The sequence below is a fragment of the Pseudoalteromonas caenipelagi genome (assembly GCF_013140855.1).
Classification (GTDB): domain Bacteria; phylum Pseudomonadota; class Gammaproteobacteria; order Enterobacterales; family Alteromonadaceae; genus Pseudoalteromonas; species Pseudoalteromonas caenipelagi.
The window spans coordinates 519045-576176 of sequence record NZ_JABBPG010000003.1; the positions used below are offsets into that span (position 1 = coordinate 519045).

The window sequence follows — 57132 nt, forward strand, 5'->3', positions numbered from 1 at the left end:
GAGACTACGTATCACGACGTTTTGCGCAACAGCAATCCTTGCATGTGCGTATTTCAGAGGCGGCAGATCCATTACATTTTGGCACCTTTTACGGGATTTCGAGTAAAGTTGTTTACTTTATTTTCGGCTGCGTTTTAAGTGCGTTGGCTGTTACCGGTACTTACATGTATGGTTTAAAGCTTGTTAGGCAGCACCGAGACGTTCCCGTACAGAGCAAGCAAGTTTGGCGCTTATCTTGGCAAGGTATGCATTATGGGCGATGGTTGAGTATCTTATTAATAGTCATTTGCCTTATATTGACCGTGATTATTTTTACCAATACGGTGATACTTTAGATACTGATTAAGCCTACTCGTTGTTTCTAACTAATAGGCTTTTCAAAGCTTCATTTATATTGTTATACCGAAAATGGTAACCTGCACGTTGCAAGCGCTTTGGCAAAACAGCTTGGCCATAAATAAGTAAATCAGCCATTTCTCCAAATAACATTTTTAAAATATTTTCAGGCATTGGAAACAACATTGGTCTGTTAAGCGCACGGCATAATGCTTTGGTAAAATCATAATTACTCACTGGATTCGGCGCGGTCGCATTGAATACTCCACTCAACTCATGGTGTTTGAGTAAATACAAAATGATATGAGTCATGTCATCGATATGTATCCAAGACATCATTTGTTGACCACTTGCAAGCTTACCGCCTAAACCGAGCTTAAAAGGTAGCAACATTTTACCCAGTGCGCCGCCGTGTTGACTTAGCACAATACCTGTTCGCAAAATACACACCCGAGTGTTAGAGCTTTGTGCACTCATAGCAAGCTCTTCCCACTGTTTGCATAAAGTGTGACTAAACTCTTGATATGGGTGTTGGCAGCTTTCATCAATGAGTGTGTCATTATCTTGTCGACCATAATAGCCTACGGCACTGCCCGAGATGAAAGTGTGCGGTGGATTTTTCGCCTGAGCTATTTTTTCTACAATTTTTGCGGTGATATCAAGACGGCTATCGCGTATTTGCATTTTTTGCTTTTCGGTCCAGCGGCTGTCCGCAATGGGCTCCCCAGCTAAATTGATAACAGCGTCAAGATCATTGAAGTCAACATCCTCTAGGGTATCTACACAGGTTACCCGGTTTTTAAATTGTCCCTGCGCTTTAGGTACGTTGCGAGTTAATACATATACTTGGTGCTTGTTGTATAGAAATCGACATAGCTTATCGCCAATTAGCCCCGTTGCACCAGTCACCAAAATATTCATACCAACATACTCAGCCAATTAAAGTTTATCTGTTAAGTGTAGGTAATATACGGAAAATACTGAATAAAGATCATAGCGTTTTATTTTCCATGGTATTGCTTTAAACTCAGTAAAAAAATCATAAGGGAAATAATGTGTCGTCATTATCAGGACTAAATAAGAGCCTTGTTGTGTTAGCTTCATTGGTTATTGTTTTAGCTGGAGTGAAACTTGCCAGTGATATAATTGTGCCTTTCATTCTGGCTGCATTTATAGCGATAATTTGTAATCCGTTATTGAAGTTCTTTGCCCGTTTTCATATTCCTAAAGGAATTGCCATTATTATCGTGATTTTTCTCGTGCTAGGAGTGGGTACGAGTATTGCTGGGCTAGTGGGACAATCCGTTAATGACTTTTCACAGCAACTGCCCAGCTATAGAGAACAGTTGCAAAGTAAGTTTTTGTGGCTTGTTGATACTGCTGCACAGCACAATATTTTAATTGATAAACAGCAAATTATTTCGCTGTTTGACCCTGGAAAAATGATTGATATGGCATCTTCCATGCTCACCGGGTTTGGCGGTGTTATGGCCAACGTATTTTTAATTATTCTTACAGTGGTGTTTATGTTGTTTGAAGCACCCACTATTACGAATAAAGTACATCTTGCGCTTGATGACCCTGAAATGAAGATTAAACAAATTGACAGATTTTTAGAGTCCATCAACTCTTATTTAGCGATTAAAACTATGGTCTCACTTGGTACAGGTTTGTGTGCTTCGCTACTCTTGTGGTTGTTGGACATTGACTATTTTATCTTATGGGGCGTTGTCGCTTTTTTACTTAACTATATTCCTAATATCGGTTCGATTATAGCGGCCATTCCTGCAGTACTATTAGCGCTTCTCACGCAAGGTCCATTGATAGCGGGGATTGTTGCCATAGGATACGTCACTATCAATACCGTAATGGGCAATATTGTTGAACCCAAGTACATGGGCAGAGGATTGGGGTTATCAGCGTTGGTGGTGTTTCTGTCTTTGATATTTTGGGGATGGCTACTGGGCACGGTTGGTATGTTGTTGTCTGTTCCTCTGACAATGGTGGTAAAGATAGCGTTAGAAAACAGTGAAGATGGTCGCTGGTTAGCGACCATGCTAGGCAGTTGTGACGAATAATCAGACTTAGTAAGGGTGCTGCAAGTCTTCAATGTGCTTGCGAAGTAACCTCATAGTACATTTTTTGTGAGCTACTGACGCTTTGATAGAGTTAGGTAATGTGTACAAGTATCGCCATTTGCAGGTATCTTCAGCGTACTGCTCATGATAAACGATGCTTCTTTTAATTATAGGCATTAATTGTGTATTGCCCGTTTGCTCTTGTACCAGCCCGATATCGTGTAAAAGTTTGTTGATCCAGCTTTGTTGATGCCTGCGTAGCATATCGATGTTGCTATCCAAACACTTTATATACACTTTTGACTCGACAGGATGATAACTCTCAACAGATGAGCAGTCAGAAAGGGTGATCTCTGATGAGTTTGCAATGGCGGCTAACGGCACTAAGCAAACAAACGAAACACTAATTTTTGTCATAATTGAATTCAATTAAAAACCTGGCACCTGCAAATTTAGAGCTTCCTATCTCTATATTACCGTGGTAAGAGTTAACTAAGTCTGACACAATCGCCATCCCGACGCCGTGACCTGCTTCGTACGTATCCAAACGGCTGCCTCTTTTAAGCAATTCCGAACGTTGATGCTCAGGTACCCCAGGACCATCGTCTTCTATCTCAAGCTGGAGCGTTTTATTTTTATCAAAATGCACATTAATGTCTACGCGCGTATCACACGCTTTACATGCGTTGTCGATAATATTGCCTAAAATTTCCATCAAGTCGGTTTTGTCGCCTAAAAAAGCAACCTTGTCATCGCACAGCGAAGTAAAAACTACCTCCTTTTCATGATAGACCTTTTTCATGGCATTTAAAATCGAGTCGAGTATTGGTTTTACTCTTGTTTGCTTTTTCCAAGTATCAGAAGCCCCTGTGGCTGCTCTTTTTAATTGGTGCTCGATCATGGCATTAATTCTATCTAGCTGCTCTTGCGCATCGAGATCTTTGGCCAATTCGCTAGATTTTAATACCGCAAGAGGCGTTTTAAGGGCATGTGCTAAGTCACTTAAAGAGGCGCGGTAGCGCTCCTTTTGACGTCGCTGTGAATCGAGTAGTAAGTTTAGGTCAGACTTTATCGTAAGTAACTCTTTTGGGTAGTCACCTGTGATTTTATCGACTTTGCCAGCTTCAACAGCTTTTATTTCTTTATCCAGCCTTTGCAGTGGACGTGCACTCCAAATAAAGCCAATGGCCATTAATACAGCAATAATAATGCCCATAACCAAAGCCCAGCTGATGAGTGTTTTCCTAAAACCGGACATCAATTTTACCAGCGCTTTGTTGTCTTTTAGTAATATAAAGCGTGCCTGCTGAGAGTAGTCGGCATTGCCCAAAATAACAGTTAAACTTAATTGCCAGAATTGTCCTGCGCCATAATCTACTAATTTAAATTCAGCTGCTCCAGCTTGACTGTCGTCAAATATTGGCGAAATAGATAGATTCACTGCCGATTCTGAGTACCAGACTAAATCTTGGCCTTGATAAATAAGTGCAAAAGTATCTGAGTTAATACGATTTAGTTCAGGCGCGAGAATTGTGCGGGGCATGTCTAAACCATCTTCTACAAACTCAACTTCAGAGATCAGAGAATATAGGTGTGCCTCTAGTGTTTTTTCGGTCGCCTCCACCAAGGAAGCATTATAAGCACGGCCAATAGCGAAGAATAAAGCGGGAAGTGCGACGATAAGCACAAAGACAAGGATAAATCCTTGTCTTATTTTTAGGGAAATTTCGGCTGCTTTTACCACTGGGTTTTAAACCTGTATCCTCTACCACGTAACGTTTCAACAGGGTTTAAACTACCATCTGGGTCAAGCTTTTTGCGCAGCCTTAAGACAAATACTTCAATAACATTTGAGTCTAAATCAAAATCTTGGTCGTAGATATGCTCAGTGAGCTCCGATTTAGAAATCACTTTTTGGGGATTAACCATCATATATTCAAGGACTTTATATTCGTACGCAGTCAATGATAATTCTTGCTCGTTTACCCAAACCTGTTGCGAGCGGGTATGAATCTTAATTGGCCCAATGCTAATTTCTGGATTGGCTTGGCCAGCACTTCGGCGAATAAGTGCGTTACAGCGCGCGATCAGCTCTTCTACATGAAATGGCTTAGTTAGGTAATCGTCGGCACCCGCATCTAAACCTTCAACTTTGTCTTGCCAGCGGTCGCGGGCAGTTAAGATTAAGATTGGGATCTTAACGCCAGCGGCACGTGCTCGGCGAATTAGCTCTATACCGTCTAACTTTGGTAGACCTAAATCGATCACTGCCATATCTAAAGGGTATTCAGTTATATGAAATAATCCGGACTCACCATCGTGGCATAGATCAATGCTGTATCTTTCTTTTTCTAATGCACTGCGTAGGTTTTCGGCAAGTTGAATATCGTCTTCGATTACTAAAATTCGCATTTTTAATCCTTTGTAACAGCTCCGGTTTTTTTATCGACATGAATGTCAATAACGCGGCCGTCGGTTTGTAAAATTCTGACTACGAAACTGTCACTTTGTTCAGTGATCTTAAGTGTTCGCCCTTGATACTGAGCTAACGCTAGTTCAATGGCTTGTTTTTTATCTATATTCTTATTTGCTTCGGTTGCATTCACGGTTTGGGTACAGCTCAGGCAGACAAAAATTAGAAAACAAACTGACAATCGCATTTTACTAAGCTCCACGGTTGGATTGCTTAACATCTTGTGCAAATCCTACGACAGGGGTAATTAACCAAAACTGAATTTAAGGGAGTACCTTTTTATAGGGCTTAACAATGCTGCTAGCATATACACCCGCTTCGATATAGGGATCAGCATCAGCCCATGCTTGAGCTTGTTCAACAGATGCAAATTCAGCAATAACGAGAGAGCCTGTAAATCCTGCTTGGCCTGGCTCTTCGCTATCAATGGCTGGCAATGGACCTGCTGCAAACAAACGATTTTGTTCTTTTAATTCGGTTAAGCGTGCAAGGTGTGCAGGGCGTGTTGCTAGGCGTTTTTCCAAAGAGTTTTCTACATCTGTAGAATAAATCATGTAAAGCATAAAAGAGTTCAAATTTTAATACAAAATAATTGCCTATATTAGTCTGCTTTGCTCTGTATTGTAAATCCTCACGGTGATTTGTTGTCTGCTTTGTCCTTAAAGACTTGAAAAGCTCACGGCAAGGCTGGTAGAGTCGCTCGGATATTTATAAAAAATAATAATAAGGTTTTCCACATGAGTGCAAATCGTGAGCATTTTAGCTCTCGACTGGGTTTTATACTTGCCGCTGCTGGTTCAGCGGTTGGTATAGGTAACTTGGTCGGTTTTCCTGTATCAGCTACAAAAAATGGTGGTGGTGCTTTTTTAATAGTGTATGCCTTATTCGTTGCATTTATTTGTTTACCAGTAATGATGGCAGAAATGGCAATGGGCAGAAAGGCACAAAAAGATCCTTATGGAGCATACAAGGCGCTTTCTGGTGGTGATAAGCGTTGGTCTATTGCTGGTGCTTTATCCGTTCTGACGCCATTTATGATAGCTGTATTCTATATGGTTATTACCGTCTGGATCTTTGGTTATCTGGCACAAACTGCAATGGGTAACCTAGATGCTTTAGCAAACCCGAATCACTTTGGACAATTTATAAATCAAAGTAGTGTGTTTTGGTACATGTTGCTGGTTGGCGTGATTGTTAACTTGATTTTAGTTGGCGGCGTAAAAGAGGGTATTGAAAAAGCAGCTAAGTTTTTAATGCCTTCATTATTCGTACTACTGATTGGCTTGGTTGTGTATGTGCTGACGTTGGATAACGCTATGGCTGGGGTGCGTTATTATATTGTGCCTGACTTTTCTAAAATGGATGCAAGTGTACTCAATGGCGCGTTATCACAGGCGTTCTTTTCACTGTCACTGGGGATGGGTATTTTAATGACCTATGCCTCTTATATATCAAAAAATGATGATATCGTAGGTGGCGCAAAGATGGTGGCGCTCACTGACTCTTTGGTAGCTTTTATCGCAGGTCTTATGGTGCTACCAGCGATATTTAGTTTTAACCCTGCAACCAATACTGATGAGTTATCTGAGTCATCAGTGTCGATGATTTTTGAGTTTTTACCCAAGATATTATTGGCGCTACAAACTGATATTGGTTATTTAGGCGCATCTATCGTCGCGTTTATTTTCTTCTTATTAGTGTTTTTTGCAGCAATCACCTCTTTGGTTTCAATTGTGGAAGTTCCAACAGCTGCATTGATGGAAGAAAAGTGTATTAGCCGTAAAAAAGCGCTGCTGATCTTAGCTGCGACAACGGGCTTGTTGACTGTACTATGTACTATGTCGTTTGGTATGGTTGATTGGCTCACTAAGTTTGTGAGCTATGGTGGTGCAGACAAGAGTCTGTTTGATTTAGTTTATGACGTGTTTTATGACACTATTTTGCCATTGAACGGTTTAATGGTGTGTCTATTCGTTATTTATCGCTGGAAAAAATCCAACTTAAATGCGGAGCTTGAACAAGGTTGCGACAAGTATAAAGGCAGCTTTGGTGAGAAGTACGTGAACTTTTCGCTATCTACTTTTATTCCAGTGGTGTTGTTGGTTATCTTTATCAATACTGTTGCGACGAAGTTCTTTGCGTTTAGTATATTCGGCTTCTAAGCAAAACTTAGTCAAATAACAGCAACGCCGAGCTTAGCCTCGGCGTTTTGCTAAAAAGTCATCCCAGAATCTAGATATTGACCCATACCTAAGGTAAATATCCATAACCCCCACAAGCTGTGCTCGAGCACACACACCATTAATGAACGGCTATGCGCATAGGTATAAGAAAACAGTAGGCCGCCAGCAAAAGACAAAGCGATTGCCACCCAGTTATCGTAAACGCAATGTGCTAATGCGAACACTGCTGCACTGAGAACGATCCGAGTGTTTTTTTTCGGCAGTATACGTTTGTATCTGTGAAAAAAATAACTCCTAAAAATAAGCTCTTGAGGCAATACAGAGAGGACTGGGTAAGCAATGAGTAAATACAGCCATTGTGTGGTGGACTTCAGGGGCAGTGCAAACCAATTTTCCTGATTAAACAAACCGTAAAGCATCGCAGAGAACAAAGCACCGATAAAGAATGTGGTAAATAGTCGGCGTTTAATTGTTGAAAACTCGCCCAAACTGGTGAGTCGAAAGCGTTTAAAATGAGGGTCGCTAAGCAGTAGGAAACTGCATATGATCATCAACGTAATTAATGCAGGAAAAAGCCAGTTAGCGAGATGATCACGAAAAATGTAAGCCAAGGTTGGCAAACAAAAAAAGATTAAAAGTAGTTCACACCAGCGGTATTGACTTGCGTTCAAGGGCATGCCTTTTTTACTTAGTTTACAAAAACTATAGCAGTAAAAATGCCCTTGAAAGTGACATTATTTAGACATTGTGGCCCTAACTCATTACGCTCTTTATCGGGCGCAATTTAGTTGTCATCGGGAAGGTACTTATAAATCCTAGCCATGGTGACTAAAATTGCCCCAAAGGTTATCCCCATTAATCCAAACACTTTAAAGTTGACCCAAGTATCCAGCGAAAAGTTATAAGCAACATACAAGTTAAGTACAGAGATAAAAGCCAATAACAGCATCCACATAATATTGAGCTGCTCGCATACAGACTTAGGTAACGAAATGTCGAGTTCTGCGTTTTTACCTTGCTCTTTTTCGTTGACTGATTTGAGCAGGCCTAACAAGGCAGTCTCTACTAGGTTCTTGTTAAAAAAGTAGCGTGAAACCAATAGAGACAGTGATAATAGGGCATATATCACAGTGGCTTTCCACATAATAAAGTGCTCATCTTGGAATAAAATGGTCATTCCACCCAAAACAAGGGCGATGGCAAAAAATACCCAGTGCCTTGTGGCGATTTTACCGCTGTGAAAATAATGGTACGCGAGCTGGATAATTGAAGAGGCGATTAAAACACCGGTAGCCCAGTAGATATCTACCAATTTGTAGACGGCGAAAAATAAGATCAGAGGAAGGTATTCAAGCAATGTGGCCATTAAGCTCACCTTTTTAATTATAATGGCTCGTTTTACCAAGTTCCTTGGCGAAGTTCAAGATTGACTTTGTGCGTCTTAGCCCTTAGCCTCAGCGGCTTTTATATTTGTGCAGCTATGCTTGCTGCACTATTAAGCAATCCAGAATGAGAGTGGTATGAACAAATCTGAATTGATAACGGCGATGTCAACACACAGCGCATTAACGAAAAAAGACACAAAAGCTGCATTAGATGCATTGTTAGCCGTTATAAAAAAGCGTTTAGCCGAAGGGGACCAGATGCCGATAGCTGGCTTAGGTACCTTTGCGTTGAGTTATCATCCAGCAAAAGCTGGGCGCAATCCGAAAACTGGCGAAACTATCTTAATTGAAGGGGCGAATAAGGTGCAGTTTAAAGCCGCTAAGGCGCTCAAAGACGCCCTAGCGTAAGAAAGTGATTAACTTCGTGTCGCTGCTTTCATTGTGCTAACAAACTGTTGGAGCTCGCTGAGCATAGCGCTAGGATTATCCAAGTGCTGCTCAATGATTTTAACGACGGCAGAGCCACTGATAGCACCTGCAGCTCCTGAGTTTAGTGCCGCTTTAACGTGCTCAGCGGTGGATATACCAAATCCAAGCAGAGCGGGTGCAGCATGATACTCTTTAAGTTTGGTGATCATCGAGTCAGCAGGCATCTGAGCAGTTGTTTCGGTGCCTGTTACACCGGCTCTAGAGAGTAAATAAGTATAGCCTCGGCCATAGCTTGCACATTCTCTTAGGGTGTCATCACCAGCATTAGGAGTTGCAATAAAAATAGGCTCAATTCCTGCATTTTGCGCAGCACGGCGAAACAGTTTTGATTCGTGCAGCGGTACATCGGCAACCAAAATAGAGTCTACACCTGCTTCTTTAGCTTGCTGATAAAACGTATCAATGCCTTTGGCAAAAATTAGGTTAGAGTACAATAATAGGCCGATTGGAATGTCATTGTTGTACTGGCGTACTTGTTTAATAATATCAAAACAGTCCTGCGTATTAATATGTTGCTCAAGAGCACGGATATTGGCTGCTTGGATAACAGGACCATCTGCAATGGGGTCTGAAAAAGGAATACCCAGCTCCAACGCATCGGCACCACCGTCAATCAAGCTTTTAATAATGTCTAAGCTCAGCGCTTTATTTGGATCGCCAATAGTAACAAATGGCACAAACGCCCCTTGGTCCTGCTCGGCCAAGGCGTTAAATGTTTGGGCATAGCGGCTCATTAAAGTTCTCCTCGCTCATTTAAAACTTGATGTACATGGGTTAGGTCTTTGTCGCCACGACCACTTAGGTTAACCACAATAATGGTCTCATTACTTTGTTGTTCTGCATACTTGAGCGCATACGCAAGGGCATGGCTCGACTCAAGTGCTGGAATAATACCTTCATGCTTGGCTAAAGATTGAAACGCATTAAGCGCTTCAGTGTCGGTAATGGCAACATATTGTGCGCGACCACTTTCGTGTAAAAAAGCGTGTTGTGGCCCAACAGCAGGGTAATCCAGACCTGCTGACACCGAGTAAGACTCTTCAATTTGTCCATCGCTATTTTGCATTATGTAGGTATAAGCGCCGTGCAATATGCCTTTGCTTCCCTTACATAATGCTGCACCATGCTCTTCGGTGTCCAAGCCTTTACCAGCGGGCTCAATACCAACGAGCTTAACACTTGGCTCATCTATAAAATCACTAAACATACCAATGGCATTTGAACCACCACCAACACATGCCATAACGACATCAGGAAGGCGTCCCTCGGCTTCTAATACTTGTTGTTTAGCTTCTTCGCCAATCATTTTTTGGAACTCACGCACAACCGTTGGGAATGGATGAGGACCTGCAGCGGTGCCCAGTAGATAGTGCGCCGTTTTGTAGTTCGCTGACCAATCGCGCATGGCCTCGTTAACCGCATCTTTTAGCGTGCCAGAACCCGCTGTGACAGGAATAACTTCCGCCCCCATCAAACGCATTCTAAATACATTGGGTTGTTGGCGTTCAACATCTTTTGCACCCATATAAACGCGGCACTTCAAGCCCAATAACGCACACGCCAACGCGGTAGCAACACCATGCTGACCGGCACCGGTTTCTGCAATTACTTCGCTTTTGCCCATACGTTTAGTTAGCAACGCTTGACCTAATACTTGGTTGGTTTTGTGTGCACCGCCGTGCAATAAGTCTTCGCGCTTTAGGTATAGCTTTACCTTAGGGTTTTTTACTAAGTTACGCGTTAAAGTTAAAGGCGTAGGTCGGCCAGCGTACTCGTTTAATAGCTTTTGGAACTCTTGTAAAAACTCAGGGTCTTTTTGCGCTTTGTTAAACTCTTGCTCAAGTTGTTTGAGCGCAGGGACTAGTAACTCGGGGACAAACATGCCCCCAAAGTCACCAAAATATGCTGCATTGTTCATTTCCACCTCAATAATTTCTAATGTTTGCAAAAGCGTGCTGAATTTTTTCATAACACTTTTTACCGGGGCTAAGTTCAACCCCTGAATTTAAATCTAATCCTTGCGCACCCAGTCTTGCCGCGGCTGCTACGTTATCGGGGTTAAGCCCGCCTGCAAGAATAAAGTTATTGGCAACTTGCTCAGACAATAATTGCCAGTTAAATGACTGACCAGTGCCACCAAAGCCAGCATCGGTTTTGGTGTCGTATAGGTGTTTATCAACTCCTTTGACTGGAAGTGGGAGGGTATCGTTGACGCCCTGAGCTTTCCAGATCTGGCAGTTAACTGGCAGTCGATTTCTCAAACTCGCAATGTAAGCTTCATTTTCTTGGCCGTGTAATTGTACGGCGCTTAGTTTCAGCGTTTGCGCATACTCTGCCACTTGCTCTTCATCAGCGTTAACGAATACGCCAACATAGCTAAGTGGTGCGCTATCTACTATGGCTTTAGCGCAGTCTAAGTCTACATAGCGCAGTGATTTGGGATAAAAAATCAACCCGCCATAAAGGGCACCGGCTTGGTAAGCCGCTTGTGCATCTTGGCAGCGGGTAAGTCCGCAGACTTTGTTTTCGCCAAGAATTAGCTTGCGACAAGCAGTGTCTAAGTTATGCTCAGCCATGAGCGAACTACCCACTAAAAAGCCACTACATAAAGGTGCAAGTCGCTTCACATCTTGATGGGTATAAATGCCTGATTCGGAGATAACTACTTTATCATCAGGAATTAACTTGCGAAGTCGCTCGGTTGTGGCTAAATCAGTGCTTAAGTCTCTTAGGTTACGATTGTTAATACCAATAATTTGCGCATCCAGTTGCAGTGCTCGCTCAACTTCAGATTCATTGCTCACTTCAGTGAGAACAGCCATGTTTAGCGACTTCGCGATATCAGCTAAAACAGTGTATTGCTGATCATCAAGGACAGATAGCATCAGTAAAATAGCATCACCGCCGTTAAGGCGCGCTAAGTAAACTTGGTATTCGTCGATAAAAAAGTCTTTACAGATCAGTGGCTGTTCGACTTTCTGTCGCACATAACTTAAATACTCAAAGCTGCCTTGAAAGTATTTTTCATCAGTCAGTACGCTGATACAGCTGGCATAGTGCTTGTAAACGCTGGTGATTTCATCTAAGTCAAAATGTGCTCGGATCAACCCTTTTGACGGTGAGGCCTTTTTACACTCTAAAATAAATTGTGTGCCTGTTTTTGCCAGCGCCCTATAAAAGTCACGGGTTGTAGGTTGTACTTTATCTTTGAACGACACCAGCGGAAAACTTGCTTTGCGTTTTTGTAGTTCTATTTGCTTATCGGCGACAATTTTGTCGAGCACATTAGCCATGATTACTTACCTCTACGATCTGTGCTAGTTTTTCATAGGCAATGCCTGCACTTAGCATTTCAAGTACGAGCTGCGTGGCAGCTTTAAAGCTGTCTGCCTTTTGTTCCATCACTAGTAATGCTGCAACATTGGCTGCTATTGCTGCGTTATGAGCGGAATTACCTTGGCCTTTTAAAATATTAATACTGGCTTGGGCATTATACTCTGGCGTATCTCCTGCTATGTCGGCAAGCGAATAGTTTTCAAGACCAAAGTCTTGCGCGCTGAGCGTGTAATGTGTCAGCTCGCCGTGATTAAGCTCAGTTACTAAGGTTTCACCATGTAAGGCAATTTCATCGGTTCCAGCACCATGAACCACCATGGCACGTTCAGTACCTAGTGCTTTTAATGTTTCAGCCATTGGTGTGCATAGCTGTGGGTCATATACGCCTAACAGTTGTGTCTGAGGTGCTGCTGGGTTTGCAAGTGGACCAAGAATATTAAAGATTGTGCGTGTTTTTAAAGTGGTGCGCACAGGCATTGCATGCTTTGTACCTTGATGATAATTAGGTGCAAACAAAAATGTAAAGCCAGTTTGAGCCAAGCACTGGCTGGCAGTGTCGCTACTCATATTTAGGTTAATGCCAAGGGCTGCGAGTAAATCGGCAGACCCCGATTTACTCGATACGCTACGGTTGCCGTGTTTGACCACATTTAGACCGCATGCTGCAGCCACAATGGCAGCAGTGGTGCTGACGTTAATTGTGTTGGCGCCATCACCACCCGTGCCACAGCTATCTACGCAACGTAGGCCTTGAGTGTTAAAAGGCAGCGCATTGTTGCGCATTGCATTGGCTGCACCGGCAATCTCTTGTGCTGTTTCACCTTTGATTTTCAAAGCAACGAGCACGGCGGTTAATTCAATGTCGTTCAGCTGCCCAAGCATAATGTCGTTAAATAGGGCGCTGCTTTGTGCAAAATCAAGAGACTGCTGTGCGAGTAAAGAATTGATACTGTCCATGGTAACTCCTAACGCGTTAAGTAGTTGATGCTTTGCTGCAATAGGCGAGCACCATCTGGGGTTAAAATTGATTCGGGGTGAAACTGATAGCCCAATACTCGGTCTTCGTTATGATAAATTGCCATTGGTATATCTTGATATCGAGCGATGACATCGAGACATTCAGGAACCTCAGTAGCCATTAATGAGTGGTAACGTGCAACGGGTATGTGTTTGCCAAGTCCAGCAAATACTGGATGTTCGTCAACCTCAATGATAGATGCTTTACCGTGGACGGTTTCTCCTGCGTGGCCAATGGTACCGCCGTAGCTTTGGGTGAGTGCTTGTTGGCCCAAGCAGATACCTAGCATTGGAAACTGACCTTTGCAAAGCGCAATAAGTTCTAATAGGCAGCCCGCTTGAGCTGGGTTTCCAGGGCCAGGAGAGAGCACCAAAATAACGGGCTGTTGCTCTTGTATCATTTTTTCAAAAATGCGCTGTGCACTAAGGTGGTTACGATATACCACCATATCCAGACCCAGTAGTGTTAACTCGTCGACCAAGTTGTAGCTAAATGAATCAAAATTATCTAAAAAGTAGACTTTTGCTTGTGCTGTCATCACTTGGCTCCTTGATAAGTCGATTGCACTGCTTTAATTACTGCTTGTGCTTTTGCTCGAGTTTCATCTGCTTCAGCCTGTGGTACTGAGTCGTACACGACACCTGCCCCAGCTTGCACATAAGCTGTACCATCCTTAACAAAGGCAGAGCGAATAACGATACAAGAGTCCATCGCACCATCACCGGTCAGGTAGCCAACTGCGCCACCATAGCTGCCACGTCGCTTCTTTTCTACTTGGCGAACAAGCTGCGCAGCTTTCACTTTGGGAGCGCCGACTAAAGTGCCCATATTCATACAAGCTTGATACGCATGCAGGGCGTCTAAATCAGGTTTTAGTTGACCCACAACGCGTGAAACTAAGTGCATCACTTGCGAATAACGATCCACTTTTAGCAGTTCTTTTGCATGGCGAGTGCCTGCAACACTGATACGTGCAATGTCATTTCGTGCCAAATCTACCAGCATAAGGTGTTCAGCACGCTCTTTTTGGTCGTTTCTAAGCTCTAATTCAATGCGACAGTCTAAGTCGGGGTTGATTCTACCATCTGCGAACTTGCCTCGTGGACGGGTGCCTGCTATGGGGTATATCTCTACCTGATTACTATGCGTGCAGTACTTGAGCGCCGATTCTGGAGATGCGCCAAACAGCACAAAATCTTGATCCTGCATGTAAAACATGTATGGACTTGGGTTTTGTTGTTTAAGTTGCTGATAAGCCGCCAGCGGCTGCGCGCAAGGCAATGAGAAAGTGCGCGACGGCACAACTTGGAAAATATCACCATCAATAATATTTTGCTTAAGCGCCGAAACTTGCTCACAAAAAGTGGCATCATCGATATTTACTTGCACTTCAGCATTGCCTTGATTGGGGGCAGCTAAAAAAGGTGCTAGTTCATCGCAGCGCGCATTGAGTTGTTCTAATTGCTTACCTACCTCAAAGCAGTTTGCGTGTACGTCAGGGCCGTTGAATACGTTACCAATTAGTTCTGTAGTTTGCGTTTGGTGATCAATCAGCACTAAAGTTTCAGCGAGATAAAATACGTAGTCAGGGCAACTGTTGTCGCCATTAGGCACCTCATCTAAGCGTTCAAAGTTGGCCACCATATCATAGGCAAATACGCCACCAAGAAAAACGGAAAAGGGCGTATCTGAGTTACGCTTAATACTGTTAATACAAGTACGTAGCGCGCTAAACGCATTATCTGCTTTGAGTTTACTAAATTCATCAAGATCTTCCTCAACGCCTTGATAAGTCGCCGTTAAAGTATCATCTTCAAGTTTAGTATGACAATTTTGTACCTGTGATTGTAAAAAGCTAAGCAGTTGCTGGCCGTTGTTAGATAAAGCTTTAACGGTAACTTCTTTACCAACACATTCTATACGCAGTGCCGCATCAGCTAAAATAATGCTTTTTACATTATCTTTTGAGTCTATTTCAGCAGACTCAAGCAATAGCGAGTTGTTTTTTTCTAGTGCCGCATACAATGACAAGGGACTACTGATGTAATCTCGTCGTTGCCGTATGCTGGTCACTTCACCTGGTGTGGTTGTTATGTGACTAAAAATCAAACCTCATTCCCCTATAAAATAAAAAAACCCCGCAAGCTGTTTAGGCTTAGCGGGGTTGTTAGATAGTTACAACAATGCCGTCCCGCTAAGCCAGGCACCACCACCAAGAAGAAATTGTAGATACATTGTTGAACATTATTTTTTCCTAAAATTTAGATATAAAAAAACCCGCTTGTTTAAGCGGGTTTGAAATTTCGTTAAGACACAACGAATCACCCGCAATTACGAGTGCCACCACCAAATGTTGTTTTTATTCATTGTTGTTTTCATGGTTTTATACGTTTAGATGTCTTTAGTGGGTACAGTAAACCCTACAGTTTCATGTTCTGTCAACCCTTTTGCTAATAAAACTTGTACAAAAAGCAAAAAATAGTCAAAGGTCGTAGCATGATCCGATGATATACTTGTTAGCCTAATACAAAGCAATGATGTAACAAAGGGCAAATTTGATAAAATACGACTTACACAGTCATACCACTTTTTCTGATGGTCGTTTAAGCGTGGCAGAGCTTTTAGAGCGCGCAACAGAAAAAGGCGTTGATGTACTGGCGATTACTGATCATGACACCACCGCTGCTATTACACCTGCAAGGCACTACATCAAAGAGCATGCGCTGAACTTAGAGCTGATCTCTGGTGTAGAGATCTCAACTAAATGGCAGAGCTTTGAAATCCATATTGTTGGACTGTCAGTAGACATTGCAAATCCAAAGCTTACCGCACTGTTGCAGACACAGCAGGCTAAGCGTGAGGCGCGTGCGAAAGAAATTGGTCAGCGTTTAGCCAAAAGAGGCTATGAGGGCATTTATGACCGTGCCAAAGAGCTAGCTGCTAGCGCAGAAATCACTCGTGCACATTTTGCTGCTGCCTTAGTTGAGCGGGGAGTTGCAAAAGATATACAAGGGGTATTTAAAAAGTTTTTAGCGCGAAATAAAACCGGTTATGTTCCTAGTCAGTGGTGCGATATGGCAACGGCAATTGATGCAATCAAGACCGCTGGAGGCGTGAGCGTGTTAGCGCATCCCGCTCGCTATCAAATGTCGAGCAAGTGGTTACGTAAGTTACTCAACGAGTTTAAGAGTGTTGGTGGTCAGGCAATGGAAGTTGCGCAGCCTCAACAGGCGCCTTGCGAACGCCAATTTTTGGGGCAATTAAGTCAAGAATATGGCCTATTAGCTAGCCAAGGTTCAGACTTTCATTACCCAATGCCTTGGTTAGAACTCGGAAAAAACCTATACTTACCAAAAGATTGTCAAGGTGTTTGGCAGTTTTGGCAAACGGACGAGGAGCGTTTACAGTGAGCCAATTTTTTCATATTCACCCAGAAAACCCACAAGCTAGGCTCATCAAGCAGGCAGTTGAAATTATTCAGCAAGGTGGCGTTGTGGTTTATCCAACTGACTCTGGTTATGCCATAGGCTGTGCCATCGGTAATAAACAAGCAAAAGAACGTATAGAGCGTATTCGTGGTATTGAAAAACATCATAACTTTACTTTGATGTGTCGTGATTTGTCTGAGCTTGCGACCTATGCACGAGTTGATAACCAAATGTTTCGCTTGATAAAAAATAATACCCCAGGGCCTTACACCTTTATTTTCAAAGGCACAAAAGAGGTTCCGAAACGATTACTCAATGATAAGAAAAAAACCATCGGTATGCGGGTTACTGACCACCCAATCGCATCGGCAATACTTGCAGAGTTGGGCGAGCCTATGATGTCTTGTTCACTGATTTTACCGGGTGAGCAATTTACAGAATCAGATCCCGATGAAATTCGCATGAGAATTGAAAAGCAAGTGGATTTAATCATTCACGGTGGCTATTTAATCGAACAAGCGACAACGGTAGTTGATTTATCAGAAGACGACATTGAAATTTTGCGCGTTGGTTGCGGTGATACCTCCGTATTTGAGTAAGACATAGTGAATGACGTACCTGTGCAACAAAAACTACCGCTGGCGTTTTTAAATGGCGAAGCGATGGTTGAAAAGCCTGAAGATCTCTATATTCCGCCCGATGCGCTGGAAGTGATACTAGAGACCTTTGAAGGTCCGTTAGATTTGCTTTTATATCTGATTAAGCGCCACAAACTCGATATTTTACAGCTGCCGATTTTGAGTATTACCGAGCAATATGTTGCTTACGTAGAGCTGATGAAAGACCTACAACTGGAGCTGGCAGGAGAATACTTGGTCATGGCAGCTCTGCTGGCGCAAATAAAATCACGCATGCTGTTGCCAGTGCATGAAGAGCTTGAAGAAGAAGAAGACCCAAGAGCTGAGCTGGTTAGGCGCTTGCAAGAGTACGAGCAGTTTAAATTAGCTGCAGAAAACTTAGATGTGATCCCTCGTGTTGGTCGTGATATTTTCACCGCACATGCCTTATTAGATGAATCAGCAGAACCTGATGTGCTATTTCCAGATATCGATCTTAAAGAGCTGATACTGGCACTGGGTGATGTGATGGCCAGAGCGAAAACCTTCGAGCATCATCATATCAGTGCAGAGACGCTATCTACTCGAGAGCGAATGAGCCAAATACTTCAGTACTTATCTGAGCATGCAGGCCCGTGCGCATTCAATAAGCTATTTAAAGTTGACGAAGGGCGAAGTGGTGTAGTTGTTACCTTTATTGCAATGCTGGAGCTGATTAAAGAGCAATTGATAACCTGCTTGCAAGTAGCACCCGATAGTGAAATTTATTTGAGTTTGCAGCTACAACAGTAGCGCAACCTCTGTCATAATAGTCGTTTGTGTGTTGATGAGGCAGCAAGAGTATGGCAACACGTCGAATTAGCGATGAACAACTTGTTGAGCTAATAGAAGCAGCAATATTTGTTGCCGACAAACCGTTGTCAAAAAAGCGTTTGAAAGAAACGGTTTTGCAAGATATTGCCGTATCTAATGTACGTATAGACCAAGCCCTCAATAGTATTTTTGAACATTATCAAACACGTGGCATTCGACTGGTGGAAGTTGCTACGGGTTTTAGATTCCAAGCCTGTGCGAGTTTAAGTCCTTGGCTTAGTAACCTATTTCAAGAAAAAGCACCCAAATATTCGCGAGCCACGTTAGAGACGCTCGCATTAATAGCCTATCGTCAGCCAATCACCCGAGGGGAGATTGAGCAAGTACGTGGTGTGACGGTGAGCTCTAATATTATGAAGAGCTTACAAGAACGTGAATGGATAAAAGTCGTGGGTTACAAAGAGGTACCAGGAAAGCCTGCATTGTACGCAACCACAAAACAATTTTTAGATTATTTTTCTTTGTCTGGTTTAAACATGTTGCCTAAATTACCAGAGCAACACAATGTAAAAATAGACCAGATGTTGAACGATCCTTCTGTGAGAGAACCATCTTAATGAGTGAAAAGTTACAAAAAGTATTAGCCAGAGCCGGTGTGGGGTCACGCCGTGAAATGGAAAAATACATTGACGCAAACCGTGTGAGTGTTGATGGTAAAGTGGCAAGGTTAGGTGATAGGGTTGAAGAGAATGCGGTAATCCGTGTTGATGGCCATATCGTTAAAATTGAGCAACAAGAAGACAGAATTTGCCGTGTGATCATGTATCACAAGCCAGAAGGTGAATTGTGTACACGTAAAGACCCAGAAGGGCGTCGTACCGTATTCGATAGACTGCCGCGCTTAGATGGTGACCGCTGGATAGCCATAGGTCGTCTTGATATTAATACCTCAGGATTATTGTTATTTACCAACGACGGTGAATTAGCTAACCGTTTAATGCACCCTAAATATGAAGTAGAGCGTGAGTATTCCGCACGCGTATTTGGCGAGGTAACAAACGAAACCCTGAAAAACCTAACCAAAGGCGTAGAGTTAGATGACGGCCCTGCGAAGTTTTTAAAAATTAAACCGATGGGCGGCGAGGGCATTAACAAGTGGTTTAATGTTACGCTGACGGAAGGTCGTAACCGTGAAGTGCGTCGCTTGTGGCAATCACAAGAAGTTGAAGTATCACGCCTAATTCGTATTCGCTATGGTAAATTAGAGCTTAATAAGCGGCTGCCGCAAGGTGGCTGGGAAGAGCTGACACTCGAAGATGTGAACTACCTGCGCAAATCGGTAAAATTGCGTAATGAGACACAAACTAAGCTGTCGGTTATGCCTGAAAAACGCAAAGATAAGCGCGCTAAAATTAACCAAATTCGCAAAGCGGTTAAAAAGCACAATCAGCGTGTGCAAAAACCGAAAAAACGTACATAGCCAAACTGACTAATTATAGAAAACCCGCTTAATGCGGGTTTTTTGGCTATATAGTGGCTAGTCTGCCAGCTTGTTCATTGAGTATTATAGTTTGCTCAGGCTCAGATCATTTTGCACTACTATGTTGCCATTTTTTACTACCAGCGCTATCTGTTGAGTATTTAAAATGTCTTCAACAGGGGATGCATTTAAGATAACAAAATTAGCATGATCCCCTTCATGAAAGCCACTTTTGATACCTAAAAAGTTTGCCGAATGTGTGGTTGCTGATGCAATCGCTTGCAGCGGCGATATACCCGCATCGGTCAATAGTTTCATTTCTCTGTGCACAGAATACCCTTGAATGGTATTCCAATTTCCGGCATCGGTGCCAACCAAAACTTTAACGCCAGCATCACTCATGGCTTTAACAGCGGCAAACGTAGCCTCATTTCTTTGTTGGAAACTCGTCTCGCGGTCTTGGTATTTAGCAATTAGCTCATTGGAGCGATAGGCGGAAATTAAAGTGTCAGGCACAAGTTGTGAAAGCAGTGGTGCGTCAAGTACGGAAGGGTCAAATAAATAGTTCACAAAATCGCTATGAACGCTCAAGGTAGGTATAATTGCAACGTCAGAGTTTGCCATCAAATCAGCAATGTCTTGCGGTATTTTCCCCCTTGGCACGTGAGTAACTGCTGAAACGCCGACTTCGGCTGCATCTCTAATATCTTGCCAAGTTTTAATATGTGCAATGGATTTTATGCCCAGCTTTTTAGAATCTTGAACTAACTGCGCAAACACGGCTTTGGAAATTGAAGGTTGGTCGTCGCTTGGTTGATAAACAATTTTAATAACATCTGGCTTTTGCTTTGCCAGTTCCACCATCTGCTTTTGTGCTTGCTCAACAGTGCTGACCGTTCTTGTGGTAATGCCATACTCTGAGCAATGTCCTTTAGGAGCCGTAAAGCAAGTGAGGCTAGCATAGATATCAGCACCAACAAACTCGGCGTTGCGTTGTCGAGTTCTTACATCAATAAGTGCAGTTTCATCCCCAAATAAGTCAACTAACCCTGTAACGCCAGCTTTTAATACTCTTTGTGAAACACCTTGAGTTCCGGGAGCATCATTTTTAGCATTTGGAATAAAGTTACCAAATGAATGGGTATGCATATCTATGAGCCCTGGGATCCCCCACTTACCTTGTAAGTCAATGACTTTACCTGGAAAGTTATCCGCCAAAGCAACAACATTAGCGATGACAATACCTTCTCTTATAATAACCGTTTTGCTCTCAAAGCCTAGGCTTGGATTAAAAAACTGGCCGTTCACATAGGCGATATCTTGTTGAGAATATTGATCTTGTGCGGTTTTTTGCTCCGCAGATAGGCAGCCAAGTAGAAGGGTTGCATAAATGATAATTGCGAAAGATTTTATATTTATTGGCGAAAACATGCAGAAACTCCAGAAATCCATTCATGTTAAAACAGGTGTTGTTGTAATTGCTCTTAACCTATCCCTACTATGTGAAGGCTGAGCTGTTAGTTTGATGTAGTTATCCATAGGTCATTGGCTGTATGCCTAACTTTAAACAGCTGCATAAAGTTTTGTGTGGATTTATACAAATGGTTATTTTGAAATCGGTTCTCAAAATATTTTAAATATATTCATTAGGTTACTTATACTTAGCTGTTTTAGTATGCTGTAACATACATATAATATCAATACAGTTATGCTTGGTTTTTAAGCTGTGATGAATAATCATCAGTGATTATTCAGGTGTATTTTGCGGTATAATTGCTCGCCAGTCTTTTACCATCTCATTAAAAAAACCACATTGTTGATATGCGCGTTTGATAAACCCTTGTGATCTTAGCTTCTTGATACCAATTTGTAGTGCTTTAAATGTTTGCTCTGCTAATGGGTGTGAGCGAGAAACCGCAAAGTGCCGGCTATCTTGCAAAGGTATTTTAATGTCAGGCACAGCTTCGATAAAATAGTCGTGGCCACTGTATTGAAAAGGGCTTTGATTATTGAATGAGACCAGCATGCCATCAATCCAGCCCCGACTAACCATTTTTGCCATCACAATCCAATCAGCTTCATCTTCAAGCGACTTAGGTTTTAGGGCTTTTAATGTTTGCCAGTCGGTGTACCATGCGCGACTTGATACGATAGAAACGTTCGACAAGTCGTTGCTAATTTTACGCTTTAAGTCGTTAATGTTGTTAGGTGACGTATATATGCCAGTAACATACTCACCTTTGCGAATTATTGGGTCGGAAATATAAAGCTTATCAGTGTGTTTACTAAGCTGCTGATACCATATGGTATCGAAACTAACGAGCAACAAGCCATCAAGCAAAAGCCTGATATTCCTTGCATCATAGTTACCAAGTTCAAACTTGAATGTGAGATCTAGTCCGCCGAGTTTTATTGCTTTTTGAATAATGACAAAGTCAACAACATCTCTTTGACACAAAGGGTGATTAAAATTTTCTATATTGTGTACAGACTGCCCTGAGAGTATTGTTTGGGCGTAATCATATATGTCTTTTTCGATGGTCACTGAGACCTCTTGCGAGCACAAGTGATTGCTTAATAAGGCTAATAACACTATAAATCCAATACGCATGCGGCTACCAACATTAAAGGCCAACGTTACTAAGTGTAGCGGAGCATAAGATGATGAGAGTTTTTAATGTGACATTTTAATAATTGTCTAATATGGTAGTAGTGGATTATAGCCACATGGTGGTGAGTACATTGATTATTGACTTCAAGGAGTATGGATTATGAAATTTGAGCAGTTGCTTGACCACTTTGATAGTGGAATTTGTGTAGAGCAGTTACAAAAAGAATCACTATTAGACTTGGCACTATTATTTGTCGCAGTTGATGGTAGTGTCTGTGATGTTGAACTAAATGTCGTGAAAGAGTGGGCTACTACGCTTAATTGGAACTCAGCAGTAAGCATGGATAACTATATTGCAGACATGACTGGCAAGTGTATTCACGCTGTTAAAACTGCTGATATCGAAGCGTTTATTAAGCACCGCATGAAGTACATTGTGGATCAGCCTATGCGCGAGTTAGCGTTAAAAATTGCCCGTGAGGTGGCAGAGGCTGATGGTAACTTTGATAGCAAAGAAAAGTCTGCTATTGAGTTTTTAGAGACACAAGTTTGATTGTGTATTTGTTCTTAGAGTTTTTGACCCTGTTAGTCGTTGTAAAACACTGCAAGCCAAATGGTTGCTTGCTCTGTGGACGTATGGCTCACTCGATGCTGTGTGTGGGCAGGAATAGTAAGGAAGTCTCCTTGCTCAAGTGTGTATTTCTGCCCATTGCTAAATTCGACAGTGCCGCTGCCTGACAATACCATCACCCATTCATGTTCTTCTTGGTCATACCAAAACGCGTCATCTGAAGTTTGGCCATAAGAAACTATTCTCTCAATTCGAACATTTTTACTCGTAATTAAATCTTCAATATGTTCTTTGCTTTTGTCATTGGGAAGTGCTGAAAATAAGTTGTTATTCATTTTTATAATCCGTCAGTGGCAATACGTGAATGGTAATGAGTATGTAACAACAGTTAAAGCGTTCATTGAAAATATTTAGACGTCTAAACATCTAGAGGTTGATATTTTTAAGATTCCATTCATAATGTCTGCTAAACCTAAATTAGGGAGTGAAGTATGCCAATTACAGTAAAAGATGAATTGCCAGCAATTGTGCGCCTGCGTCAAGAAAATGTATTCGTTATGCCGCAAAGCCGTGCCAAAACCCAAGAGATCCGTCCGATGCGTTTGGCAATACTAAACCTAATGCCAAACAAGGTTGAAACTGAGGTGCAATTTATCCGTTTATTGGCAAACTCTCCGCTACAAGTTAACGTTGATTTATTGCGTCTCGATACGCATCGTACCTCGGATAATTCTGAACAGCATTTAGATATGTTTTATCGCTATTTTTCAGATGTAAAAGAGCAAAACTATGATGCGTTGATCATCACGGGCGCACCATTAGCGCATCTTGAGTATGATGACGTGATTTATTGGCGTGAATTACAAGAATTTTTTGATTGGGCAGAGCATCATGTAACGTCGACGCTGTTTTCGTGCTGGGCGGCGCACGCTGGGCTGTTCCATCATCATGGCTTAAAGCGAGAGCTAAGAAAAGACAAGCTGTGTGGCGTGTTTAAACACCAGTGTTATTTTGAACATGGTGCTTTAACTCGTGGCTTTGATGATGAGTTTTTAGTTCCTCATTCTCGTTATGGTCATATTGATCCGCAGCAGATAGCAAAGCATAAGGAGCTGGTGATTTTGGCAGGCTCTGAAGAAGTTGGGGCGTATTTAATTAAAAATGTCTCTGGGAGCCAAGTGTATATTACTGGACATCCAGAGTATGATGCAGACACGTTACTTAAAGAGTATCAACGCGACATTGCTAAAAGTGATGACGCCCCAAAACCACACAATTATTTTCCTAACGATGATGCATCGCAAAAGCCTGCTAAAACGTGGCAAAGCCATGCCTTTTTGTTATTCTCCAACTGGTTAAACTACTACGTTTACCAAACAACGCCATACGATATTAACCTCGTTAGCCAAGATGTAAGGACTAACAATTATGCCGAATAAACGCACAGCCTTAACTGAGGCTTTAAAGCAACGCATTTTAATCTTGGACGGTGCGATGGGCACCATGATCCAACAACACAAACTCGAAGAACAAGACTATCGAGGTGAAAGGTTTAAAGACTGGCACGTACTGGTAAAAGGCAACAATGATTTGCTGAGCATTACTAAGAGCGATGTTATTGAAGGCATTCATCGTCAGTTTTTAGATGCTGGCGCTGATATTATCGAAACAAATACCTTTAATGCGACCACCATCTCAATGGAAGACTACGATATGGCAAGCATTAGTCGAGAGATTAATGTTGCCTCAGCGCAACTTGCTCGCAGATTATGTGACGAATACACAGCACAAAACCCAGCAAAACCACGTTATGTGGCTGGCGTCTTAGGGCCAACGTCAAAAACCTGCTCAATTTCGCCAGATGTGAATGACCCTGGGTACAGAAACATTACCTTTGATAAGCTGGTTGAGGCATATATTGAGTCAACGCTTGCGTTGATTGAAGGTGGGGCAGATTTAATTTTAATTGAGACGATATTTGATACGCTCAATGCCAAGGCGGCCTCGTTTGCAGTGGAAGAGGCCTTTGAGCAGTCGGGTGTCACCTTACCTGTGATGATTTCTGGTACTATTACCGATGCTTCAGGGCGCACACTATCAGGGCAAACCACCGAAGCGTTTTATAACTCTATTCGCCATATTAAGCCGCTTTCAATTGGTTTGAATTGTGCGTTAGGTCCAGACCTATTGCGTCAATATGTGGTTGAGTTATCGAGAGTTTGTGAAACATTTACCTCAGTACACCCCAATGCGGGGTTACCTAATGAATTTGGTGAGTATGATTTGGAAGCCTCAGAAATGGCCAAAGAAATTATCGATTGGGGTCAAGAAGGTCTGATCAACATCGTAGGTGGTTGTTGTGGCACTACACCTGAGCATATAAAAGCGTTTGCCAAAGGGCTTGAGCATGTTGCGCCACGTCAGTTACCTGAGCTTGAAGTTCGCATGCGCTTGGCGGGTCTTGAAGCCTGCAATTTGAATTAGGAAGTATCTTATGACGCAACAATCTACAGCCATATTTACTAACGTTGGTGAGCGTACTAATGTCACAGGCTCAGCGCGTTTTAAACGGCTAATTTTAGAAGAAGAATATGAAAAAGCCTTAGACGTTGCTCGCGAGCAAGTAGAAAACGGGGCACAAGTAATAGACATCAACATGGACGAAGCCATGTTGGACTCAAAGGCCGCTATGGTGAAGTTTTTGAACCTAATTGCCTCTGAACCTGACATTTCTCGTGTGCCTATTATGGTTGACTCGTCAAAATGGGAAGTGATCGAAGCGGGCTTAAAGTGCATTCAGGGCAAAGCCATTGTTAACTCAATCTCTTTAAAAGAAGGGGAAGCGCCGTTTATTCATCAAGCAAAAATCATTAAACGCTTTGGCGCGGCTGCTGTAGTGATGGCTTTTGATGAGACAGGGCAAGCAGAAACCGCCCAGCGTAAATTTGAAATTTGTGAACGTTCATACCGTATTTTGGTAGACCAAATTGGTTTCCCGCCAGAGGATATTATTTTTGACCCTAATATTTTTGCGGTAGCAACGGGAATTGAAGAGCATGATAATTACGCCGTTGAGTTTATTGAAGGCACGCGCCGTATAAAGGAAAACCTGCCACATTGTAAGGTATCGGGCGGTGTATCGAATGTATCTTTCTCATTTCGCGGGAACAATCCGGTACGTGAAGCTATTCACTCAGTATTTTTATACCATGCAATCCAAGCAGGCATGGATATGGGGATCGTTAACGCAGGACAGCTCGCGGTATATGACGATATACCTCAAGAGCTAAGAAAAGCGGTTGAAGATGTGATCCTCAATAAAGACCCACAGGCTGGCGAACGCTTAGTGGAGCTTGCTCCTAAGTACTCGGGTATGGCCCAAGCGGCTAAGGTTGAAGACCTTGAATGGCGCAGCTGGCCAGTTGCCAAGCGTTTAGAGCATGCATTGGTTAAAGGCATCACTGAATACATTGATGAAGACACCGAAGAGTGCCGAGCAGGCATGAATAAGCCAATCGAAGTGATCGAAGGGCCGTTAATGGATGGCATGAACGTGGTCGGGGATCTGTTCGGCGCCGGTAAAATGTTTTTACCGCAAGTGGTTAAATCTGCGCGTGTTATGAAACGTGCAGTTGCCTATCTTGACCCATATATTGAAGCGGAAAAACAAGAAGGCGAGACCAATGGTAAGATTGTCATGGCAACAGTTAAGGGCGATGTGCACGATATAGGGAAAAATATCGTGGGTGTAGTTTTGCAGTGTAATAACTATGAAGTGATTGATCTTGGCGTGATGGTCCCTGCAGAAAAAATTCTGCAAACAGCCATCGATGAAAAAGCAGATGTTATCGGATTATCAGGGCTTATCACACCATCGTTAGATGAAATGGTACATGTTGCCAAAGAAATGACGCGCAGAGGGTTTGAGCTACCGTTACTTATTGGTGGTGCTACAACATCTAAGGCACATACTGCGGTGAAGATTGAGCCACAGTACGACAAAGGGGTTGTGTATGTTAACAATGCCAGTCGAGCCGTGGGAGTGGTTTCTAACCTACTGAGTAAAAATCAAAAAAGTAGCTTTTTGGCGAAAACGAAAGAGGAATACGAAAAAGTTCGTGAGCAGCAAGCTCGAAAAAAACCACGTTCGAAGCCTGTCACATTACAACGTGCACGAGACAATGCCATCAAGCTTGATTGGGATAACTACACACCACCGGTGCCGAAAAAGTTAGGGGTAACTGAGTTTACCGATGTAAGTATCAAAACCTTACGCCAATATATCGATTGGACACCATTTTTTATGACTTGGTCATTGGCGGGGAAATATCCGAGAATTCTTAATGATGAGATAGTCGGCGAGCAAGCACAAAGCTTATTTGCTGACGCCAATGCAATGCTGGATGAATTTGAAGCCTCGGGTGCGCTGCAGCCGCTAGGCGTGATTGGACTATTCCCTGCAAACCGAGTTGGAGATGATATCGAAATTTATAGCGATGAAACTCGCTCAGAGGTGCTGGCACTATCGTGTCATTTACGTCAACAAACTGAAAAAACAGACTTCCCTAATTACTGTTTAGCGGACTATATTGCACCAAAAGGCGTTGCTGACTACTTTGGTGCGTTTGCAGTAACAGGTGGTCTAGAAGAAGACGACTTAGCACAAGCCTATGACGCCAAGCATGACGATTACAATAAAATCATGGTTAAGGCGGTTGCTGACAGACTCGCTGAAGCATTTGCTGAGTATCTACATGAGCAAGTGCGCAAAGAGTATTGGGGTTATGCGCCAGATGAAAACTTGAGTAATGATGAGCTTATCCGTGAAAATTACCAAGGCATTCGACCTGCGCCAGGGTATCCGGCTTGTCCTGAGCATACCGAGAAGAAAAAAATCTGGCAGTTACTCAATACTGAACAGCGTATCGGTATGAAATTAACGAGCTCTTATGCCATGTGGCCGGGCGCAGCCGTGTCGGGTTGGTACTTCTCACACCCTCAGTCAAAATACTATGCTGTTGCTGCGATTCAAAAAGACCAAGTTGAAGACTATGCTAAGCGCACAGGGATGACTTTAGCGGAGGCTGAGCGTTGGTTATCACCAAATCTGGGTTACGACGCACCCTAAATTAGTTACTTGAGCTATTTAAAACGCTTGGTGGTTTTGCTACGCCAAGCGTTTTTTATTGCTAAATCCCGCGAGTTACAATGGCAGGCGACACTTTAGTTGCTTGTATAACGGGTTGTAACGTTGCAAGCAGCCCTAAAATCCACATGCTCACTGCACCAATCAACAAGTAGTTAAAAGGCACGGCACTGAGTGACATGGTATCCACTAAATAAGCATTGATAACTATCGCAAAAATAATACCAACAACTATACCAATACTACTAATAACAAAGCTCTCTAGCATAAAGTATCTAAGAATTTGTGACTTGCTTGCGCCCAAAGCGCGCCGAGTGCCAATCTGCTTACGACGCGTGACAATTGAGAATCGAACTTGTGCATAAATGCCTAATGCGACCACGATAGTGATAATTGTGATGATGCTGATGAGTGTATATGCTATTGCAGAGTCACTTTGATGATTCCTTTTTCGAATAGACTCAAAAGACTCAAACCTGTCGATCCATCTTCCTGGCGTTTGCATTAGTTGTTCTTTCACATCTTGCATAGCTTGTTCGCGCATACCGGGCATCGCTTTAACCGATATTTTAGGGTCAAAAGTTAGATGATTAGCATTACTTATTACGCCAAAGTCATGGTTCTTCCACCAACTCCAAGCGCTGGGCACTTGCTTGGCAATCCCTATGATTGAGTATACTTCTGAACTGACGTAAATTTGAGTACCGATAGCTTGACGCCAGTTTGCAGGGTAGAGCTTTTGTGCTAGGGCTTGTGAGATTACGAGCAATTGTTGGATCTCGGTATTGTCTGTGGTTTTGCGATAATAAAAAATATCACTTTCATTAAACCATCTACCAGCGATAATTTGTATATCCCATGCCTCTAATAAGTGCTCATCAGCAAAATAATAAGCTGGCCTAAATAAGGGAGCACCTTGTTGATCTAACAAACTAATAGGGGCCGCGCCTCCCCATGAAGAATAAGGAATATTGGATACATGAGCGGCGCTTTTTACACTTTCTAATGACCTGATCGCCATTAAATCTTGTGTCAATAAACTCAACAGCTCATCTGAGCTACCTTGCAGATTCATAACAAAGCTGAAGGTATCGGCTTCATTTAAGCCGCTGTCTTGATTAATTCTTTGGTACTTTTGCGACAATATATAGGCGGTGTTAACCAAAATAGTAAGGGTAATAGAAATCTGTAGTATCAACAGCAACACATTAGACTTGCGTTTATACATTGACTTTAAAATGGGCATTAAATCGTTCATTTTACACCCTTATAAGTTTTTTAGTTGGCTAGATGGTTGAACATGCATTGCATTATAAACTGGCCACAGGCCAAACAAGCAGGTTAAACCGATGGAAAATAGCAATGTCATTGCAAGGGTAAAGTTGTCCATTTGCATAATACTGTCATTTAAAAAGCTAAATGCCTGTTGTGCTCCGCTTAGCCCTAATTGTGCGAGGACCAAACCGGCAATGCCTCCTAATAGTCCAAGCAAGGCTGTTTCACTGGCAAATTGAAAAGCGATATCTTGCTTACTCGCGCCTATAGCGCGGCGAAGCCCAATTTCGCCTTTTTTATTATGAAATTTATTGATAAGTAAGCTCATACAATTGAGTAAGCAAACAACCAAAAATGCAAAAGCTATCCAGCGAGCAATACCCGTATACTCGGGGACAACGCCTTCCACCACAAAGTACTCCTCTATGGTGCGTGTGTAGCTTGGCAGCGCCCGAGGAAAACGCCCGAGTTGTTTTTGCTGAGCATCATATCTATTTATCAAGTCATGATAGGCCTGTCGGTCTTCGCCCTGATTTAGCTCAACCCACATTGAGCTCCACACACACTCAGAGTTTAGGATTAGCTCAAATGTTGCTTCTTCTGGATACTGTGGGCACTGGTAGGTAAATGCATTTCTAGAGTAAAGGCCTGCATTCACTCTTGTTGTAAAAGGAATGTATAGGTCATGGGGGCGTTGAAAAGCAAAGCTTGCATAGCCAAAAAACTTGGGTACAGGTGCCCACGTATCTAACACACCAGAAATAGTGAAAACATGGTCGTCCAAAATGATGTGTTTGCCAACTGAGTTTTGACCATTAAACAACTCGTCATTAAGCACTTTACTAATAACAATCGTAAATTTGCCTTTCACATCGGCCTCATCACTCCATGGAGCACCATATAAAAATGGTGAATCAAACATAGAAAAAAATGTATTGTTGACCGTATACATAAAGCGCATTTTTGCTTGAGTTGTAGTTTGTGAGGCTGTTCTAGTTTGCGCTTTATGTTCAGCAACCAATGTTTGCGCGTTTACTAAATCACTTTCTTGATGAACTTTTGTTAGATTAACAGCATCGCGGTAAGAAATACGATTGGGGGCTTCTTCTTTTCCTTGATGCTCTTTATATGGTTGGTCAAGGTTCCAACTGCTCAGGTACAAACGTAAGATAGTATCTGCTTTGTGCTCAATAGGGTGTTTAGATATCTTATCGGTAACGGTGTAAGCAACCATGGAGGTAGCAATACCTATCGCTATGATAAGTATCATCAAAGCACTCAATATCGGTGACTTATACAGGCTTATCCAAGCAAGCCTTAAATAGTATTTAGACATTTAAACCTCATGCTGACGTAAAGAGCAAAAGCACTTTAAAATGACTGTGAGTATCTTCTGATAAGAGTTGCTGAACATTTGTTAATCCTTGTATTAGTATCCATCTATTGAGAAGAGTTAACAAATTAACTCGCTCGCTATTTTTACAAAAAAATAACCAAAAGTTAATCTAATTGTGTGTTTTATTTATTAAAGAGGTGTTTTTATGAAATTTGTCATAATTTACTAATAAGCATGGTGATTTAGCGTCTTTAAGCAATGGCAATAGGTTAAGTGTTTATGACTAACATGGTAGGATCTGCAAAAAGCATTTATTAGAGTTTTGAAAGTGTTACCCATTGAAGCTGTCTACGGCCAACTAACGTCTGAATTTGCGAACAATAAAACTGTATTGTTGCAAGCACCGCCCGGAGCCGGTAAATCTACATGGTTACCCTTACAGTTGCTGCGGGATAATCGTTTTAACCGTATCATTATGCTTGAACCGCGTCGTTTAGCTGCGCGCAATATTGCGTATTTTTTGGCAGCACAACAAAATGAGCCCTTGGGCCAAAGCATTGGCTTAAGAATGCGTAATGAGGTGAATCTATCCAACGACACGCGTTTAGAAATCGTCACAGAAGGCGTGTTAACACGTATGTTGCAAGCAGACCCAGAACTTACTGATGTCGATCTTGTTATATTTGATGAATTCCATGAACGCTCACTTGCTGCCGACACTGCACTGGCATTTGCCCTAGAAACCCAGTCAGCTTTTCGAGATGATTTATGCATTTTGGTTATGTCAGCTACTTTAGATGGCGAGCGGTATCAGTCATTTTTGCAATGTCCCATTGTGTCATCAGATGGACGCAGTTTTCCTGTGGCAGAAATTTATCAGCCATTAAATGATGAAGCGAAATGGCTTGAAGCCATGCCAGCTCTCGTGACGCTCGCACTACAGCAACAATCTGGCAGTGCCTTAGTGTTTTTGCCCGGACAACGGGAAATAAAATATGTGCAACAGCAACTTATTGATAGATTGAGCAACGATATTGATGTCGTGGCGCTATTTGGGGAGCAAGATAAGGCAACACAGCAAACAGCGATTGCGCCTGCTCAGCTAGGCCGGCGTAAAGTCGTGTTAACAACCAACGTTGCTGAAACGTCGTTAACAATTGAAGGCATTCGTATTGTTATTGATAGTGGTAAACGAAGAGCTGCAAAATTTAATATAAAAACGGGTGTAACGGAATTAAGCACTTTATCTATCTCGCGCTCATCCGCCATTCAACGTGCGGGCCGAGCAGGTAGAGTTGAGTCGGGGGTAGTATATCGATTGGGATCTCATGCGCAGTTTGAGCGACGTGATAAACATGAGACCCCAGAAATTTTGTGCTCAGATATTACGCCTTTAGTGTTAGAGGCAAAAGTATGGGGCACCAATATTAATCAATTGCCGCTATTGGATAAGCCAACATCAGCCGCTATTACGCAAGCTGAGTCGTTATTGCGACAGCTCGAGGCATTTGACGAGCAAAATAAACTCACAGCGTTGGGCAAGCGTATACATGAATTTGGTACTGAACCTAGACTTGCGCATATGTTGATAAAGGCAACTGAGATGGAACAGCAGCTACCTGGTATCAGTGCGCTTGCTTGCTATTTTGTTGCCTTGCTGGAAAGCCGTGTGAATGGTTCTCCTGAGCTTAGAGTAACTTTACAATCTCAGTTTGAACGTCCGCATAAGGCTTTTTCTGAGCAACTTAATGTTTGGTTAAAGCGTTTAAAAATTAATAAACCCAAAGAGTTGGCGTGTGAATATCTAAGCGTGGTTGTTGCGCTGGCGTTTCCTGATAGGCTAGCTAAGCGTCGTGGACAAGGTTTTGTATTGGCTAATGGCGCAGGGGTGAACACTCACGAAAGCTACTGGTTAGACTCAGGTTTTTTAGCAATTGCGACGCTGGGCGGTCACAAAGGTCAGCGGATATTTAGTGCCACTGAGCTAGATTTACCACTACTTCAACAGCAGCTTCCTCACTTATTTATAAAACAAAGTGTGTGTGAGTTTGATGAAAAAAGAGCACGCTTTTTACATGAAGATCGCACTGTCATTGGTTCTTTAATTGTTGATGCTAAGCCATGTGATAAACCCATCGATGTACAAGCGCGCACACAGGCTTGGATAAGTTTAGTTCACAAGCATGGTTTAGCGTTGTTTAGTCAATACCCGCAAGTTGAACAACTGCTCACTCGTATGACGTTGGCACAACGTTTTTATCCTCAGGAGTTTAAGCAGGTAGATGAAGCCGCATTACTCACTAACCTCAACATGTGGTTAGCACCTTACTTAGACGATATTAAGCAGTTAGACCAACTTAAAAAGTTTGACTTAGCCAATGCATTAAACAGCATACTAAGTTGGGAGCTGCAGCAGCGCTTAGGAGATATTCTACCTGTGCGTATTAGGGTGCCCAGCGGCTCGAACATAAAGGTTTATTACCAATTAGACGGGCCAGCTAAATTATCGGTTAAAATGCAAGAAGTTTACGGCCTAAATGACACCCCTAAACTCTGTGATGGGCAATTGTCATTGCTGATGGAGTTATTATCACCCGCACAAAGACCGTTGCAGTTAACTCAAGATTTAGCGAACTTTTGGCAAACCAGCTACAAAGATGTACAAAAGGAAATGAAAGGGCGTTACCCCAAGCATTTTTGGCCTGATGACCCAAGTGTGGCGCAGGCAACTAATAAAGTAAAAAGTAGGATGTAATGTACAAGCTAATAAAGTGGCATTTTAGCTTTTTTATTAGCTTGTCTTATGACTGTCGCTGAATAAATTCAGTGTTCGTTAGGAAAACCCCTTCTTGGGTGTTATTCAAGATTAAATCGCAAACTGTTTTGGCGATTTCGTCAGCATCAACTCGAATACTGCTCAGTGGTGGGTTCATAAACTGTGAATCGTCTAAATCTTCAAAACCAATAATGCTAATGTCAGTTCCTGGTCTTAGGCCTTGTTCTCTTAAATGTTCGATGGCGCCATATGCGACTACATCGTTAAAACATACAACTGACTCAACCTGCGGTACTTGTGCTAGACATTGAGACATAGCGATGCGACCACCATGGCGATTTGCAGAACTATTGAAAACCCAACTTTGAATATCATGTTGTCCATTTAAGGCGTTGTTAAACCCATTTAAGCGCTGGATATACTCAGACGCCACTGCGTCACCACCAATAAAAGCGATGTGTTTGTGCCCCTTTGCCAGCAAAGCTTGTGTCGCTTGACATATGCCATGCTCGTTGTTGGGTAATACGCACGGTACGTTACTGTTGGCAACTTGACGCATGATTGTGACAACTTGAGTGTGAGGTGTTTTTAGCTGATTGAGCCAACTGGCTTGGGTGTTGATGGCAGGGGAAATCACGAGTGCCCTGACTCGATACTCTTGCAGCTTAGCAATCACTTGTGCTTGGGTGAGTGCATTGTCATTGGTATTCACTAATGTTGTCATAAAGCCAAGTGCGCGGATATGGTTTTCGAGGGTCACAGCTAGTTTTGCGCAATATGGCGTGGTCAAGTCGTTCACAACAATGGCGACTAAATCTGATGATTTACTGCGCAAAGCGGCTGCTTCTCGATTATACACATAGCCGGTTTGTTGTATGGCCGCATGCACTTTTTCTTTTGCCAGAGCACTGGTTTTTCCTTTTCCTTGCAATACCAGCGACACGGTAGATTTTGATACACCTGCGACACGCGCGACGTCATGTATAGTCACTGACTGTTTAGAGTTTTTATCCAATGTAATGATATCTATATTAATTTGGCAAAGGCTAAGTGCCTAAGCACGTCTTGTGTATGTGGTTTGAGCATTGTATCAAGCAGTTAAGCACATATGAAAGGCAGTTTGATCAGATCTTGATATTTGATTTCATATCATTTACACAATGCGGTTTTAGACCACTCATCGACGTCTACCAAATAGGGGTGATTACAAGGCAATTGGTATGAATGCAGTTAGCCGACAACCTTTGCTAGAGTTAGCAAATTCTAGCAAAAGGGAGATTATTTAAAAATCATGACGGCATCGTAAATGTTAAAATAAGTGACGCATCCGTGCTGTTCACTTATAGCTTATTAGTCGCCTTTGACTAAATTGATAAAAGCAGAGACCTTTTTGGGGTCTTTACGACTCAATCGATTGGGTGCCAAGTTTGTGTGAGTAAATGAATCAACGGCCCATGGCTTTACAATGTTGATTGCTTGGTTGACATTGTTAACCGATAAACCACCTGCTAACACAACTGGAATTGCAACTCGGTTTACAAGTTCAGCACTGGTATTCCAATCATGTGTCGCACCAGTTGCACCAACGCCGTATGGGTGCTCCTCGTCAGAGCCCTCGCTATCAAGTAAGAAGTAATCACATAGATGCTGATAGCCTAATGCTACAGTGATAGCATTAGGCTTGTTTATAGCAATGGCTAGCATGATCTTTACGTGGCTAAAGGTGCTTCGTAACTTAGACAGCTCAGCAAGTGGAATTGGCTTTTTACATGCAATATGCACAACGTCAGGTTGTAGATATTCCAGCACTGAAGCGATGTCATCAAAGCTGTTACGAAACACTAATGCAACCTTACAAATGTGATTGGGGATCAGCGTAAACAGATGTTTAACCTGTGACAGACTAGGCAAAACGTGTCCATCTAGTGCTTCGTTACCAATGATATTATCATCAGCTACAAAGCCCATGAAATCGGGCTTACAGGATACACAGTCAAGCACATCTTGTTCAGTTGCTGCACCAAGGTAAATTTGGACTTTTGTAGAACTTTTCACATTTATTCCTTATGTAGAGTGAGCAATATTCACCAGTATCTACTTCAAAGTGATAGATAGCTTTTTGCCTGCACGACCAACACATACATCTGAAAAATAGGGTGAAAATTCTTTTTCTATGAGCTCGGCAAGTTCAAGTGCTTTTTCTTTTGAGTCGGCAAGTGCAAAGTAGCCGGGTCCTGCGCTGCTCATACCTGCGTAACTTGCTCCATGTTGTAATAAACAGGAGTTTAGGTTTTGCAATACTTCTGATTTATAGATGCCTTCAAGCACTTTGATATTACTGAATTTATTCATCTCCCAACCGAGCTCAAGTACGGTGTCCAAATCTTGGCTGAGTAGTGCGGGGAAAAAATCCTGATGCATAAATTTACGTAACTTTTGGCCATATTTTTGTTCACATGCCATAAAATGCTCTGCGACAAGTTGAGTTTCAACATCTTCGGATAGCGCGGCACCTTGTCCGTAAGACTCGAGTAGTTCGCCATTGAGGTTGGCTCTATTACCTACGGTTGTGACGACCCATAAATTATCGGTGGGTACATTCGTGACAAAGCGGCTATTAGTGGCATCAGCTTGGATCCATACGATGCCACCATATAAAAAGCATGCTTCACCAACACCAGTATCTAAACCAAAATACAGTTTTCCGTTTGTACTGGCGTTTTCTATATAGTTTTGAGTAACAATATCCCACACTTCTTGTACAGAATAGGGCGAGCCGAAAAAGGCATTTAGCCCTGCAATAACGGCTGTATTGAAAGATACGTTAGAACCAAAGCCACTGTGTTTGTGCTCGATAAGTTTTTCAAGTTCAATGTGTATGTCGTTACCTTTGTAATTAACACATTGGCAAAACAGTTCAATTAAATGTCGGCCACTGGCAATATCACACCTGTTCTCAGGTTCGTTTTTTGATATTTTTACTTTGTAGCCCACTGTGTCTGTAGAAATACCGACGCCACCACCACCTAATCCAGGTGACATATGTGAAAAGTTTAATACGCCGAAGTGTAAGCGCCCTGGGATCCAAACTTCAGCACTCTCGTACTGTGGTGATGCTTCACGAGACCACGACTGATGAATATTAAGCTGCTCCCCCGGATTGAAAAATCGCTGTACTTGTTCGCTCATTTTTTACCTCATTTAGAATAACTGTTCAGAAATTGGTGGACCAATTAAGTAGTCCACCAAGCTAATGGAGAAATGGTTAACCGTTATTTACATAGCTGCGCAGCGGTTAGTGCTAATTTGGTCGTGTTTTGCAATTGGTTTTCATTGATTGGCATTGCACAACCTTGAGCTAAAGTGAAGCGTTTACCAGATTTAAGATCTCTAAATATCTGCTGTTTGCCATTAGGCCAAGTGACTTTGACACTGACTCGTTTTGCCTTTTCAAGACCAAAATGTAAAACGCGCTCATTCACAGAGTAGATACTGCTCGCACCTTCAATGGTTTGTGCCTGCATAAAGTGTTCAAATTCGCGGTCTTTATATATTTCTACACGCGCACCAATGGCATTGGTATTGGAACCTTCGCCACCAACCAAGCGCAATTGCAGCCACTTGTTCTTATGATTAGAGGTATTTTTGAACAAGTATGGTTTACCTGTACCCGCTAAGTTTTTGCTCAAATCGGTAGGGTCTGCTTGTGGTGTGTTCACGAGATAAAAATCAACCAGACCGTCTTTGTTGATGTCAGCTTTTGCTGCGCCGCGACCGTCTAACCATTGGTCATTTTGGCCATAATTAACGACGCCAGCTGAGTAGGTTGCATCTTCAAATGTACCGTCTTTTTTATTAATAAATAAGCGGCCAGGTCCGGCTCCGTTGGCTGCATCGCCAATGATACCCACGGGGGCCATGTTTTGAGCCATGTAAATATCTTGCCAGCCATCATTGTTGACATCGGCAAAGAACGTACCCCATGAGAACTCATAGGGGGCTTTCACTTTTGCTTGTTCACCTACATCAGTGAATGTACCGTCACCATTGTTTTTGAATAATGTTGGCCACGGATTATCCCAAGTTTCTGCAGGTGGGATCATAACGTCAGGTCGACTAGGATCTCTGTTAATGTACAAGTCACTGATATTTGTGCCATAAATATCCATTAAACCATCATTGTTGTAGTCACCTACAGCTAGGCCCATCCAAGCACCGTACTTGCTGATGTCACCAGCGATGTCTGTTTTATCAACGAATTTACCATTTTGGTTCTCTAATAATGAGATAGGGCCTTGTTCGTGGCCCAAAAAGATGTCCACATCGTTGTCATTGTCGTAATCGAATACTGCGATGGCCCAAGTTGTGAAATCTTTACCAACACCAACTTCATTAGTTACGTTGGTAAATGTCAGGTTGCCATTATTGCGATATAAGTGGCTTCTAACAGTTGGGTTTGTGCGGTTTGCTTGGGGATCAAAAATATCCATATCAATCATGCGCCCAACAATGATATCTAAATCACCATCTTTATCATAATCTAGCATCCCAACCGAGGTGGTAAATCCTGCTTCTTGTAGGCCTGATGACGCGCTTAGAGGCTTGAAAGTACCGTCTTTTTGGTTGATATAGATAACATCAGGGCCATCTTCTGCATTTACTCCATCTCCCATAGTCGTTTGGGCCGCAACGTACAGATCGTCATATCCATCATTGTTTAAATCACCAACAGCTATGCCCGTGGTATAACCTGTATTGTCCACGCCTGCTTGCGTAGCAACATTAGCGAATTTGCCATTGCCGAGGTTTTTGTATAATGCATTGGGCTGGCCATGACCGTTAGCCATGTAAATATCAACAAGGGTATCATTGTTGAAGTCAAAAAAAGCCACACCAGGCATAAATGACTCACCTTGAATTTCAAAGCCTTGCTGCAGTGCTTGAGTGGCATTGGCAAACCTAACATGTTGCGTGTTTGGTGTAGATTGGGCCATGACGAATGTGCTCATACACATTGAGGCAAGCAGGCTTGATTTAAAATATTTCATTGTTTTTCCTTAAATGATAGTTATGATTTTAATTTGAAGACACTCTGTCAAACGCGAAATGAAGCGTTTTAACTAGGGTATCAACGTGAGATCGTGTGAAAGTCAGTGGCGGCGACAGAATGACTTTTGAACCAACATTTCGAATGATCACCCCTTGCGATTGGGCCAATTGAACAAGTTGTTGGTTTAAAGGTGAAGCTGGGTCTAATGGCGCTTTAGAGGTTTTGCATTCAACTAAATCTAATACGACCATGAGGCCTTTACCCCTCACGTCTCCGACCAGTGAGTAGTGTTCTTTAAAAGGTCGCAAAGATTGCAGTAAATATTCTCCAACTTGTGCTGCATTAATGTGTAGTTGCTGTTCTTGTACGATGCTAAGTGCAGTTAAACCTGCTGCGCATGCTAAAGGATGGCCTGAATACGTATACCCATGCATGATCATGCTTTCTGGGCCTGAGTGCTGCCAAGCTTTTGCGACTTTTTCGTTTAGAACTGTGGCGCCAAGAGGTATATAGCCAGAAGTTAGCCCCTTGGCTAAGCACATAATGTCGGGGCTGACTTGCCAGTTTCTGCAACCAAACAATTCACCGCTTCTGCCAAAGCCTGTGACAACCTCATCTGCAATAAGCAAAATATTGTATTTATCACAGACTTTTCTAAACAGCGGCCATAGCTTTGCCGGTGGTACTATTACACCTCCTGCACCTTGGATAGGTTCTGCGATAAACGCAGCAATATTATGCTCGCCTATGGCTATGATTTTTTCTTCTAACTGGCTGGCAATAATGTCTGCTAACTCATCACTGTCGCTAGTCCATGGATTCCGATAAAGACAAGGGGTAGGGATGTGGTGGCAGTTTTGCAGTAGCGGGGCGTAAGCTTGTTTATGTATTTCTATACCGGTAATAGAAGTAACCCCAAAATGTAAACCGTGATAACCATTCGTTAGCGAAATAAATTGTGTTTTATTTTTTTGGCCTTCCAGTAGCCAATATTGGCGAGCAAGTTTTAGTGCTGTTTCGTTGGCATCGGAGCCGCCAGAGCTAAACATGACTTTTGCCATTTGTTCTGGCTTTAACCAAGTCAATAGCTCGTTAGCCAACATTTCAGCAGGTTCGTTGGTGAAATCGACAAATGAGTTGTAAAAAGCAATTTTTTCCAGCTGTTCAGTGATTGCTTTATTCATTTTAGGGTGGTTGTGACCTACATTGACACACCAAAGACCCGCCATGCAATCTAGCAGTTCATTACCCTGTTTATCGTATACAAAAACCCCATCGCCTTTAACAATGGTGGTTTGCCCAATTAAATTTAAAATGCTAGGCGACACCATTGGGTGCAGCACTGGGCTGTGATTATTATTTGTCATGAATATATCCTTGCTAATTAATATATCCACTTAGACTTGACAAAAAATATCCTGTGACAAAATATTTTTTGTCACGCTTAGCCCCTTCAAATAGTCAAACAATGCGTTAGTTAAAAGTGTTGAGTCTTTACGCAACGGAATGGGTAAATGTCTGAGCGAAAAATAACCAATTTAAATATCGCACTGAGAGAGGAAAATTTATGAAAAATATATTTTTTGCAGGGAGTGAGCTAAGCGTCAACGCTGGGAGCACTGATGCTTTGCACATTGCAGAAAAACAAAATCAAAAAAATACCCTTAATGTAAATCACTATCATCCAATTCAGAAGTTGCTACATTGGATGTCCGCCTTAGTGATCTTATGGGCGACAATAACAGGCTTTTCAGTTGCTTTTGGTATTTTTTCAGAAGAGTATGCCAAAGCGATAGGAAATTTTAATGTGTCTCTTACTTTGTTATTTGTGCCATTTTTCGTCGCTCGTATTATATTTGCAATTTACTTTGGCAAGCCTGTAGATCAAAGGTTTACTAAGAATCAAAGAACGCTAATTAACACTATGCACTTTATTATTTATGTTGTGATCAGCATAGTGCTCATCAGTGGTGTGTTAATGATGGAAAGAGATATTGTTTTTGGCAGTTATTTCATATTTAAGCCGATTATTGAGCAAGGTGACGTCACCCAGGCTTTTTTAGAGATCCACAGATACAGTTGTATAGTTCTTGCGCTGCTTTTATTTATTCATATTTCAGCTGTTTTTCATCACCAAGTTAAAGGCGTGAATATAATAAAGAAGATGAGCTTTTAGCTTCAATCTCTCTATTATTAATATTTCTCAATTGACCACCTAAAAAGGTGGTCAATAACATTACATAGATATTTCTTTTATATTAATTTTTTCTGTTGATATGTTTACGTTCCTATAAATGGACCTTACTTTTTCTTCTATTATATTAATTTTATCTATATATTCTTTAGCTTCATCCCATTGAGCTTTATTCATATTCATAGGTGAATAATCAATTTTATCTCTGCTTATGCAATTGTTTTTTAAACATTTGTCAATTTGTTTACTGCATCTGCAAGGATTTTCTTTATTTACATATCCACAATTATCAGTCATAAAGCCAACAATGCTTTTTCTTGCTCTAGATAATCGCTGACGATAATTAGCCTGAGTAATGTTTAACATTTCTGAAGCCTCACCATGCTCAATATCGAGCACTTCACCGAGTAAATACGCCATTCTTGCTTTATCATCCAAGCATTGCAGCATGGCTAAACTACATGAAATTCTAATTTCTTCCATTAGTAAATGATAATCTGGCGTGTCTGATTCTTTGCTATATTCATTGCCGATGTCGTAATGGATATTTTCTGCAAACTCGTCAAAACTCATTTCTTGTTTGGACATTTTTTTATCTCTCATTGTTATCAATGAGTTGATTGCGATCCTATATGCCCATGTTGTAAATTTTGATTCACCCCTGAAATTATTAAGGTTTTTATACACCTTGAGTGCTATTTCTTGACACGCCTCTTCTGCTTCATGAGCATCCCCTAAAAAGCGTATTGCGATGCCATAAGCCTGTTTGTTTAGGTGGGTAAACAGCTCCTCAGTCGCTTTTTTATCACCTTTTTTTACATGGATCAGTAGATTATCTATATTCTCTTCGATAGCTTGTTCAGCATTATCTTTCTCGTACATGCTTTTCATTTTATTTCCGACTTAAATTGCAATAATTGCGGGCTTTATGTTGTAAATTTGTTTCTTTTTCTGCCCGTTTTAATTTGGTTTATAAAAGCTAAACCTTATTTTCTAACTGATAATTACTACCATTTAATCTCCTTTCGTTTCCTTGAATAACGTTGCAATAAAATTTAAGTGCGTTTGTCGTTTCGCAATTAAATTGGGCGCTATCTTATAGTGCTAATAAGTACCTTTCAATTGTCTAAAGTTGAAATTTTGTAAACTTATTTAAAATTTAATAATTATTTTGTCACACCTTTAACATTGGTTTGTCTAAACCTGTAAACCAAAACAACTGGACGATAAACATAGTGTTTTGTCTGTAATTACAAGGAAAATAATCATGTTTAAGAAGAACCGACTAGCTTTAGCTTTTAGTATGGTATTTGCAATAGCGGGTAATGCAGTTGCCAGCGAAAGCATAGATAACAAGAAAAATAGTGAATTAGATCATATTCACGCTTATTCAGAAATTGTGATACCTCAACTTGTGCCAGTATTGTACGAGTCGGTATCGCCAACAGGGGGGGATGCGCCGTTATTATTAAGGATAACGGCTTTACTGACCAATGCGTGGTTTGACGCGATTGCTCCGTATCACGAAACAGCAGTTGGTGTGTATTCTAAAATTCGCCGACAGCCAGCTAAAAAGCGTAACAGCTATCGCCATATGAACATCGCCACCATGTATGCATCTTATCAAGTGTTGAGTAACTTGCTGCCGGAGCATGAAGATAAATGGCGCGAAATGATGCAAAAGGCAGGCTTAAATCCTGATAAGAAGCAGATCAACCAAAGCACAGCTATTGGTATTGGTAATCTAGCTGGTTTGGCTGTTGTCCAAGCACGTCAAAATGATGGTATGAACCAGCTCGGAAATGATGATGTTGGTGCAGGCACAGCCTACGCGGATTCTACTCGTTATAGTCCCGTTAATACGGCATATGAAATCGAGAATCCATCGCGTTGGCAGCCTAATATGAGCGAGCATCGTTATGGTCAATATTCGATCCAACAGTTTGTAACGCCGCAGTTAAAAGATACCAAACCATATAGTTACTCTCATCCTAGTGAGTTTGTTGCGCCTTACCCAGAAGCAAGCCAGATAGAAAACTATGTGCGTTATAAGGCACAAGCTGATGAAGTCATTCAGGCAAGAGCAGCCATTACTGAAGAGCAAAAATTAAAAGCTGAATTATTCAATGACAAGCTGACGAGTCTTGCGCAATCGGGGCTAGACACAACGATTCAAAGAGGACTAGGTCTTGCTGAATCTATTCAATATGAATTTCTTTCAAACATGACCACTTTTGATACAGCAATAACAATATGGGACAACAAATATCGATTTGATGCGGTCCGTCCATTTAGCGCGATTAGGCACTTGTATGGCGAAAATGAAGTGGATTACAAGGGTAAGCCAGGAGAGAACATGCATTCGGTGAGAGCGGATAGATGGATGAGCTACTTACCTGTTGCTGATCACCCTGAGTACCCGTCAGCATCTGCAAGCTTTTGTGCCGCACATGCCAAGGTTAGTCGTCAGTTTTTTGGTACTGATGAATTAAATTGGAAACTTGACTACAGCAAAGGCAGTTCGACACTTGAGTCAGGCGTAACGCCCACACAAGATATCAGCTTAGAGTTTGCAACATGGACAGACTTTGAAATGGACTGCGGTAACAGTCGTTTCTGGTCTGGCGTGCATTTTAAGCCATCCATTGGTGCTGGCCGCCAAATTGGCAAAGATGTCGCAGACAGAACATACGCATTCGTAATGTCCCACATTCGTGGCGAGGCAAAATAATTAACCAAAAAGTGCGAGGTGTCCTCTAGGTACCTCGCAATACCAGCCGAGTCAGGTTTGGAATTTGGTTGAGTATTAAAAAAAGATGAGTGTGACCATTATGTCTTTAATAAATGAAATAAGTTTGTTTGACAACAATGTTGATGAACTTAGAAAACACGTAAACAAAGTTATGGCTGACTTCAATTTTGATGAGAGCAATTTTAACATCGAAGAGTTTTGGCAAGCCACTGATGCACTGGAAGCGCAGGGAAAAATCGCGCTAACACGTATGGACTTTGGTATTCCAGGAATTGAACCACCGAGCGATTGTGTTAACCAGCATATTGCGACTATCAATGACTCTGTTTATACAAAGCTTTATCCCCCATTCAAAGGGATAGCTTCACTGCGAGAGGAGCTCTGTGAATTCTTAAATTCGAGAATATGCACACGCTTTTTTAGCGATGATGTTTTTGTAACATGCGGCGCGACACAAGCGTTATTTGTTGCCTTATCTGCAGCGCATCAGCTGCGCCCAGAAAAAAGCAAAGTGCTATTTTTAACGCCGACTTATCCTCCAATGATTGAGCAATGCCGTATCTTAGGTTTGGAGCCTGAGTGTCTGGAACTCGATAAACGGTTTGATAAAGAGTTGGTCGCCAGCATCGAACATGTGCTTAAGCAACAAGATGTGTCTGCTATTTGTTGGGCAAGTCCGAATAATCCATCTTGGCGTCAGTTAAATAGCGCTGAACTTCAGGGTATTGCCGATTTATGCAATTTATATGGTGTGACGCCCATTGAAGATGTTACCTATCTTGGCATGCATGAAAATGCCATGAAAAAAGCGTTATTTCCTTCTATTGCAGGTGTATGCAACGAATATTTCTTAGTGCTTAGTAGCTCCAAAATGCTCAGTTATGCAGGTGAGCGAGTGGGGTTCTTGGTTGGCTCAAAACAGCTACTTGATAACCCATTGGCAAAAGGCGAGCTGGATGTTCGTGCTAAATGCGGAAGCCTAATTTTCAACATTACAGGTGGTGCTCCCCACAGTGCTCAGTTTGGCATTAGCAATGTACTTAAGTCCATAAATCAGGGCGATTGGGACTTGGAAAAATCGCTGTCTGTTTATCGAGATAGAGCAAAGCGCCTTAAAGATATATTAACTAATAATGGCTTTAGCCTTGTTTATCAAAGTAATTCAGCTCAGCAGCAGTACGGGTTTTATGTCTGCTTTTCTCATCCCAAATTCAGCGGGATCCAATTAGCCAAAGAATTGCTTTTTTATGGTGTGGCGGTTTTACCTTTGACCACATTTTACAGTGAGTGCACGAAAGGGGTTAGGGCATGTATTGGCCGTGTTGATGACCAAGCGCTTGATATTTTAGAACACAAACTGAGCGCATTTGCTAAGAGGTACTAAATCATGGGAGAGAAAGTCGCTGCAGATTGGTTTGTTCGCAAAGTGGGCGAGTCTCCTGTGCAGGAGTTAGAAGGTATAGAAATGTACCGCGTGTTGAGTGGAACGGGCTTGGATAAGGCGGGTTGTGAATACGTAACACTTGACTCAGGCAAAGAGCTAGAACCACATGTACATAAAAAAGGCCATGCTTTCATCTTGGTTTTGGAAGGCAGTGGAGAAGTGTATTTAGATGGCAAGTATTCGCCTATAGAAAAGCTTTCAATGATCAACATCCCACCGGGTGTTGAGCATGGACTAAGGGCATTAGACGAACCGCTGGTTGTGTATGGTTTTCAGGTGCCACCCATCATTGAAGGTGACGAAGATGCAGATATTTATTTCACAAAAGGAAACCGTAAGGGAACCGTTAGTGAGATCAAAACTTAAGAACTAAAACTTATCAATTAATTCATTAACTTAAATTTAGGAATATAACTATGCAAACTAATATTGATGATACACGTTTTAACATTATTGCTCAGTCTTACGAGTACGCGATTGCGAAGTACCCTGATGCACGTCGTGATGGCGATTGGTTAATCGAGCAGCTAGATGCACAACCCGATGAAACTATCCTAGAAATTTCAGCAGGGACGGGCTTTTTAACTGAGCAAATCGCACCGCAAAATATCGGTGGTAAGCTGATTGTTCAAGATATAGCCCCGAATACATTAGAAATAAACAAAACGAAGGTGCAAGCATTTTCTCATTTAGAGTATTTATTAGATCTCAATGAATTAGATAATGAAAGCTGTGATAAAGCGGTATCACTCGGTGGCTGGCACCACATGGAAGATCAGATCTGGATTACTAAAACCGCGTTGGCGAAAGTAAAACCGGGCGGTTACTTCTGCGTAGGTGACTTTGCTGATTCTTCAAGCATTCAGCGTTACTTCGACGAAGTGGTTGATAATATTACAAGTACTGGACATCAGGGGTTATTTCCTTCGTATTCTCGGATGATCAACCTAGGACGTTTCGCTCGTGCCTCAAAGACTGTAGTCGAAGAGTTTGATGTACCGTTTGCATTTGATAGTGATGAAGAAATTGGTGAGTTTTTCCAAAAAGTATTTGCTTTGGAGCAAGATCACCTTGATACCGCAAAAGACATCAGAAAGTACTTCGAGATCAAAGAAGAAGACGGCAAGTTAAAAGTGATGGTGCCGTATATCTACGCAAAATTCTACAAGTAATTAAAGTAACTTATTTGGCTGCACGCATGTGCAGCCTTTTTTATAACAAAGGATTATGTAATGAGTACCTCCTTCGAACAGGCAGATTGTATCCTCGTTTTTGGCGCTAAAGACCATATTGGTGCTGAAGTGGTTAAGTATATTCATCAAAAACAACCCCATGTTAAAATAAAAGTAGCAACGCATGACGCTAACAATCTAGCGTTATTGGAAGCGATGTTTCCCTTTGCACATGCAGTGCATGCTGATTTACTCGATTATGAGAGCTTGTCGGCTGCACTTGATGGCGTAGAAGGGGTTTTTCAAGTATCTCCAGATGTCTTTAACGAAGATTTATTGGTGAAAAACATGAAAAATGCCAGCAAACACGCAGGAACTGTTAAGCACATCATACGAATTTTGGGAACACCTCCTGGAGTGAGCATGGATCTCATCCCCGAGAAACTAAAAAAGTATAGACATTACCCTGCGATGCAGCATTTGCTGGCAACACAGTTATATCGTGATGCCGAATTGCCTGTCACTTTTATCAATGTGGCAGGTTATTACATGGATGATTTTAGCCGTATGTTCTCGCCTTCAATCATCGAACGCAAAGCGATTGAAATTGCTTTTGACAAACGCCTAGCATGGGTTGACCCGATAGATGTAGCGCAGGTCAGTGCAGAGCTATTGATAAACCCACGCAACGAATATGTTGGTAAAGTCATAGATGTAACTGGGCCTGATTTGATGACATTCGCTGAAGTTGCAAAGCTGTTTAGCAGAGTTTGGAAAGAAGAGATCACCTATAACGGTGACGAAGCCGTGTTTTTGAATTCCATTACGCCTGTTTTTTCTAAGTTATGGGGAGAAGAAGCGCCAGCTTATTTTATGGAATATTTCAAATGGGAAACCGAGCACGCCAGTTTATTCAAGATAACAGATCACGTTGAGAATATATTGGGCCGATCACCAATTGCATTTGAAGAATGGGCTGTTAAAAACGCTGACTTTTTTACCCAGGCATGGCAAGCCAAAAAAAGTGCCCCTTTAGTTCAATCTTAGAGGGTAAATCCAGCACTCATTTCAAAACCTAAAACCGATATTAAGTTCGATAGCTATGAGGTATATCAATGCTGTCGAATTTGCGTTTTCACACCAATAAAAACATTAAAAATACAATAGAGATATAGTATGAATATTCTAGCGAAAGTATGTTTATTAGGCGTAATAGCCTTTTACAGTAGTCACTCATTGGCAAAAAATAAAACCGTGTACCTAAGCAATGAGGACTTTAAATATGGTACATATCTGATCAATGAGCCAGGAACTTATGTGCTATCTGAAGACATCACATTTAATCCCAATAGCATAGAAGCGCTGAGCGACTATGCTACTAAACACCCAAATCAAGCTCGAATTTTAAATCTAAATTTACCCATCAGTGCTTATCAATCTGGATTTCCATTGTTTACTCAATATAAGCACGGTAAAGCTAATAACAACAAATTTAAACCCTTTAATAGTAAATACGATCCGGCGGCTTACGGGCTGGGATTTTTTGCCGCAATTGCGGTAAGTGCAGACAACGTAACGATTGACCTAAATGGAAAAGTTTTACAGCAAAGCGAAGAGCATGCATTGCTGCAGCGTTTTTTTGCGTTGATAGAACTAGCAGATCAGCCATTTATTCCTAAACAAGGACCGGCCGACTTTGGCACAACTTTCGATCCTGCAAAAAATGTTGTCATAAAAAATGGCACACTTGGTTTATCTGCTCACCATGGGATCCATGGTAACGGTAACGTGAACGTTAAAATTGAAAATGTAAATTTTGAAGACTTCGAAGTTGCTGCTGTTGCCTTAAACGGTGTGGATGGATTAGAGATCAACAATTCATATGCAAACAACAGAAAAGATATCCCTATCATAGGACTGTTTTCTGCCGCGCAGTTTATTAAACATTATATTAATTATCTTGAGCGTGTAGGTTCACCTACCGTTTTGGAGGTAAATGGTGCACAGCTTGATGTTCACGATATAAAATCAAGTTTAGAAACAAGTATCAATAATGTTTATGCAGATGTTATTTACGGTAATGGCCAAATAAATAACACGCTCCATGCTGATGAATATGCTATTTTTCATAATAAGTCGGGTTTGTTAGACGGTAATTCGTATTCTTATTTGTTAAACCATATGGGTGTGGCTGTGAATGGTTTTCCGTTACTTCCCTATACTCCCCAGAAATTTCCGGCGCGTAACGTCACCTTTAGAAATGTGGTGGTAAAAGCGCAGCATGCTGATATTGTGGAAGTAATTGCTATCGATAATAATGGTACCGCGGTTATAGATCCAAATGGTGCAGTTTTTCAGCTGTTTAATCGCCACCCTGAAACTGGCCAGCTTATGACCATTTCAGACGAGTCACTAGCTAATGCGAGATATTTAGGGAACGTGGTGAGTAACGCACAAGCGTTCGTAGCGAAAGCAAAGCTAAATGGTGAGTTTGAGAATGCTCCACTAGATGTGTCGAGATTAAACATAAGCCGTTCATTACTCGACTGGGTTGAAGGTAAAAGAGGTAGCGAATACCTCACATCAGTTGTGCCTAGCGCAGATAGTTTATTTTGTAACGGAGACAGCATGTTTCACGTTAACAAAGGTGCGATTGGTTTTAAACTCGATGGTGCGCAAGACGTTACGCTCATAAACACTAAAATAGAGCAAATAAAAAACTTTAGCCAGCCAGGTTCTACTATGTGTGGTGACCCAAAGACGGTTAAGTCTCACCCATTGGCAACATTATCGGGATATGGCGGTACGGCATCTCGTGGTTACTCTGTTTCTGGCTCCGTTTCAGTCGAAATGAGAGGTGTGGAGGTTGGAGAAGTTTATTCTGCTCATGGTCATGTAAATGGCGTTGATGTGCTTACAAACTCGCACACAGTGTTGTTAAGTAGCGTGGTTCTTAATTGGCTTGAAAACCTCTCGGGCGCATATCATCCGGCAGGCATTGAAGTTGGCAGTGGTGTAGAGCTGGTTGATATTCAAGGAGCATGTTTACAATCAAGTCCTGACAACACATTAGTAGACCATAGCCAGCTTATTTTTGAGTTTGTACATAACTGCTCAAACTAATCCTTAATCGGTATTTTTTAATTGAGCGCCAGATAGTCACTGTCGCTCATTTTTTGCCATATCTCATTTTCGATAACCACTAAGTAGGGCTTTACTTGTCACTCAGCAAGCAGGTGTTGTCTTTCTCTTTTACAATTTTATAGTATTGCGCATGACTACTACATTTATTACATGAGCAAATGATCGGAGCGTAAAGGTGTGCGCTAGAACTAAAATGCCTGATAGCAAAACAATCAGGCATGAGTAGGACGAGGAGTTAATTCATTTGCACTAATATGCTTCTTTAATGCCTTCTAAAGGCGCTTTTACAGAAGCTCTTTGGTTGATTGCATCAAACCAGCGTTGGACATTACGCAACTGACTAAAATCAACTTTGTTTTCGTTAAGATAAACAACCGACGTAAACAGCGAAATATCGGCGATACTAAACTCGTCACAGATAAAGTTTTTGCCAGATAGAGCCTGATCCAAAATAGTCAGTAGGTTCAACGCTTCTTCCTTCGCGGCTGTAACTGCCTGTTGGTCACCTTCTTCACCCAGAACGACATTGTTAAAGTTAATAGTAATTGCTTCAACATTTAATCGTGTGTGGTTCCAGTCAAGCCATTGGTCTACAAGATATCTTTGTTTGTTGTTAGGGTAGTATTTGCCGTCGTCATACTTATCGCTAATATAACGTAAAATAGCGTGTGACTCCCATATAATAAAGCTATTGTCATCAAGAACAGGTACCTTGCCGTTTGGATTCATTTGCAGATATTCTGGTTTAAGATTCTCTTCCATTAGCTCCACAGCGTGAGCTTGATAGTCCAGCCCAAGCTCATTTAATAAGATGTGAACACGAGCTGCATGATTTGACCAAGGGTGGGTATATAGTTTCATTAAGTGATACCTTTATATTTAATGTCAATTGATATTTAAGTTAAAGGGTCTGAATTAGTCACTAAGCCTAATTCGTGACGCCTATAAAGTTTGACTACCCAAACAATCAGTGTGTGACATATAAAGTGCGTGTAATTTTTCATTTCTTTTGATTGGAAGAACTAGACTAGCAGATAGTTTAGTTATTCCAATATAATTATGATGTTAGCTTTATTTTGATAATTGCAATTTGGCGATAATAGATAGTCCAGATCAGTGGCTGTGAGCCTGTTTTTTTGTCGTTATAAAATCAACAATACCATTTGGAAAATCATTCAAAGTGCTGCCGATGGCGTGTATATCTACCCCAGGCCCTAATTTAAGTGCACACGCGCCTGAGGTTTGAAAATTAGACCGATAAGTTAATACGAGGCCTATAACGCGTAAGCCGTCTTCATCATGCTCAATGGCGGGAAATGGGTTATTGATTTTGCGTGAGAAGTTTATTTTTCCTTTGTCATCAGAGAGTAAAATAGGAGGGACAGCGAGAGGGTCGGGTAGCATCTTGATTTGGTCGCCTTCAAAGTTGTTTCTGCGAAACGCCATCACCTGATAAATCGCATTGGGTAACATGTTTTTAGCTTTGATTTGAAATACTGCGGCGGTGTAGCCTTTACTTTGCCTATCATAGTCAGCAAGGGTAATAGTCAGCTTCATTTTTGCCTCTAACCACTGGCCTAATGTAATCACCGTATTGTTACGCTCATCGATATTGTCTTCTCCGCTACACCCAAGTGGCGGGCAGTGTTCTCCGACCTTAGCATTAGGAATATAAACCTCACCACTATCCACATCATACGCCTTTTGATCGCCTTGAAAGCCACTGATTGGTACCTGGTGCAGTGGCATAAGAGGGCGTCGATAAGTAAATTCTTGAGACTTTGCAGGAAATATTTCAGGGCACGGAAATTGACTCAAACTATTGTGGTTATATTTTGTATCAGCGTCCATCGGCACTCTTGCGATACCACCAAAGTGACCTCGTGGTGGGCCATATGAATTGGCATAAAGAGGCAGCTGCAGATCAGCACTCCCTGCAGACAGGTCAAGGTGACGTATCACCTTATATTCTGCGGCAAACGGATTAGTAAAATCTTCTCGGCCATTTTCATCTAAAGGAGGGACAGTATGCTTTGAGACAATCGCAGCTTGAGAAGGTACAGGCACGACTTCTCCAGACGCTTGCTTAACTAGTAAAGTACCAACAACAATATAGTTGCCATCTTCATCAACAACGGCACTTGGTGGCCAAAATGGCCCTTGTGTAGTGTTGGGTATATCTATACGAATTGAAGGAGCCTTGGGCAAAGGCGTTGCCAACAAAGAAACGGAAAACAAAGTCACTATTAGTACGAGCATAATTAGGATGGTGCGGTTGCTGATAAGGTGACGAGTATTGTTTTTTGTATGTGTGAACATTTTTCATCCAAAGGTTGTTAATTTGTAATTAAGACCTTTTGAGTGACAAGGGTGTGACAGTGCTGGCGAATTCAATATGTTTGCAACGGGTATATGAGAAATTCTCTACGGCGATTAGTAACGTTTATTATGCCAATCATACCTCTTTAAAAACCGTGCAATGTACCAGAATGCTATTTGCTTAAGAGATCCTGACCTTCGTCAGGGTGACACAGGTTGCGCTATATTTTATTTCTAACTTTAAACATAACGACAAGCTGAAAATGAATAAGCTTTTAACCTACCTAATACCTTAGTTGCTAGCTTGCAACTTGCGTATTACAAGGGATTACAAATGTACGATTCATGATTTATCGAAAACGGATTATGAACTAAGCACACTTAAAAAAGTGCTACGAGTCATTTGCGCAGAATAGACCAATAATTGAGAGTCTACAGCTTAAGGCTCACGCTTTATTTTGAAATGTGTCATAAAGGAATAAGTAAAGGCTCTTACCACAAAAATACCAACGCTGTCATTACTGTGCATGTATGATAAAAATTCAACATAATAAATAGTTTAAGAAACAGTAAGATAGAGAGTTAACAAAATTATTCAAGTTAAGAGACTTGAGTTCTGTTGCTAATTTAAACACAGTGTTTAATTGATGAGCACTGTTGAATAATCACTCGTTCATCAAATTTAATAACTTACTTTAATAATTAACCTCAGGCTTAGGCAAAGTCGCCTATCCGGGGCCATTTTACAACAGGAAACAACATGAAACTCAAAAAGGTTAAATTAAAAGCGCTAAGCGCAGACAAAAACTTAAGTGCAAAACAAACAAAAGAAATTGCTGGCGGTACGTTTGCTTACAGCAAAGATTATGGTGCTTGCCACACAGCGCCTGAGTTTTGCCCAACGGTATACGCTTGCTAGAGTAAATAGCTAGCGAAACAGATAGGTGATGCAGAGGTTACGCAAGTAACCTTATTGATTAAAACAGCATAAATCCTTGTACTTGTTGTTATAAGCTGTTGATGTCGCATCACCACTATCATAGATGAGTAACCTTGTTATGCTACCAATGCTTTAAATACCGCCTTTTTGTTCCTTTCACCAATCTATGAATCGCTTAGCCCTGAAGAATTCACCGAATTGCCATATTTAGCTTTGTATAATTAAAAGTTTATAAATAACAAGTGATGCTGGTATTTAACTAGCTGTGTTACTTAATAGTTATTTAATTTTATCGACACGGAAAATGAACATGCGCATCAAAGTGTTCAGCTAATTTTTAGCTGATGGGTTGTTTAGTCTTTGTCACTGTACTTGCAGCCTGCCAAACATTCACAGCTACTCATACACAAGCGAATGCTGTTTAAAGCTCACCACACAATCTACTCAAGCTTTGAAAGGGGCTGTAGAGCGACCCAATAAGAGGATGGCCGCTACGCACATTTAGAAATAAAGCGGCAAACTAGCATCAGCTAGTACGACAAATTGCTTGGCTAAAGCACGTTATAACCCCAAACACTTAACCACAATCATGCTGGTAAAGCAGAAATAGCTGCGGCTATTATTTTGATAATTCCATTTAGCGGTGGCTGTCTCGTTTAATTCTACCTACTGACTCTGTGATCAAAATAATCGAAAAACACGGAAAGCCTTCAACTTAGAAAGTAAAATCTGTATTCACTGAGAATCGACTTAGGGTTAATAGTTAAAAACCTTATACAAACCCGCTCAAATGCGGGTTTTTTTGTATTCAAATTTAGGAAGCCATTGTTATGTCAAACATGCTGACCGTAGAGCAAATAAAAAAGCACGAAGGCTTTAGACAGTTTCCTTATTACTGCACAGGGGGAAAGTTACCCATCGGATATGGTCTTAACTTAGGTGATGTGGGAATTAACGAAGAAGAGGCTGAACAGCTACTTGCTAAAGACATACAAGAAGCCAAAGCAGGAGTTAAGCGTCGCATTGATATAAGTAAATGTAATGAAGCTCGTATTGCGTGTTCGTGAATATGGCGTTTAACCTTGGTTTAAACGGTTTAATTGCCTTTTAAAAATGCTCAAGCATGTGGAGTGTGGTAACTACAAGCAGGCAGCCAATGAAATGATGAATAGTCGCTGGGCCAATCAAGTTCCGAATCGAGCTAACGAGCTAGCAAATCAAATGCTAACAGGAGAGTGGCAATAAACCCCTAAGGGTATAAGCCTAGTTATACCCATTAAAGATGTTCACTGAATAATAATCTAGCGCCATGATGCCTGTACCGTCTAGCAACAAATGCATACAGAGTACGCAAGGTGTCGAACTTTTTATGTTATCACCAGTAATACAGATGACTTGTTATTAAAAGTTAGAGGTCAATACGGCTCAAGTCAGGATTTTGATTGAACAGTGAAAAAATAGAAATTTAATTAGAAGCCAAGTTTTTGAGGTTCAAAATTAAAAACGGATGCGTGTTTTGCTGGAAAATATCGATAAATGACAGAAGTTGTCCAAAAAGGGTGGTTACACAGGGCTAGAGAAATTCTACATGTAGAATAATTTGCAGTGAGTGGGTCGTTAAATATTTATTTCTTTACTCGACGTTCCAGTAATAAAAAATACGTTAGCATCATTTTAAACAGTACAAAAACAAAACCCGCCATACAGGGCAGGTTAAAAGAATTCCTTCGCGGTGTTGGCGCACCCAAGGATGTAGTTATACAAGCTTAAAGGAGATAACCACCGTTGAGAAATAGTAACAGATTCCAATTTGTTTTCACATTAAAAGAGGGGTTAATAAAAATGGAAGGACCAGCAAAAAATCCGTTTGTACATTATGCCGGGATAGCTGCGGTGATATGCGCAATTTCTCTGCTAGCGTACGTTTTGGCTCCTAACGGTATATTTTAATGCTTAGCTGGCTATTTGAAGGTGTTACAAACAACCCTATAGAGGCCATAAGCAAAGCTGGTGATGCACTTTTTGTGAGATTAACGAGGACATAAATGGCCACTCAAATTTGGAACCTGAGTGACTTTTCTATGCTTTGAGTGCTTAAATTCATTTCAAATTTTCAGTTCAAGGAGTGAACGATGGGATTAGCAAGGAAGCGGCAAATTAGCTTGTCGGATACGCCTTATTATCATTGTGTTTCACGCTGTGTTCGCCGCGCATTTTTGCATGGTTAAGGTAAGCAGGTGGGGAAATCTTATGAGCATCGACAGGGCCGAGTAGAGGAGCGGTTACAGCTTATAGCCTACTTATTCTTGAATGAACTATTCATTTCTCTGTATTTTTAGTAGGGAGTTTGGACTTATTTTGCATAAGGCTAAATTGAAGGTATCTAAAACGTGATATAACTTATTGAATAGGGTAAGGAAAAGCTGGTCGGCATAGCAGGATTTGAACCTGCGACCCCTGACACCCCATGACAGTGCGCTACCAAGCTGCGCTATATGCCGACTTGGGTGTAACTATACGGATATTTTTTGGAAAGGCAATAAGTAGTTGGTTTGTTTGAACATTAAATGAGCTTATAGGCGTGTAACTGCCTGCTAAACAGGCAGTCACACACTTTTTATCTATTAATACCAGACCCCTTTGGGTAAGGTCTTTTTCATTTTGGGGTGCTGGTTTGCATCAAAAACAGGTGTTTTGCCCGATTTAAGTTGTTGGTTGTAATCTTTATATAACCAAATCACAAAACCTGAAAGCATAAATAGTGCAACTACGTTGACGATTGCCATTAGGCCCATTGATACATCTGCCATGGTCCAAATAACACCAAGCTCTCCAACCGCACCAAACATCACCATGCCTAACACACATATGCGGAATATCGTCATACCATGTTTATGGTTGTGCTCTAAGAACATCAAGTTGGTCTCTGCATATGAGTAGTTTGCTACAATAGAGGTAAAGGCAAAAAACAAAATAGCGATGGCAATAAAGGTCGCGCCCCAATCACCCACATGTTCAACTAATGCCGCTTGAGTTAGTGCAATACCAGTTACGCCTGATTCTGGCACAAGCTGGTTAGACAATAGAATAAGTGCGGCAGTTGCCGAGCAAATAACAATAGTATCAACAAATACGCCAAGCATTTGCACATAACCTTGTGAAGCAGGGTGGTTAGGATTTGGGGTTGCAGTAGCGGCTGCGTTGGCCGCGCTACCCATACCGGCTTCATTTGAAAACAGGCCTCGCTTAATACCTTGGATCATGGCCTGCATCACTGCGTAGCCAATGGCACCAGCGCCAGCTTGCTCAATACCAAAAGCGCTAAAGATGATCTGCTTAAATACATCGGGCAGCAAATCATAGTTGATGGCACATATATATAGTGCAACCAATAAGTAGGCCAACGCCATAAATGGCACCACTAGCTCAGCAAAACGTGAGATGGTTTTTAGGCCGCCAAATATAATGAAAGCAGAGCCTACAACCAATATGCCGCCCATTATATACTTGGGCACGTCAAATGCCACTTCAAACGCTGCTGCTATTGAATTAGCTTGCACCGCATTAAAGACCAAACCAAAAGCGAGGATCAGACATAAAGAGAACAAAACTCCCATCCAGCGCTTGCCTAAGCCATACTCCATATAATAAGCAGGGCCACCACGAAAGTTGCCGTCTTCATCTTTTGTTTTATAAAGCTGTGCCAAGGCACTTTCTGCAAAACTGGTAGCCATGCCTATTAGGGCAATTAACCACATCCAAAAAATCGCACCTGCACCGCCTATATATAACGCAACGGCAACACCCGCCATATTACCTGTGCCAACACGTGCGGCCAAAGACGTACAAAATGCTTGAAAAGATGATATCCCTTCATTGGCACCGCTACGGCTATTAGCCATAACTTTTACCATATAAGGAAATTGACGAAATTGAATAAACCCTAAACGAAGAGTAAAGAATAAACCTGCTGCTATTAATAGATAGATGAGAACATGTCCCCAAAGCAATCCACTAATAAAGTTTAATACATCAGCCATAACTACAAAGCCTACTTATATATGAACGGATAAATTAGGGCGCGTAATCTAACACATATATATAGAAGAGTCTTATAAAGGCTATTAAAGCCAATTTATCCACAGCTTTTTGTGGGTAACTTGTGTGATTTTGGTGTGTAATTCTGTATAGGTAAAAAGGATGAAAATAATCATATTTTACTGCAAAAACCGCTTGCGCTTTTAATTCGCCGCCCTATAATGCGACCCCACTGACACGGAGCGCTACGCTGAAAAGCAAAGCAACAACGAGTCAGCGTCGAGTAAAACTTAAATTTAAAACTTCTTAAAATTAAGTGTTGACAAAAAAATGGGAATGCTTAGAATGCACACCCCTAGCGAGATGAAGCCAAGCGCTGATTCATCGCACTGTTCTTTAAAAATATGAAGCAATCATCTGTGTGGGCACTCGTACAGATTGAGTTCTAACAGCAGAACTACTTCGGTAGGGACGCAAACAAATTTAGAGTCTCAATGTTTTTTCCTTAATTGGAAAATGAGTGACCAACAGCAACAAGTTTACTTGTTGCAGCACAGTCAATTCGATACCGAAAGGTATCAAAATCAGAATTCATTGAGCGTGTCCTTCGGGACAGAAAAAACTTTTAATTGAAGAGTTTGATCATGGCTCAGATTGAACGCTGGCGGCAGGCCTAACACATGCAAGTCGAGCGGTAACATTTCTAGCTTGCTAGAAGATGACGAGCG

The 57132-nt window shown here is 41.7% G+C and carries 52 protein-coding genes, 1 tRNA gene, 1 rRNA gene and 1 pseudogene (1 of these 55 cut by a window edge); 26 read left to right on the forward strand and 29 right to left on the reverse strand.

Going from position 1 to position 57132, the window contains the following annotated elements; translation table 11 throughout:
- On the forward strand, window positions 1–335 hold the final stretch of the coding sequence (locus HG263_RS10585) for a PepSY-associated TM helix domain-containing protein (protein ID WP_171626042.1). It extends 868 nt beyond the left edge of the window; 335 of the gene's 1203 nt are visible here — the last part of the coding sequence; its start codon lies off the left edge, out of view; the stop codon is at window positions 333–335.
- A 13-nt stretch (window positions 336–348) separates the two neighbouring features.
- On the opposite strand, the gene HG263_RS10590 is transcribed toward HG263_RS10585, so the two are convergent.
- Window positions 349–1257 (reverse strand): TIGR01777 family oxidoreductase, encoded by a 909-nt coding sequence (locus tag HG263_RS10590; RefSeq protein WP_171626043.1) that lies wholly within the window; start codon window positions 1255–1257, stop codon window positions 349–351.
- Between the two features lie 134 nt (window positions 1258–1391).
- Between HG263_RS10590 and HG263_RS10595 the strand changes: the two genes are divergently transcribed.
- Entirely contained in the window at window positions 1392–2414 is a 1023-nt protein-coding gene (locus HG263_RS10595) for an AI-2E family transporter (protein WP_171626044.1), read from the forward strand.
- 6 nt (window positions 2415–2420) lie between these two features.
- On the opposite strand, the gene HG263_RS10600 is transcribed toward HG263_RS10595, so the two are convergent.
- The 5 genes from HG263_RS10600 to HG263_RS10620 form a co-directional block, all read right to left on the reverse strand.
- Complete coding sequence (locus HG263_RS10600; RefSeq protein ID WP_171626045.1) at window positions 2421–2831, reverse strand: hypothetical protein; 411 nt, start codon at window positions 2829–2831, stop codon at window positions 2421–2423.
- The gene (locus tag HG263_RS10605) at window positions 2818–4158 is read right to left on the reverse strand and encodes an ATP-binding protein (protein ID WP_171626046.1); all 1341 of its coding nucleotides are present in this window, start codon (window positions 4156–4158) and stop codon (window positions 2818–2820) included. Before HG263_RS10605 ends, HG263_RS10600 begins: the two co-directional genes overlap by 14 nt.
- The gene (locus tag HG263_RS10610) at window positions 4152–4826 is read right to left on the reverse strand and encodes a response regulator transcription factor (protein WP_171626047.1); all 675 of its coding nucleotides are present in this window, start codon (window positions 4824–4826) and stop codon (window positions 4152–4154) included. The genes HG263_RS10605 and HG263_RS10610 overlap by 7 nt, the downstream gene beginning before the upstream one ends.
- Before the next feature lie 2 nt (window positions 4827–4828).
- Window positions 4829–5074: a PepSY domain-containing protein gene (locus HG263_RS10615; RefSeq protein ID WP_171626048.1), complete on the reverse strand. Its 246-nt coding sequence runs from the start codon at window positions 5072–5074 to the stop codon at window positions 4829–4831.
- A gap of 76 nt (window positions 5075–5150) precedes the next feature.
- Window positions 5151–5450 (reverse strand): YciI family protein, encoded by a 300-nt coding sequence (locus HG263_RS10620; RefSeq protein WP_171626049.1) that lies wholly within the window; start codon window positions 5448–5450, stop codon window positions 5151–5153.
- Window positions 5451–5624: 174 nt separating this feature from the next.
- On the opposite strand from HG263_RS10620, the gene HG263_RS10625 reads away from it, so the two are divergent.
- Window positions 5625–7049 carry a sodium-dependent transporter gene (locus HG263_RS10625; RefSeq protein WP_171626050.1) on the forward strand — a complete coding sequence of 475 codons (1425 nt, stop codon included), beginning with the start codon at window positions 5625–5627 and terminating at the stop codon, window positions 7047–7049.
- Between the two features lie 50 nt (window positions 7050–7099).
- Here HG263_RS10625 and HG263_RS10630 read toward each other — a convergent pair whose 3' ends face one another.
- Both HG263_RS10630 and HG263_RS10635 read right to left on the reverse strand, forming a co-directional pair.
- Complete coding sequence (locus tag HG263_RS10630) at window positions 7100–7741, reverse strand: CPBP family intramembrane glutamic endopeptidase (RefSeq protein ID WP_171626109.1); 642 nt, start codon at window positions 7739–7741, stop codon at window positions 7100–7102.
- A gap of 113 nt (window positions 7742–7854) precedes the next feature.
- Entirely contained in the window at window positions 7855–8436 is a 582-nt protein-coding gene (locus HG263_RS10635; protein ID WP_171626051.1) for an inner membrane-spanning protein YciB, read from the reverse strand.
- Between the two features lie 136 nt (window positions 8437–8572).
- On the opposite strand from HG263_RS10635, the gene HG263_RS10640 reads away from it, so the two are divergent.
- On the forward strand, window positions 8573–8863 hold the full coding sequence (locus tag HG263_RS10640; RefSeq protein ID WP_343043984.1) for an HU family DNA-binding protein: 291 nt from the start codon (window positions 8573–8575) through the stop codon (window positions 8861–8863).
- Window positions 8864–8871: 8 nt separating this feature from the next.
- Here the strand turns inward: HG263_RS10640 and trpA are convergent, their stop codons facing one another.
- Genes trpA through HG263_RS10670 form a run of 6 tightly spaced genes read right to left on the reverse strand, consistent with a single transcriptional unit; the run spans window position 8872 to window position 15407 of the window.
- Window positions 8872–9678 (reverse strand): tryptophan synthase subunit alpha, encoded by an 807-nt coding sequence (gene trpA, locus HG263_RS10645; protein WP_171626053.1) that lies wholly within the window; start codon window positions 9676–9678, stop codon window positions 8872–8874.
- Window positions 9678–10862, reverse strand: coding sequence for a tryptophan synthase subunit beta (gene trpB, locus HG263_RS10650; RefSeq protein WP_171626110.1), 1185 nt, complete (start codon window positions 10860–10862; stop codon window positions 9678–9680). Before trpB ends, trpA begins: the two co-directional genes overlap by 1 nt.
- Window positions 10863–10869: 7 nt before the next feature.
- Window positions 10870–12237: a bifunctional indole-3-glycerol-phosphate synthase TrpC/phosphoribosylanthranilate isomerase TrpF gene (gene trpCF / locus HG263_RS10655; RefSeq protein ID WP_171626054.1), complete on the reverse strand. Its 1368-nt coding sequence runs from the start codon at window positions 12235–12237 to the stop codon at window positions 10870–10872.
- Entirely contained in the window at window positions 12230–13237 is a 1008-nt protein-coding gene (gene trpD / locus HG263_RS10660; protein WP_171626055.1) for an anthranilate phosphoribosyltransferase, read from the reverse strand. Before trpD ends, trpCF begins: the two co-directional genes overlap by 8 nt.
- 8 nt (window positions 13238–13245) lie before the next feature.
- Window positions 13246–13836: an aminodeoxychorismate/anthranilate synthase component II gene (locus HG263_RS10665; protein WP_171626056.1), complete on the reverse strand. Its 591-nt coding sequence runs from the start codon at window positions 13834–13836 to the stop codon at window positions 13246–13248.
- Window positions 13836–15407 carry an anthranilate synthase component 1 gene (locus tag HG263_RS10670; RefSeq protein ID WP_171626057.1) on the reverse strand — a complete coding sequence of 524 codons (1572 nt, stop codon included), beginning with the start codon at window positions 15405–15407 and terminating at the stop codon, window positions 13836–13838. Before HG263_RS10670 ends, HG263_RS10665 begins: the two co-directional genes overlap by 1 nt.
- A gap of 446 nt (window positions 15408–15853) precedes the next feature.
- Here HG263_RS10670 and rnm point away from each other — a divergent pair, with 446 nt between their 5' ends.
- The 5 genes from rnm to rluB all read left to right on the forward strand — a co-directional run bounded on the left by rnm (window position 15854) and on the right by rluB (window position 19636).
- Window positions 15854–16708, forward strand: coding sequence for an RNase RNM (gene rnm, locus HG263_RS10675; RefSeq protein WP_171626058.1), 855 nt, complete (start codon window positions 15854–15856; stop codon window positions 16706–16708).
- On the forward strand, window positions 16705–17325 hold the full coding sequence (locus tag HG263_RS10680; RefSeq protein ID WP_171626059.1) for an L-threonylcarbamoyladenylate synthase: 621 nt from the start codon (window positions 16705–16707) through the stop codon (window positions 17323–17325). Before rnm ends, HG263_RS10680 begins: the two co-directional genes overlap by 4 nt.
- A 63-nt stretch (window positions 17326–17388) precedes the next feature.
- Complete coding sequence (locus HG263_RS10685; RefSeq protein ID WP_171626111.1) at window positions 17389–18135, forward strand: segregation and condensation protein A; 747 nt, start codon at window positions 17389–17391, stop codon at window positions 18133–18135.
- A gap of 50 nt (window positions 18136–18185) precedes the next feature.
- Window positions 18186–18773, forward strand: a complete 588-nt coding sequence (gene scpB / locus HG263_RS10690; RefSeq protein ID WP_171626060.1) for an SMC-Scp complex subunit ScpB — start codon at window positions 18186–18188, stop codon at window positions 18771–18773.
- Window positions 18773–19636 carry a 23S rRNA pseudouridine(2605) synthase RluB gene (gene rluB / locus HG263_RS10695; RefSeq protein WP_171626061.1) on the forward strand — a complete coding sequence of 288 codons (864 nt, stop codon included), beginning with the start codon at window positions 18773–18775 and terminating at the stop codon, window positions 19634–19636. The genes scpB and rluB overlap by 1 nt, the downstream gene beginning before the upstream one ends.
- A gap of 84 nt (window positions 19637–19720) precedes the next feature.
- Here the strand turns inward: rluB and HG263_RS10700 are convergent, their stop codons facing one another.
- Together HG263_RS10700 and HG263_RS10705 are read right to left on the reverse strand one after the other, a co-directional pair.
- Window positions 19721–21067 carry an amidohydrolase family protein gene (locus HG263_RS10700; RefSeq protein WP_171626062.1) on the reverse strand — a complete coding sequence of 449 codons (1347 nt, stop codon included), beginning with the start codon at window positions 21065–21067 and terminating at the stop codon, window positions 19721–19723.
- A gap of 316 nt (window positions 21068–21383) precedes the next feature.
- Window positions 21384–22247, reverse strand: a complete 864-nt coding sequence (locus HG263_RS10705; RefSeq protein ID WP_246239934.1) for a hypothetical protein — start codon at window positions 22245–22247, stop codon at window positions 21384–21386.
- Window positions 22248–22407: 160 nt separating this feature from the next.
- Between HG263_RS10705 and HG263_RS10710 the strand changes: the two genes are divergently transcribed.
- Complete coding sequence (locus HG263_RS10710; protein WP_171626063.1) at window positions 22408–22800, forward strand: tellurite resistance TerB family protein; 393 nt, start codon at window positions 22408–22410, stop codon at window positions 22798–22800.
- 32 nt (window positions 22801–22832) lie between these two features.
- On the opposite strand, the gene HG263_RS10715 is transcribed toward HG263_RS10710, so the two are convergent.
- Window positions 22833–23153, reverse strand: a complete 321-nt coding sequence (locus tag HG263_RS10715) for a cupin domain-containing protein (RefSeq protein WP_171626064.1) — start codon at window positions 23151–23153, stop codon at window positions 22833–22835.
- 156 nt (window positions 23154–23309) lie between these two features.
- Between HG263_RS10715 and HG263_RS10720 the strand changes: the two genes are divergently transcribed.
- From HG263_RS10720 to metH, 3 genes are read left to right on the forward strand one after another with little or no spacing between them, the layout of a single operon-like run.
- Window positions 23310–24257, forward strand: a complete 948-nt coding sequence (locus HG263_RS10720; RefSeq protein ID WP_171626065.1) for a homoserine O-succinyltransferase — start codon at window positions 23310–23312, stop codon at window positions 24255–24257.
- Window positions 24247–25302: a homocysteine S-methyltransferase family protein gene (locus HG263_RS10725; protein WP_171626066.1), complete on the forward strand. Its 1056-nt coding sequence runs from the start codon at window positions 24247–24249 to the stop codon at window positions 25300–25302. The genes HG263_RS10720 and HG263_RS10725 overlap by 11 nt, the downstream gene beginning before the upstream one ends.
- Before the next feature lie 10 nt (window positions 25303–25312).
- Window positions 25313–27946 (forward strand): methionine synthase, encoded by a 2634-nt coding sequence (metH, locus tag HG263_RS10730; protein ID WP_171626067.1) that lies wholly within the window; start codon window positions 25313–25315, stop codon window positions 27944–27946.
- Between the two features lie 61 nt (window positions 27947–28007).
- Here metH and HG263_RS10735 read toward each other — a convergent pair whose 3' ends face one another.
- Entirely contained in the window at window positions 28008–29222 is a 1215-nt protein-coding gene (locus HG263_RS10735) for an ABC transporter permease (protein ID WP_171626068.1), read from the reverse strand.
- 9 nt (window positions 29223–29231) lie between these two features.
- On the reverse strand, window positions 29232–30575 hold the full coding sequence (locus tag HG263_RS10740) for an ABC transporter permease (protein ID WP_171626069.1): 1344 nt from the start codon (window positions 30573–30575) through the stop codon (window positions 29232–29234).
- Between the two features lie 328 nt (window positions 30576–30903).
- On the opposite strand from HG263_RS10740, the gene hrpB reads away from it, so the two are divergent.
- On the forward strand, window positions 30904–33330 hold the full coding sequence (gene hrpB, locus HG263_RS10745) for an ATP-dependent helicase HrpB (RefSeq protein ID WP_171626070.1): 2427 nt from the start codon (window positions 30904–30906) through the stop codon (window positions 33328–33330).
- Window positions 33331–33376: 46 nt separating this feature from the next.
- Here the strand turns inward: hrpB and HG263_RS10750 are convergent, their stop codons facing one another.
- The 5 genes from HG263_RS10750 to HG263_RS10770 form a co-directional block, all read right to left on the reverse strand.
- Window positions 33377–34366, reverse strand: coding sequence for a LacI family DNA-binding transcriptional regulator (locus tag HG263_RS10750; RefSeq protein WP_171626071.1), 990 nt, complete (start codon window positions 34364–34366; stop codon window positions 33377–33379).
- Window positions 34367–34701: 335 nt separating this feature from the next.
- Window positions 34702–35406, reverse strand: a complete 705-nt coding sequence (locus HG263_RS10755) for a phosphoribosylanthranilate isomerase (protein WP_171626072.1) — start codon at window positions 35404–35406, stop codon at window positions 34702–34704.
- Window positions 35407–35445: 39 nt separating this feature from the next.
- Window positions 35446–36540 carry a hypothetical protein gene (locus HG263_RS10760; RefSeq protein ID WP_171626073.1) on the reverse strand — a complete coding sequence of 365 codons (1095 nt, stop codon included), beginning with the start codon at window positions 36538–36540 and terminating at the stop codon, window positions 35446–35448.
- Between the two features lie 83 nt (window positions 36541–36623).
- The gene (locus tag HG263_RS10765) at window positions 36624–38399 is read right to left on the reverse strand and encodes a CRTAC1 family protein (protein ID WP_171626074.1); all 1776 of its coding nucleotides are present in this window, start codon (window positions 38397–38399) and stop codon (window positions 36624–36626) included.
- A gap of 28 nt (window positions 38400–38427) precedes the next feature.
- The gene (locus HG263_RS10770; protein ID WP_171626075.1) at window positions 38428–39768 is read right to left on the reverse strand and encodes an aminotransferase class III-fold pyridoxal phosphate-dependent enzyme; all 1341 of its coding nucleotides are present in this window, start codon (window positions 39766–39768) and stop codon (window positions 38428–38430) included.
- Window positions 39769–39968: 200 nt separating this feature from the next.
- Here HG263_RS10770 and HG263_RS10775 point away from each other — a divergent pair, with 200 nt between their 5' ends.
- On the forward strand, window positions 39969–40577 hold the full coding sequence (locus tag HG263_RS10775) for a cytochrome b/b6 domain-containing protein (protein WP_171626076.1): 609 nt from the start codon (window positions 39969–39971) through the stop codon (window positions 40575–40577).
- Window positions 40578–40637: 60 nt separating this feature from the next.
- On the opposite strand, the gene HG263_RS10780 is transcribed toward HG263_RS10775, so the two are convergent.
- A complete protein-coding gene (locus tag HG263_RS10780) occupies window positions 40638–41486 on the reverse strand; it encodes an RNA polymerase sigma factor (protein ID WP_171626077.1) in 849 nt (282 codons plus the stop codon).
- A 376-nt stretch (window positions 41487–41862) separates the two neighbouring features.
- Between HG263_RS10780 and HG263_RS10785 the strand changes: the two genes are divergently transcribed.
- The 6 genes from HG263_RS10785 to HG263_RS10810 all read left to right on the forward strand — a co-directional run bounded on the left by HG263_RS10785 (window position 41863) and on the right by HG263_RS10810 (window position 49086).
- Window positions 41863–43326, forward strand: a complete 1464-nt coding sequence (locus HG263_RS10785; RefSeq protein ID WP_171626078.1) for a vanadium-dependent haloperoxidase — start codon at window positions 41863–41865, stop codon at window positions 43324–43326.
- A 100-nt stretch (window positions 43327–43426) separates the two neighbouring features.
- Entirely contained in the window at window positions 43427–44731 is a 1305-nt protein-coding gene (locus HG263_RS10790; protein ID WP_171626079.1) for a pyridoxal phosphate-dependent aminotransferase, read from the forward strand.
- 3 nt (window positions 44732–44734) lie between these two features.
- The gene (locus tag HG263_RS10795; RefSeq protein WP_171626080.1) at window positions 44735–45157 is read left to right on the forward strand and encodes a cupin domain-containing protein; all 423 of its coding nucleotides are present in this window, start codon (window positions 44735–44737) and stop codon (window positions 45155–45157) included.
- A 50-nt stretch (window positions 45158–45207) separates the two neighbouring features.
- A complete protein-coding gene (locus tag HG263_RS10800) occupies window positions 45208–45963 on the forward strand; it encodes a class I SAM-dependent methyltransferase (RefSeq protein WP_171626081.1) in 756 nt (251 codons plus the stop codon).
- A 60-nt stretch (window positions 45964–46023) separates the two neighbouring features.
- On the forward strand, window positions 46024–47010 hold the full coding sequence (locus HG263_RS10805; protein WP_171626082.1) for an SDR family oxidoreductase: 987 nt from the start codon (window positions 46024–46026) through the stop codon (window positions 47008–47010).
- A gap of 129 nt (window positions 47011–47139) precedes the next feature.
- Window positions 47140–49086 (forward strand): hypothetical protein, encoded by a 1947-nt coding sequence (locus HG263_RS10810; protein ID WP_171626083.1) that lies wholly within the window; start codon window positions 47140–47142, stop codon window positions 49084–49086.
- A gap of 270 nt (window positions 49087–49356) precedes the next feature.
- Here the strand turns inward: HG263_RS10810 and HG263_RS10815 are convergent, their stop codons facing one another.
- Window positions 49357–49968: a glutathione S-transferase family protein gene (locus HG263_RS10815; RefSeq protein ID WP_171626084.1), complete on the reverse strand. Its 612-nt coding sequence runs from the start codon at window positions 49966–49968 to the stop codon at window positions 49357–49359.
- Between the two features lie 252 nt (window positions 49969–50220).
- Window positions 50221–51426, reverse strand: coding sequence for a hypothetical protein (locus HG263_RS10820; protein WP_171626085.1), 1206 nt, complete (start codon window positions 51424–51426; stop codon window positions 50221–50223).
- 760 nt (window positions 51427–52186) lie between these two features.
- Between HG263_RS10820 and HG263_RS10825 the strand changes: the two genes are divergently transcribed.
- From HG263_RS10825 to HG263_RS22390, 4 genes and pseudogenes are all read left to right on the forward strand, one after another.
- Window positions 52187–52345 carry a hypothetical protein gene (locus HG263_RS10825; RefSeq protein WP_171626086.1) on the forward strand — a complete coding sequence of 53 codons (159 nt, stop codon included), beginning with the start codon at window positions 52187–52189 and terminating at the stop codon, window positions 52343–52345.
- An 851-nt stretch (window positions 52346–53196) separates the two neighbouring features.
- Window positions 53197–53433: a glycoside hydrolase family protein gene (locus tag HG263_RS22385; RefSeq protein ID WP_246239935.1), complete on the forward strand. Its 237-nt coding sequence runs from the start codon at window positions 53197–53199 to the stop codon at window positions 53431–53433.
- A 46-nt stretch (window positions 53434–53479) separates the two neighbouring features.
- A complete protein-coding gene (locus HG263_RS22575; RefSeq protein ID WP_281358257.1) occupies window positions 53480–53611 on the forward strand; it encodes a lysozyme family protein in 132 nt (43 codons plus the stop codon).
- Between the two features lie 887 nt (window positions 53612–54498).
- A pseudogene (locus HG263_RS22390) lies at window positions 54499–54672 on the forward strand (transposase); the annotation flags it as partial.
- A 118-nt stretch (window positions 54673–54790) separates the two neighbouring features.
- On the opposite strand, the gene HG263_RS10835 reads toward HG263_RS22390, so the two are convergent.
- Together HG263_RS10835 and HG263_RS10840 are read right to left on the reverse strand one after the other, a co-directional pair.
- Window positions 54791–54867, reverse strand: a tRNA-Pro gene (locus HG263_RS10835).
- Between the two features lie 123 nt (window positions 54868–54990).
- Window positions 54991–56406, reverse strand: a complete 1416-nt coding sequence (locus HG263_RS10840) for an alanine/glycine:cation symporter family protein (RefSeq protein ID WP_171626087.1) — start codon at window positions 56404–56406, stop codon at window positions 54991–54993.
- Between the two features lie 624 nt (window positions 56407–57030).
- Between HG263_RS10840 and HG263_RS10845 the strand changes: the two genes are divergently transcribed.
- Window positions 57031–57132 (forward strand): 16S ribosomal RNA (locus HG263_RS10845); the annotation flags it as partial.

Bases quoted from the DNA above. Each gene is read 5' to 3' on its own strand.
- HG263_RS10665 (WP_171626056.1), bottom strand. From the start codon at position 13,836: ATGACAGCACAAGCAAAAGTCTACTTTTTAGATAATTTTGATTCATTT.
- HG263_RS10710 (WP_171626063.1), top strand. From the start codon at position 22,408: ATGAAATTTGAGCAGTTGCTTGACCACTTTGATAGTGGAATTTGTGTA.
- HG263_RS10770 (WP_171626075.1), bottom strand. From the start codon at position 39,768: ATGACAAATAATAATCACAGCCCAGTGCTGCACCCAATGGTGTCGCCT.
- HG263_RS10840 (WP_171626087.1), bottom strand. From the start codon at position 56,406: ATGGCTGATGTATTAAACTTTATTAGTGGATTGCTTTGGGGACATGTT.
- HG263_RS10700 (WP_171626062.1), bottom strand. From the start codon at position 21,067: ATGTTTTCGCCAATAAATATAAAATCTTTCGCAATTATCATTTATGCA.
- metH (WP_171626067.1), top strand. From the start codon at position 25,313: ATGACGCAACAATCTACAGCCATATTTACTAACGTTGGTGAGCGTACT.
- HG263_RS10760 (WP_171626073.1), bottom strand. From the start codon at position 36,540: ATGAGCGAACAAGTACAGCGATTTTTCAATCCGGGGGAGCAGCTTAAT.
- HG263_RS10780 (WP_171626077.1), bottom strand. From the start codon at position 41,486: ATGAAAAGCATGTACGAGAAAGATAATGCTGAACAAGCTATCGAAGAG.
- HG263_RS22385 (WP_246239935.1), top strand. From the start codon at position 53,197: ATGTCAAACATGCTGACCGTAGAGCAAATAAAAAAGCACGAAGGCTTT.
- HG263_RS22575 (WP_281358257.1), top strand. From the start codon at position 53,480: ATGCTCAAGCATGTGGAGTGTGGTAACTACAAGCAGGCAGCCAATGAA.
- HG263_RS10825 (WP_171626086.1), top strand. From the start codon at position 52,187: ATGAAACTCAAAAAGGTTAAATTAAAAGCGCTAAGCGCAGACAAAAAC.
- HG263_RS10810 (WP_171626083.1), top strand. From the start codon at position 47,140: ATGAATATTCTAGCGAAAGTATGTTTATTAGGCGTAATAGCCTTTTAC.
- HG263_RS10705 (WP_246239934.1), bottom strand. From the start codon at position 22,247: ATGCGTATTGGATTTATAGTGTTATTAGCCTTATTAAGCAATCACTTG.
- trpD (WP_171626055.1), bottom strand. From the start codon at position 13,237: ATGGACAGTATCAATTCTTTACTCGCACAGCAGTCTCTTGATTTTGCA.
- HG263_RS10800 (WP_171626081.1), top strand. From the start codon at position 45,208: ATGCAAACTAATATTGATGATACACGTTTTAACATTATTGCTCAGTCT.
- trpCF (WP_171626054.1), bottom strand. From the start codon at position 12,237: ATGGCTAATGTGCTCGACAAAATTGTCGCCGATAAGCAAATAGAACTA.
- HG263_RS10610 (WP_171626047.1), bottom strand. From the start codon at position 4,826: ATGCGAATTTTAGTAATCGAAGACGATATTCAACTTGCCGAAAACCTA.
- HG263_RS10740 (WP_171626069.1), bottom strand. From the start codon at position 30,575: ATGTCTAAATACTATTTAAGGCTTGCTTGGATAAGCCTGTATAAGTCA.
- trpB (WP_171626110.1), bottom strand. From the start codon at position 10,862: ATGAACAATGCAGCATATTTTGGTGACTTTGGGGGCATGTTTGTCCCC.
- HG263_RS10735 (WP_171626068.1), bottom strand. From the start codon at position 29,222: ATGAACGATTTAATGCCCATTTTAAAGTCAATGTATAAACGCAAGTCT.
- HG263_RS10795 (WP_171626080.1), top strand. From the start codon at position 44,735: ATGGGAGAGAAAGTCGCTGCAGATTGGTTTGTTCGCAAAGTGGGCGAG.
- HG263_RS10620 (WP_171626049.1), bottom strand. From the start codon at position 5,450: ATGCTTTACATGATTTATTCTACAGATGTAGAAAACTCTTTGGAAAAA.
- HG263_RS10815 (WP_171626084.1), bottom strand. From the start codon at position 49,968: ATGAAACTATATACCCACCCTTGGTCAAATCATGCAGCTCGTGTTCAC.
- HG263_RS10615 (WP_171626048.1), bottom strand. From the start codon at position 5,074: ATGCGATTGTCAGTTTGTTTTCTAATTTTTGTCTGCCTGAGCTGTACC.
- HG263_RS10725 (WP_171626066.1), top strand. From the start codon at position 24,247: ATGCCGAATAAACGCACAGCCTTAACTGAGGCTTTAAAGCAACGCATT.
- scpB (WP_171626060.1), top strand. From the start codon at position 18,186: ATGGCAACACGTCGAATTAGCGATGAACAACTTGTTGAGCTAATAGAA.
- HG263_RS10720 (WP_171626065.1), top strand. From the start codon at position 23,310: ATGCCAATTACAGTAAAAGATGAATTGCCAGCAATTGTGCGCCTGCGT.
- HG263_RS10805 (WP_171626082.1), top strand. From the start codon at position 46,024: ATGAGTACCTCCTTCGAACAGGCAGATTGTATCCTCGTTTTTGGCGCT.
- HG263_RS10775 (WP_171626076.1), top strand. From the start codon at position 39,969: ATGAAAAATATATTTTTTGCAGGGAGTGAGCTAAGCGTCAACGCTGGG.
- HG263_RS10600 (WP_171626045.1), bottom strand. From the start codon at position 2,831: ATGACAAAAATTAGTGTTTCGTTTGTTTGCTTAGTGCCGTTAGCCGCC.
- HG263_RS10790 (WP_171626079.1), top strand. From the start codon at position 43,427: ATGTCTTTAATAAATGAAATAAGTTTGTTTGACAACAATGTTGATGAA.
- trpA (WP_171626053.1), bottom strand. From the start codon at position 9,678: ATGAGCCGCTATGCCCAAACATTTAACGCCTTGGCCGAGCAGGACCAA.
- HG263_RS10820 (WP_171626085.1), bottom strand. From the start codon at position 51,426: ATGTTCACACATACAAAAAACAATACTCGTCACCTTATCAGCAACCGC.
- HG263_RS10625 (WP_171626050.1), top strand. From the start codon at position 5,625: ATGAGTGCAAATCGTGAGCATTTTAGCTCTCGACTGGGTTTTATACTT.
- HG263_RS10590 (WP_171626043.1), bottom strand. From the start codon at position 1,257: ATGAATATTTTGGTGACTGGTGCAACGGGGCTAATTGGCGATAAGCTA.
- HG263_RS10715 (WP_171626064.1), bottom strand. From the start codon at position 23,153: ATGAATAACAACTTATTTTCAGCACTTCCCAATGACAAAAGCAAAGAA.
- HG263_RS10685 (WP_171626111.1), top strand. From the start codon at position 17,389: ATGGTTGAAAAGCCTGAAGATCTCTATATTCCGCCCGATGCGCTGGAA.
- rluB (WP_171626061.1), top strand. From the start codon at position 18,773: ATGAGTGAAAAGTTACAAAAAGTATTAGCCAGAGCCGGTGTGGGGTCA.
- HG263_RS10635 (WP_171626051.1), bottom strand. From the start codon at position 8,436: ATGGCCACATTGCTTGAATACCTTCCTCTGATCTTATTTTTCGCCGTC.
- HG263_RS10785 (WP_171626078.1), top strand. From the start codon at position 41,863: ATGTTTAAGAAGAACCGACTAGCTTTAGCTTTTAGTATGGTATTTGCA.
- HG263_RS10765 (WP_171626074.1), bottom strand. From the start codon at position 38,399: ATGAAATATTTTAAATCAAGCCTGCTTGCCTCAATGTGTATGAGCACA.